This window comes from Bacillus sp. BD59S (genome assembly GCF_007363175.1).
GTDB lineage: Bacteria > Bacillota > Bacilli > Bacillales > Bacillaceae_G > Bacillus_A > Bacillus_A pacificus.
The window spans coordinates 182,294-239,964 of record NZ_CP034686.1; the positions used below are offsets into that span (position 1 = coordinate 182,294).

Sequence of the window (57,671 nt, forward strand, 5' to 3'; positions counted from 1 at the left end):
GAAAATATATCGCTTGAAATAAAGAATGGTGAACGTGTTGGATTAGTTGGTCGTAACGGTAGTGGGAAGACAACAATCTTTCAGCTTCTAACTGGAATGGAAAGTTTAGATGCAGGGGCCATTCATATGAAGAAAGGTACACGTATTGGTCATGTAGCACAAATTCCGAAATTTGATGAGAGTATGACTGTATATGAAGTATTGAGTTCCGCTTTTAAAATAGAAAAAGAATTAGAAAGAGAAATGCGTACTTTAGAAAAACATATGGCGGAAGAACAGGAATCTTCTGTTTTACAAAAGTTAATGGAGAGATACGGAATCATCCAAGAAAAGTTTGCGTTTCTAGGTGGTTATGAAATCGAAGCGAACATTATGAAGGTAGCAAATGGTCTACAGGTGATAGAACTATTCCATCGATCATTTCTGGAGTTAAGTGGTGGGGAGCAAACAAAAGTAAGCCTTGCATACATGCTGTTGCAGAAACCAGATTTACTTTTATTAGATGAACCAACCAATCATTTAGATTTATTTGCAGTCGAATGGTTAGAGCAATTTTTAAAAGAATACAACGGAACAGTTATGGTTATTTCACATGATCGCTATTTCCTTGATGAAGTTGTAACGAAGATTTTTGATTTAGAAGATGGAGAGATTCACGTGTACCATACAAACTATTCTCGGTTTGTTGAAGAGAAGGAAGAAAGGTTACTTCAGGAGTTTCAGACTTATCAAGAACAGCAAAAGAAAATAAAGAAAATGAAAGAAGCAATTAAGCGATTACGTGAATGGGCAAATCAGGCGAATCCTCCGAATGAAGGATTGCATAAGAGAGCAAGAAGTATGGAACGTGCACTGGAACGGATGGAGAAACTAAAAAAACCTATTTTAGAACGAAAACAAATGGGACTTCAGTTTGAAGGGCAAGAGAGAAGTGGGAAAGATGTTGTTGTAATGAAAGAAGTGAGTAAAGGATTTGCCGAACATCTTTTATTTAACGAAGCAAATTTACATGTTCGTTTTCAAGAGCGTGCGGCTATCGTTGGTCGTAATGGTACAGGAAAGACAACGCTATTAAAGTTATTATTAGAAGAAATAGAACCAGACGGTGGAGAAATTCGAATTGGAAGTAGTGTGAAAATCGGTTATTTATCCCAGCATGCGTACGGAAATATGAAGAGTAATGTATTGGAGGCTTTCAGGGAATGTGTAGCTGTAACAGAGGGAGAAGCGAGACATATATTAGCTAAGTTTTTATTTTATGGTCCAGCGGTGTTTAAGAAAGTAACGCAACTGAGTGGTGGAGAAAAAATGAGGTTAAGACTTGCACAACTTATGTATCAAGATATCAATTTTTTAATTTTAGATGAGCCGACAAATCATCTCGACATTGAATCAAGGGAAGTTTTAGAGGAAGCCCTTGAACAATATAATGGGACGATTTTAGCTGTTTCACATGATCGTTATTTTTTAAATAAGTTATTTGAAAAGACGTATTGGATTGATGAGTGTAAATTATTTGAGTTTGCAGGGAACTATGCATGGGCTCGTCAAAAGTGGGAAGAAAAACTTGAGACACAAGTAATAAAGCAACAGCGCCAAGGAAGAAAAAGGATTGAAACAGCCCCTGTAAAAAAGAAAGAAGCTAGGAATATTGAGGAGATTGAAACCGAGTTAATGCATGTTGAAGAAGATATATATACGCTTGAGTGTAAGATGGAACATGTAGTTGATGTTGAAATGCTTGAACAATTGTATGAAGAAAAATCGAAGAAAGAGTTGTTACGAGCGGAGTTATATAATGAGTTAGAGAATATTGTGGAGTAAAGAAATTAGAATGAAAGAGCAAGTTGTTTTCTCATATTTTGAGGAGGGCTTGCTCTTTTGTATAAGAATAGAGAAATAATTGGTATAATTTTCTTGTTATCACAATGAAGAGGCGCACTTTAGGTTATTAAAACGTGAGGAGAATTTTATGTTAGGATACGCGAGAATTGCTACAATCGTCATGATCTGTTTTGTTTATGCAAACCATGTTTCACGTGAAACAGCACATTTGCAATTTTTTGTGGGTATAGCACTTTTTATTTATATTGTGAATCATATTTTGCTAGTAAAAGTGGATGGAGGTAAAAAACTTGTTTTTTATACACTATTAGCGAATGGGATAGTTACAGCTTTATTAGGTTTTTTATTTCCTGAGACATGTTTATATTTAATTATATTTGGAATTGATGCAGTAGGGCTATTTATTCATGAATTTCGTAGAAGCATGATGTACTTTTTTATTACTTTTTTCTTTCTTTGCTGGTTTATAAATATAATACATGCTTATGAACATACAGGTAGTTTAGAATTGGAGAGTAATGCTATTAATTTTATGTTTATCGTTTTTAGTGCTTTAGCTGGAAGCTTAATAAAAAAACTTACAGCTGCTCGGAAAATGGTAGATGAGCAATATGAGGAATTGACATTGTCTCATACAGCTCTAAAAGAAGCGCATGAACAATTACGTCTATATGCCAAAGAGGTAGAAGAATTGACAGCCGTTCGAGAGCGAAATGATATTGCCCGAGAAATTCATGATACTGTCGGTCATAATATGACAGCCTTACTTGTCCAATTACAACTTGCAGAGGCTTTGTGGAAACAAAAGTCGGACGCTACGGAAGAGGTTTTACATACATGTCATGGGCTAGCCAGGAAATCACTTCAAGAGGTGAGAGCATCTGTACATGCCTTAAAAGAAGAAGGTAAACTAGGGAACATAATAGAAAATATGCGTGAAATGTTACATGGATATTCTAAAGCGACGAAAGTACAAGTATCTTTTCAATTACAAGGGGATCCGGTTTTGATTCCGTTGTCACTACAACCTACACTCCTCCGGGTTATGCAAGAGTCTTTAACAAATGCAAAGCGGCATGGCAAAGCGAGTTTATGTGAAGTGAGTTTAACTTGTTCGGCGAAACAAGTTAAACTATGTATTTTGGATAATGGCTTGGGAGTTAACGAGGTAAGCCCTGGTTTTGGTTTACTTAATATGAGAGAACGAGTAGAGGAACATGGTGGAACTATTCAATTTGAGAGTGAGATAGAAAAAGGCTTTCGGTTACAGATTGAATTTCCACTTCAGGAGAAAACGTGGTTAATAGGGGGAACTGTATGATTCGGATTATGATTGTTGATGATCAATCACTCATTCGTGATGGTTTAGCGATGTTATTAAACTTACGTCAAGAACTTGAAGTAGTGGGAACTGCTACAGATGGAGACGAAGTGATACAAAAGGTGAAAGAGCTACATCCTGAAATTATTTTGATGGATATTCGGATGCCTCGTATGAATGGTGTTGAAGGAACACGTTTAGTTAGAGAACAGTTCCCTCATATAAAGGTACTTATGTTGACGACTTTTAGTGATAGTGAGCTTATCTTTGAAGCATTGGAGCAAGGAGCAAGTGGTTATTTATTGAAGGACATGGAGACAGATGCAATCGCTCAAGCAATTTTAACGGTGCATAGTGGAGGGGCTGTGCTTCCTCAGGATATAACAGCGCAAATCATAAAAGAATTAAAAAAGACAAAAGTAGCAGTAGAGTGCACCACACCAGAACAATTAGCGCAATTAACTGAGCGAGAAGTAGATGTTTTAAGGGAAATTGGACTTGGGTTAAATAATAAGGAGATTGCGGAAAAGTTATTTATTACAGAGGGAACTGTTAAGAATCATGTTTCTAATTTAATTAGTAAGTTAGAACTGAGAGATCGAACGCAAGCAGCCATATACGCAGTAAGGTATGGCATCACGATGTACACATGACTTTTGGCATATATAAGTGTGAAAAAGCAGCAGAATTTGCTGCTTTTTTATTTTGTATTTCTATCTCAAGGATGATGGAGAGAAGAAGAAATTTTTCTACAATGAAAGTGTAGATGAATGCAAAGGGGCTGAATCAGTATGTTAGTCATAGATCATATTACGAAATCATTTGGTAAGAAGAAAATCATAAAGAATGTTTCTTTTGAGGTGAAGAAAGGGGAAACATTCGGATTGCTTGGTCCAAATGGAGCGGGAAAATCAACGACGATATCAATGATTTGCGGGTTAATTTCATACGACAGTGGCGATATAAAAGTTGGTGGGAAATCTGTAAAAGAATATCCATTAGAGGCGAAAAAGAAAATTGGTATTGTTCCACAAGACATTGCGCTCTATCCAACACTTTCAGCGAAGGAAAATTTGGTTTTTTGGGGAAAGATGTACGGTTTAAATGGAAAAGTTGCAAAAGAGCGAGCTGAGGAAGTATTGGCTTACGTCGGTTTACAGGACCGTGGAAAAGATAAAATTGAAACATTTTCAGGTGGAATGAAAAGACGTATTAATATTGGTGCCGCACTTATGCATGAGCCAGAGTTGTTAATTATGGATGAACCGACAGTTGGGATTGATCCGCAATCGAGAAACCATATTTTAGAGACTGTTAAAAAATTAAATGAAAAAGGGATGACAGTTATTTATACGAGTCATTACATGGAAGAAGTAGAGTATTTATGTGAAAGAATTGCAATTGTTGATCATGGAAAGGTAATTGCATTAGGAACGAAAAGGGAGCTATGTAATCGCCTGGCAGATGGGTTTATAGTGAGATTGCAATTAAATCGTTATAGTACGGAACTGCTACAAAAGTTGAAAGCACTATCTGTTGTTGAACGAATTATTTTTGATGAAGATAATAGTACGATTGATATTGGGCTAAATGGTGGTGAGTCCATTGGTACAGTTGTGTCAGTAGTGGTGGAGAACAACGCTCAAATTTTAAAGCTTGAAGTGCAAGAACCGAATTTGGAGGCACTCTTTTTACAATTAACAGGACGTTCACTTCGTGATTAAGGAGGTTAGTGCGGGATGAAAAGTTTTATTATTGCATGGAAAGATTTAAAAATACGTTTAATTGATCGACGCGGATTTATGATGATGTTAATTATGCCGCTTTTATTAACAGCGATTTTAGGTTCAGCGTTAAGTAATATATTTGATAATGGTGGACTACCAAAAACAGTGATTGGCTATTATCAAGTAGGAACTGATGAGTTTGCAGATGTCTTTCAAAAAGAAGTATTGCAATCTAAAGAATTAAAAGATGATGTGAAAGTAAAGATAGTTAATTCTCAGGAAGAGCTTGAAGATATGTTGAAGGAAAAGAAAATCGATGTGGGAATCGTCATCCCAAATAAATGGAGCGAACAAGTACAAGATGGAAAATTAAAAGAGCCAAAGGTGCTTATAGACCCATCAAAAGATATACAAGCAAAAATCGCTGAATCAATGATCCGCTCCTTTTCAGAACGTGTTCAAACAGTGGCGGTATCTACTAAAAGTGTTGTGACGGAATTAGCAAAGTCTCAGCATAGTAATGTGGAACAAGTTGCAAAAGAAGTAAGTGGAGATTTACAAACAGTAGCAACTTCGGGTACAGATAACATTGAAAAAGGAACGATAGGTAAAAAAACAGTTGCAGCGATGCAGTATTATGCAGCAGCGATGTTAGTCATGTTCTTACTATATAACATAACGGTAGGTGCAAAGTCAGTTGTCACAGAGCAACGAACTGAAACGTTGGCGCGTTTGTTTAGTACACCAACGAGCTCATTTTCAATTTTATTTGGGAAGTTTTTAGGTACATTATTATTTGCATGTATACAATTTGGAATATTTATAGTTGCTACACACTTTATGTTTCATGTGGAATGGGGCGGAGACTTGTCTCAAATAGTAGCGATAGGAATTTCTTATGCAATTTGTGTTTCTGGTTTATCTATGTTAATTGCCGCTTTTATTCGTGAGGAAAAAACGGCAGATGTAATGGGAGGAATCGGTATTCAAATACTCGCTATATTAGGAGGATCAATGTTACCGATTTATGTATTCCCTGATACACTTCAAACCATTGCGAATATTGCTCCGAATAAATGGGCACTTACAAGCTTTTTAAATATTATGTCGGGAACATCTTGGGATGTGCTACTCCCTGTTATTTTTAGTTTATGTAGTGCAGGAATTGTCTCCGTTATGATAGGAACATTACGTTTACGTACGAGATAGGAGGGAGAAATGATGAAGAAGGTTTGGGCACTTTGTTGGCTAGAGTTAAAACAAATTTTAATAAAACCACAAAGTTATATACTTATGTTTGGAATGCCTATTATTTTTACACTCATTTTCGGCGGACTTTTGGGTGGAAGTGGGAATACGAAAGTAAATGTTAGCTTAGTAGATGAAGATGGTTCTGTATTATCTAGCAAGTATTACGAGGACATAAAGAAAAGTGACTTAATTTCTATAGAGAAGGTAACGTATAAGGAAGGCAAACAGAAGATTGAAAACAAAAAATCATCCGGTATAGTTATTATTCCGAAAGACTTTCAAAAGAATATGTTAGATGGAAGGATAGAAAATATTCAGTTTCAAGCCAGTGCTGATTTTACTGGTGGAACTTCTGTAGAGCAAGTATTGGCAAGTGCATTAAAAAAAATGGAGATAGAAGTTAGTGCAGCGAGCGATTTTGAGAAGAAAAGCAACGCCTCGTGGGAACCTATGTATAAAGAAATCTATACAAAAGTAGAACCTGCTTCGATTCAAAAAGAATCAATTTCACATGATGATCAAAAGTTAAATAACGTTACAGGGCGAGCGGCAGGATTTTCAATTCTATTTGTTATGATTGTTATGTTAAGTGCGACGGGGACTATTTTGAAAGCTAGACAACTTGGTGTTTGGTCTCGTTTATTAGAAGCACCAGTTTCAAAAGTTCAAATACTAACGGGATATATCCTTTCATTCTTTTTAATAGGGTGGATTCAATTTGGTGTTCTAATGATATTAACGCATTCCTTATTTAATGTGCAGTGGGGAAATTTATTAGGGGTTATTATACTCGTTTCCGTGTTATTATTAGCTGTCATTGGTCTAGCCTTATTATTAGCAAGTATCGTGAAAACAACAGAACAACAGTCTGCATTAGGTAATATCGTTGTGATTTCAACATGCATGATTGGCGGTCTTTATTGGCCGATTGAAATTGAACCAGCATGGATGCAGACGGCAGCAAATTTTGTTCCGCAAACTTGGGCGATGCGTGGCTTTACGGAGTTAATTGTAAGGGGAGGTACATTGGCAGATATAGGGGGATATATTGGTATACTCATTTTATTTGCAGGAGTCTTTTTCATAATTAGTTTAACAAGAATACGTTACGACTGAAAAAAACAGAGTTACAGCTTTACACGCTGAACTCTGTTTTCTTTTTGTGTGGTATCTTCCTTTGTTGAAATGATAATAGCGATCCCGAGCATAATAAAAAAAGCTAAAAAGAGGACGAACTTTGGGAAGAATGGGAATAGTAATAGCGCCCCGACTATCATAATGGTTAATAATACGTAGTGCAGGACGTATTGGAATAGGTTGTCCATGTTTTCGCCCCCTTTTTGGTAATTGGTTATTAGTATTCTATGTTTCATACGGAACGAATAGAAGTGGATTTTTAATTTTTTAATACGAAATAAAAGAGAACGGTTGACATGTTTAAAGGAAAGGAATAATCTTGAAATTAATTCATACTATTTTTATAGGAATAATAAATGTGGTTATAGAAAGGAGTCTATGTTCCTACATCGTTAAAAATTAGGAAGGTAAAGGTGATAGTGCAATGAAAAATGTTTTTAAAGGAGCAATTGCTACATTTTTGAGTGTATCAGTATTACTAGCCGGATGTGGTCAAGAGGAAGCGAGTACAAACGAGGCCAGGAACGTACCGAAAGTAAAAGATGAATTTATTCAGGCAAGCGACAAAGCAAAAAGTCCCGTAAAAGCAAAAGAAAGAAAAGATACTTTTGTAGTTGGAATGCCGAGTCCTGGAGGGATATTCCTTCCGCACTTTATGGAGAATGGATGGGATGGTAATATAACGCAAGCTATCTTTGCACCTCTTGTTGGACTCGATAAGGAAGGAAAACCAATTCCAATTTTAGCGAAGAAGTGGGATATTTCGGAGGATCAGCTTACATATACGTTCCATTTGAAAGATGGTTTAAAGTTTAGTGATGGATCACCACTAACTGCAGATGATGTAGCATTTACATTAACGCTATTACACGATCCAACTTATAGTGGAGCGACTGATATAAGTCAAACAGCAATAAAGGGTGGGCAAGCTTATAAAGAAGGGAAGGCAACCTCTATTGAGGGAATTCAAGTCATTGATCCGAAAACAATTACGATTACGACTGAAAGGGTAAATGCTCAAACACTATCATTAATCGGTGGAGAAGTTATATCTAAAGCTTATTACGGGAAAGAGTATAGGCAAGGACACTTGGAGTACTTAAAAGAGTTGTATGGGAAGCCGATGGGAGCAGGAGCTTATAAGTTAGATAAATATATTCCTGGTCAAGAGGTTCGATTTGTAGCTAATGAAAATTATTTTGAAGGAAAACCGAAGATTGAGCACTTTATTTATAAAATTTCAAAAGGTGATACAAAGCTACAACAATTTCAAGCCGGGGAAGTAGATTATGATGGTTTTACGACAAACACGGAGACGATTGAACAGTTAAAGGATTTAGGTTTTGCCAATATTAATGTATATACAGGAAGCTCTTACGGCTACATTAAAATGAATTATAAGAAACCCTACTTTAAAGATAAGCGTGTCCGCCAAGCATTTATTTACGGATTAGAGCGTCAAAAAGTTGTTGATACGTATTTCCAAGGATATGCGTCACTCGTTAATGTACCGATTACGCCAGTTTCTTGGGCGTATACAGAAGAAGGTATTAATAAATATGAGTATAACTTAGAGAAAGCAAAGAAATTATTGGATGAGGCTGGATGGAAAGCTGGTTCAGATGGAATCCGCGAAAAAGATGGTCAAAAATTGAAGGTAAGTTATTTTGCTTCTTCTGCAAGTAAAATAAATGATGTAATGATCCCGGTGATGAAAGAGGATTATAAAAAGCTTGGTGTAGAGTTTAACCCAGAATATATGGACTTTAATACAATGATTTCAAAAGTGATAAAAGGTGATTATGATTTAGCAATGGTATCTACGCCAATGATTGATGATCCGAGTGGAACAATTGAGGAGTTTGTTTCAACAAGTAAACGAAACTATGATGGATACCATAATCCGAAAGTAGATGAATTAGCGAAGCAGGCACTAGAAACATTAGATATTGAAAAACGAAAAGAAATTTATAAAAAGTTGTACCAGGAGTTGAGTGAAGATCCGCCTGTAATCTTCTTAAATAATAGTAAAGTTGTGTCTGCACATCATGCACGCATTCAAGGATTACAAGAAGATAACTATAACGGTATTTTGTTAAGTTTACCTAAATTAAAGATAGAACAATAATTTTGAAAAAATTCTCAAAATATTTATTTAGAAAGAATTGACAAAATATAACGGAAGATATAAGCTAATAACCATAAAGTCTACCGGAAAGGTCGGAATAGGATTGTTACCCCTCAAAAACATCTATTTTTTTACGATTAAAACCGACTTTTCCGATTGGCTATAAATATGCTGTGGGAGGCATACATAAGCTAATAAGTTCAAAGGGTATCACTATTAAAAAGTTAGGGTGGGGACAATGAAGAAAAAGACAAAAAAATGGGCTGGTGTATTTTCGGTATTACTGAGTAGTTCGCTTGTGTTATCTGCTTGTGGGGGACAGGAGGATACGGCTTCTACAGAACCAGTAAAAAAGCAAGACTTAAAAGACGCTAAGATCGAATCAATTCCAGCTACAGATAAAAAGAAAAGTCCAGAGAAAGCAAATCAGCGAAAGGATACTTTTATTACGGCCATTTCTAAGCCAGGAGGAGTTTTCCTTCCATATTTCCAAGAGAATGGTTGGGATGGAAATGTAACGTCTGTAATTTTTGCGTCACTAGTAACAACAGACAAACAAAGTAAACCTGTTCCGGATCTTGCGGAAAAATGGGATATTTCTGCTGACCAGTTAACATATACATTCCACTTACGTAAAAATTTAAAATTTAGTGATGGGTCGCCTTTAACAGCGGATGATGTAGCATTTACATTAACACTACTTCATGATAAAGCGTATGAAGGTGGATTGGATATTGCTCAGTATGCTGTTAAAGGTGGGAAAGAATATAAAGAAGGAAAAGCAACTTCTATTGAAGGGATTCAAGTTGTTGATCCACAGACAATTAAAATTACAACTGAAAAAGTTAATTCACAGGCGCTAACGAATTTAGGTGGCCCAGTGCTATCAAAAGCTTATTATGGAAAAGATTATAAACAAAATACAAGTTTAGACTATTTAAAAGCATTATATGGGCAACCAATTGCAGCGGGTCCATATAAATTTGAAAAATATGTTCCAGGTCAAGAAGTACGCTTTGTTGCTAACGAACATTATTATGCAGGTAAACCAAAAATTAAAAACTTTATTTATAAAATCACATCAGGTGATACTGGATTCCAATTATTCCAAACAGGTGAACTGGACTATAGTGGATTTAGAGCGAACCCTGAAAATATAGACCAATTAAAAGGATTAGAGTTTGCAAACATTAATCTTGAATCATCAAGTGATATTGCTTATATCTATGTAAATAATAAGAAGTCGTATTTGAAAGATAAAAAGGTACGCCAAGCACTTACTTATGGATTAGACCGTAAGAAGTATGTGGATACAGCTTTACAAGGATATGGCTCTGTTGCTAACGTACCAATTGCTCCAGTTTCATGGGCATATACAGAAGAAGGTATTAATAAATACCCACACGACGTAGAAAAGGCTAAAAAATTATTGGATGAGGCTGGTTGGAAAGTAGGTTCTGACGGGGTTCGTGAAAAAGATGGTCAAAAATTAAAATTAACATACTACGCATCAAATACAGGTAAAACAAATGATATCTTTATTCCTATTGCAAAAGAAAGTTACAAAGAAATTGGTGTTGAATTAAATCCAGAGTTGATGGACTTTAATACGATGCTTTCAAAAGTAGGAAAAGGTGACTACGATTTAGCGGCAGTTTCAACACCAGGAATTAGTGATCCAAGTGAAGTTGTAAGTGATTACTTATCAACTAATCCAAAAAGTGATACGGGTTATAATAACCCAAAAGTGGATGAATTGATTGGAAAAGGTATAGGGACGACAGATATTGAAAAACGTAAAGCGATTTATAAAGAACTGTATAAAGAGTTAAGTGATGATCCACCAGTTATTTTATTAAACTATCGTAAACTACTTTATGCTCATAATGCACGTATAAAAGGAATTGATCCAGAAAAGTACGATGGCATCAGTTCCAACTTACCAGTATTATCTATTGAACAATAAGGATTGACCTAAATAATAGAAGACGTTTTTTCACACAGCAATGGAATGGTAGCTGTTTTGAAAAAATGTTCTTCTATTTTTAAGTAAATAGGATTGGGGAGACAAAAGGTGAAAACATATATCATTCGTAGGTTCCTTCAAATGATCCCTACATTGTTTGGTACATCTATTATTATTTTTTTCTTATTTGCACTTTTGCCGGGAGATTATATTGATTCAAATCCAAAGTTAACACCAGAGAGAGCCCAAGAATTAAGGGAATTATACGGCTTAAACAAACCAATTATTGAAAGGTATTTTCATTGGTTAGTGAATGCTTTGCATGGTGATTTTGGGTTTTCTTTACAGTATCAAGAACCGGTAACTTCATTACTTAATAAATTCATTTGGAATACATTTATTGTTGCTGTTGCAGCTTTATTTTTCACGTGGATTATTGCTCTTATTATTGGGGTTATTTCTGCAACAAAGCAGCACTCTTGGTTTGATAGATTGGTAACAATCGGTGTCTTTGCAGCAATGTCATTTCCATCATTCTTTATCGGACTATTTTTAATTAAATTATTAGCAGTTGATTTAAAGTTATTACCTATTGGTGGCATGATTGATATTGGGAGTAACTCAACAGGGATAGCATACATATTAGAGGTATTACGTCATATGATTCTACCTGTATTTATTTTAACGCTTCTTGGTGTAGGATCGTTAACACGATATTTTAGAACCGGCATGTTGGATGTTATTAGACAAGATTATATTCGTACCGCTCGTGCAAAAGGTTTAAAAGAAAGAACCGTTATTTATAAACATGCATTGAAAAATGCAATTTTGCCAGCAATTACATTACTCGCTTTTGAATTACCGGGTTTATTTTCAGGAGCTATTATTATTGAACAGATTTTTAATTGGCCAGGGATTGGGAGTATTCAATTAGAAGCATTAAACTTCCGTGATTATACGGTATTAATGGCGTTTACAATGTTTCTTTCTTGTTTAACAATTATGGCTAATTTCTTAGCTGATATTGTATATGCGTTTGTTGATCCAAGAATTCGATTGAAGTAAGGGGGGAAAGATATGGAGACTATTACACCAATAATAGAGAAAAAGAAAGAACGGAAAAAGAGAAATGAATCATCACCATGGCGCCAAGCATATAAAAAAATCAAGAAAAATAAGATGGCACTGTGTGGTTTATACATTTTAATATTTATGTTTTTATTTAGTTTTATCGGTCCAATCTTTTCACCGTATGCAGATGGGAAAGTACAAGTAACACACATTAATAAACCGCCCAGCCTGTCACATTGGCTTGGAACAGACCAGTTGGGACGGGATATTTTAACTAGACTTATGCAAGCAGGGCGTATTTCATTAACAATTGGTTTAGCGTCGATGCTACTATCCGTTATACTAGGAGCTTTATTAGGAGCAATTGCTGGTTTTTATCGAGGGGTTGTGGATCATTTAATTATGCGTGTTGCGGATGTGTTAATGTCCATTCCGGGATTACCGCTACTTATTATAATGGGAGCAATTTTATCAGAATGGAAATTACCATCAGAATACCGTTTATATGTTGTAATGATTATTTTGAGTTTAGTAGGATGGCCAGGACTTGCTCGTCTTGTGAGAGGACAAATTTTAACATTGCGGGAGCAAGCCTTTATGCAAGCAGCAGATGTATTAGGATTAAAGGATTCTCGAAAAATTATTCATCATTTAATTCCTAATGTCTTTCCGTTGCTTATTGTTGTAGCAACTTTGGGCGTGGCTGGATCTATTTTAAGTGAGTCCGCACTAAGTTACTTAGGTCTCGGAGTCGTCCCACCTACACCATCATGGGGGAATATGATTAGCGCAGCGAACTCATTAATTGATTTTCAAAAGCGTCCGTGGTTATGGATTCCGCCTGGTTTCGCAATTTTTATAACAGTTGTATCCATTAATTTACTTGGTGATGCACTTCGTGATGCGTTAGATCCAAAGATGAGACGGTAGGTGAGGGAATATGAGTAAAGCGGTAGTAGAGCTGAAAGATTTACAAACACACTTTCAGACAGAAGAAGGGACAGTAAAAGCTGTGAATCATGTTAGTTTTTCTGTTCGAGAAGGTGAAACTGTTTGTGTTGTAGGTGAATCAGGTTGCGGGAAAAGTGTAACAGCTTTATCCATTATGGGACTTATTGCTGAATCAGGCAGTGTAGTAGGTGGAGACATTTTATATGAAGGAAAAAGTCTTTTAGGAATGAAAGAAAAAGAGCTTCGTAGTTTACGAGGGAATGATATTGCGATGATTTTCCAAGAACCGATGACATCGCTAAATCCGGTCTTTACTGTAGGGGAACAAATTGTAGAGACGTTAAGGGAGCATGAACTGCTTAGTAAAAATGAAGCATATAAGAAGGCAATTGAGTTAATTCGTAAAGTCGGCATAGCTCGTGCGGATGAAATCGTCCATTCTTATCCACACGAATTAAGTGGTGGTATGTTACAACGTATTATGATTGCTGTTGCACTTAGTTGTAATCCTAAGTTATTAATTGCCGATGAACCGACAACGGCTCTTGATGTTACGATTCAAGCTCAAATATTAGATTTATTAAGACAAGTAAAAGAGGAATTTAAAACATCCATTTTATTAATTACACATGATTTAGGCGTTGTAGCAGAAATGGCGGATTACGTTGTCGTTATGTATGGCGGGAAAGTTATTGAAGAAGCACCAGTACTAGAAATATTTCAAAATCCGAAACACCCGTATACGAAAGGTTTGTTGAAATCAAAACCAGTGATGGGAAAACGAATAGATAAACTATATTCTATTCCAGGGCAAGTTCCTAATTTAGTTGGTTTGGATGAGTTTTGCTACTTTAGCGGCCGTTGTGAGCATTGTATGGAAATATGTAAAGAAGAAGCGCCAAGTTTGAATGTACATGATGAGAATCATAAAGTTGCTTGCTGGTTATATGAGGAGCGTGCGAAACAATGAGTGAACCATTATTAGAAGTAAAAAACTTAAAAACATATTTTCCAATTAAAGGCGGCATATTTAGTAGAACGGTTGGACATGTAAAAGCAGTTGATGGGGTAAGTTTTACTATTAATAAAGGTGAAGTGTTCGGCCTCGTTGGGGAATCGGGAAGCGGAAAAACGACGATAGGAAAAACAATTTTACGTCTCGTCCAAAAAACGGAAGGGGAAGTGAAGTTTAAAGGGCAAGATGTTCACTCTTTATCTAAGGAAGAATTGAGAAAACATCGTCCTAATATGCAACTTGTCTTCCAAGATCCGTTTAGCTCATTAAATCCGAGAATGAGAATTGGGGAAGCGCTTGGTGAGCCGATGTTAGCTCACGGATTAGCGACGAAAGAAAATGTTCGTGAAAAAGTGACAGAAGTATTAGAGTTATGTGGCTTAGCCCCATATCATATTGACCGGTACCCTCATGAGTTTTCTGGTGGACAACGCCAACGTATCGTTATCGCAAGAGCTATGGTATTAAATCCAGAATTTATTGTAGCTGACGAACCTGTGGCAGCACTAGATGTATCTATTCAAGCACAAATCATTAATTTATTTAGCGAGTTACAGGAGAAAAAGGGACTATCTTATTTATTCATTTCACATGATTTAAGCGTAGTAGAGCATTTATGTACGAAGATTGGAATTATGTATCTAGGAACGATTGTGGAAACAGCGCCACGTGATGAGTTATTTACAAATCCACTTCATCCGTATACAAAAGCATTGTTATCCGCTGTGCCAATACCAGATCCAACAGTGAAGCGAGAGCGAATTATACTAGAGGGTGATATTCCAAGCCCGGCGAATCCACCTTCAGGTTGTCGCTTTCATACACGTTGTCCATTTGCAACAGATATTTGTAAACAAACGGTACCGGAATTCCGTAATGTTGGTGAAGAGCACTTTGTTGCTTGTCACCATGTATAAAAGAGAAGGACTCTTTCAGAAGTTGAAAGAGTCCTTTTTTTATTTACTAGATGAAGCTTGTTTCAATACAAATTGCTCGATTGCATGAGCAACACCATGTTCATTGTTTGTTAATGTGACAACATCACATAGTTTTTTTACATCTTCTTCAGCATTTCCCATTGCAACTGATAAGCCAGCTACTTGTAACATTGGCACATCATTAAAGTTGTCCCCGATCGCAATAGTATCTTCAATTGGTATATTGAAATAAGCAGCCATTTCTTGTAGACCGTTCCCTTTATGACCATGCTTATCCATAATTTCTACATTAGTAGGAGCGGATGCTGTAACTGAAATATCGGTGTCTTCTTGTAATACGCTTAATAGCTGTGTACGATGCTCTGCGTTAAACGTCAAAATGAAGAATTTAGATATTTCTAATTCTGTATTATTTACAACATCTTCTATTTTTTGGAAATCAGTAATTAAGTTTGATTTCTTTTGTTTTTCTGTAATTCTTTCAAGTTCCTTAAGTGTAACATCTAGTGCATGCTTGTTCTCTTCGAACGCTTGCATGACTTGATCTTGCCATGTATATGGAGAATAAACTCCTTTATTCGTATATAGCTTATAAGGAAAACCTTCAGATTCTAGTAATTTTGCAAGCTTGTATACTTTATCGTTTTGTAAACAACGCGAGTTAATTACTTTTCCATCCACATAAACAATTGCCCCATTGCTCGCTCCAACTGGAAGAGATAGTTTATATTCTTCCAATAATTTTAAAGCATCTTCTTTTGCACGACCAGAACAAATCATAACTATATGACCAGCCTCTTTAGCAGTTTGGATAGCTTGTAAGTTCTCGTTGGAGATTTCAAGATTAGATGATAGTAGTGTACCATCCATATCTAATGCGATTAATTTCAAAATGACCACCTCTTTGCTTTTATTATACATAGTTATATGGAGGAAACATATAAACTTATCTTGGAAAGATTGTATTTTACCTCTCATAAACTATCAGTAAGAATTGGATGGATTCCACTTTATTCATGAAAGATTTATGTTAATTTGTAACAAAAGTAGAGGTGGATATGGGGATGTTTCGCTATATGACTGTAATATTACATGAATGTTACAAACATGAAGGTAGTATAAAATGCATTAAATCAAGGTTTTTGAGGATGTTTATAAAAAAACGTAAAAAAAGTGTAATAAAATTTACGTAATTATATTGCAAGGTAATAATAGTTATGTTACATTAATGTTACAAACGTTACGTTATTAAATTTAATGTAACGCTAACATAAAAACTATGAAATAAACATTTCTTAGAAATTACATATAGATAACTTATTAAAAAAGGAGGATACATAATATGAAAGAGCAAGTATTACAAGTAACAAAAGGTGACTTCGTAGGATCAGCAAGTGGAGCAGTAGTGTTAACAGCGTTAATCGTATTTCTATCAAGCGTATTAGTATAATAGAAGTTTTGTAACAAAAAACAAATGAAGGGAGAATGAAAGAAATGAAAGAACAAGTATTACAAGTAACAAAAGGTGACTTCGTAGGGTCAGCAAGTGGAGCAGTAGTGTTAACAGCGTTAATCGTATTTCTATCAAGCGTGTTAGTATAATAAAAACTTTGTAACAAAAGAAGAGAAGGGAGAATGAAAGATATGAAAGAGCAAGTATTACAAGTAACAAAAGGTGACTTCGTAGGATCAGCAAGTGGAGCAGTAGTATTAACAGCATTAATCGTATTTCTATCAAGCGTATTAGTATAATAAAAGTGTTGTAAAAAAGAAAAAGAGAGGAGAATGGAAAATGAAAGAGCAAGTATTACAAGTAACAAAAGGTGACTTCGTAGGATCAGCAAGTGGAGCGGTAGTATTAACAGCATTAATCGTATTTCTATCAAGCGTATTAGTATAATAGAAGCTTTGTAATAAAAGATAAACGAAGGGAGAATGAGGAATATGAACAGTGAACAAATGTTACAAGTAACAAAAACAGATTTATTAGGATCATTAGGTGGAGCAGTAGTATTAACATCATTTATTCTATTCCTTGCAAAAGTATTAGTATGAGATATATAAATACAATTATTCAAAAAAAATAAAGACTCTAACGTATTAGTAAACAGTTAATATGTTGGGGTCTTTTTTATTTTCTTCGTACATACCCTCCAGTATTCATGTTATCCCGCTATCACGTAAATCCCCACTGAGTAAAGTTTTACTTTAAAAAGAAAAAAGTCGAATTTTATCTTGAAGAAAAAAGAGGAATTTGACAGAAAAGATAGAAAATTTTAAAGGTCAGAATTTGTTAGCTTGCTAACTAATTTCTATTAATTGATGTTGGAAGCGTTTTCGGTTGGTTTTAAGTATGGACCATTTAATCTATTTACAGGGGGATGAGGATTTTATGAAACAAAAATCTATGGATACGCTAGCTGCACAAATGGAGGACTTTTTTCCAGTACGTGATGTAGATCATTTGGAATTTTATGTAGGAAATGCAAAGCAATCAAGCTATTACCTTGCGAGAGCATTCGGATTCAAAATTGTAGCTTACTCTGGATTAGAAACTGGTAATCGTGAAAAAGTATCTTATGTTCTTGTGCAAAAAAATATGCGTTTCGTTGTGTCTGGAGCTTTAAGTAGCGACAATCGTATTGCAGAATTTGTAAAGACTCATGGTGATGGCGTGAAAGATGTGGCATTACTTGTTGATGATGTTGATAAAGCATACTCGGAAGCGGTGAAACGTGGTGCCGTCGCAATTGCTCCACCTGTAGAGTTAACAGACGAGAACGGTACATTGAAAAAAGCAGTTATTGGTACGTATGGTGATACAATTCATACGCTTGTAGAGCGTAAAAATTATAAAGGAACATTTATGCCAGGATTCCAAAAGGCTGAGTTTGATATTCCATTTGAAGAGTCAGGTTTAATTGCTGTAGACCATGTAGTTGGTAATGTTGAAAAGATGGAAGAGTGGGTTAGTTATTACGAGAACGTTATGGGCTTTAAACAAATGATCCATTTTGATGATGATGATATCAGTACAGAGTATTCAGCATTAATGTCGAAGGTTATGACAAATGGAAGTCGTATTAAGTTCCCTATTAACGAACCAGCAGATGGAAAGCGAAAATCACAAATTCAAGAATATCTAGAATTCTACAATGGAGCAGGTGTACAGCATCTTGCTTTACTAACAAATGACATTGTTAAAACAGTAGAAGCGCTTCGTGCAAATGGTGTGGAGTTTTTAGATACACCAGATACTTATTATGATGAATTAACTGCACGAGTTGGAAAAATTGATGAAGAAATTGATAAGTTAAAAGAATTAAAGATCTTAGTAGATCGCGATGATGAAGGCTATTTACTACAAATCTTTACGAAACCAATTGTAGATCGTCCAACTTTATTTATTGAAATCATTCAGCGTAAAGGGTCTCGTGGATTTGGAGAAGGAAACTTTAAAGCGTTATTTGAATCAATTGAAAGAGAACAAGAGCGTCGCGGAAATTTATAAAATTTATATCCACCAGCAGGAATTCTTTTGCTGGTGGAAATTTCATTTTCATAAGGAGGAATCATGATGAAATTTGTTACATTTCGTCTTCCTTCAAAAGAAATGCGAGCTGGATGGCTTGAAGGTGACAAAGTAATCGATATGAATCTTGCTAGTGGTGGAAAATTACCTTCTTCTATGTTCGCCTTTTTAGAGAAAGCGGATGAGTATGTAGAAGTGTTGCGTAATATTAACAATCCGGAAAAGGGCATATATTCTTTAGAGGAAGTGCAATTAGCAGCAGCGATTCCTAATCCGAGTAGTATTAGGGATTTTTATGCATTTGAACAGCACGTAAAAACGGCACGTGGCCGAAGAGGGTTAGATGTTGTACCTGAATGGTACGATATCCCGGTTTTTTATTTTACGAATCATCGTGCTGTAATTGGTCCAGATGATGTTGTAATTAGTCCGAAGAAATCTAAAAAACTTGATTATGAATTAGAGATTGCTTGCGTAATTGGGAAAGAAGGAAGAAATATTTCTCGTGAGCAAGCAGAGGAATACATTTTTGGTTATTGTATTATGAATGATTGGAGTGCAAGGGACTTACAAGCAACAGAAATGAAGGTAGGACTTGGTCCAGCGAAGGGAAAAGATTTTGCAACTTCATTAGGAGCGTACCTTGTTACGAAAGAGGAATTAGATGTTTATCGCAATGGTGACCGTTATGAGTTAGAGATGACTGCTCATGTAAATGGAAAGCTATTATCAAAAGGGAACTTCCGAGATATTTACTATACATTTGCTGAAATGATTGAACGTGCTTCGGAAGACGTTACGTTATACCCAGGCGATGTGATTGGTTCTGGAACAGTAGGAACAGGTTGTATTTTAGAACTAGGTACAGAAGAGTGGCTACAAGATGGTGATGTTGTAGAGCTTACGATTACTGGTTTAGGCACATTACGTAATACGGTCAAAAAAGAAAAGGAAGCAGGTGATGGGCATGTTTTATCGTCACATGGGGGAGCTACCTCATAAACGACATGTACAATTCCGTAAAAAAGATGGGTCGCTTTATCGTGAACAGGTAATGGGAACAAAAGGTTTTTCTGGTACGCAGTCTATTTTGTATCATCATTATATGCCAACGGAAGTAGGACATGCGGCATTATCTCATTCTTGTCGGTTGCAATATGAAGAAGATGTTGCTCTTTCTCATCGTCACTTTCGCACGAAAGAAAATAAAAAAAGTGGTGATGCAGTAAGCGGAAGAAACTTTATACTTGGGAATGAGGATTTATTAATCGGAGTAGTGAGCCCAACAGAAAAAATGGATTATTTCTACCGTAATGGTGATGGTGATGAAATGTTGTTTGTCCATTATGGAACAGGAAAAATTGAAACGATGTTTGGAACGGTTCATTATAGAAAAGGCGATTATGTAACAATTCCAATTGGAACGATTTATCGTGTTATTCCAGATGAAGGAGAGACTAAGTTTCTTGTTGTAGAGGCAAATAGTCAAATTACAACACCGCGTCGCTATCGTAATGAATATGGACAATTGTTAGAGCATAGCCCGTTTTGTGAGAGAGATATTCGTGGTCCTGAAAAATTAGAGACGTATGATGAAAAAGGTGAGTTTGTCGTAATGACAAAGTCGAGGGGCTATATGCATAAACATGTTTTAGGACATCATCCGTTAGATGTTGTTGGTTGGGATGGCTATTTATATCCGTGGGTCTTTAATGTAGAGGATTTTGAACCAATTACAGGTCGTATTCATCAGCCACCTCCAGTACATCAAACGTTCGAAGGTCACAATTTCGTTATTTGTTCTTTCGTACCACGTTTATATGACTATCATCCAGAATCTATTCCGGCACCGTATTATCATAGTAACGTGAATAGTGATGAAGTACTGTACTATGTAGAAGGTAACTTTATGAGCCGAAAAGGTGTGGAGGAAGGGTCTATTACACTTCATCCGAGCGGCATTCCTCACGGGCCACATCCTGGGAAAACAGAGGCGAGTATAGGGAAAAAAGAAACGCTTGAATTAGCTGTTATGATAGATACATTCCGTCCGCTTCGTATTGTAAAACAAGCACATGAAACAGAAGATGAAAAATATATGTATAGCTGGATTGAAGAGGGATCATATACTGTGAAATAAGTAAAAAGAGGCATGCTCAATAACAGAGCATGCCTTTTTTATGGAATCGACATGTATAATAATACCAAAAAAAGTTATAGAAAGATATATAGAAAGAATGATAAAAATCGTGCATATTCATAAGAGTTTCTACTTATTTCGACAAAAGTATTGACTGGAAAAAGTACTATGAGTAAAATAAAAAAGCGAATTAAAAATTTTCAGAAAATTTAAAACTTGGAGGAGCATGCTATGAAGCAAATTTTTCAAAAGAAGCCTATTGCAAAGTTAATGCAAGAGAGTAAACAAAAGACGTTAGCAAGAACATTGGGCGCACTAGATTTAACGATGCTTGGAATTGGGGCAATTGTTGGAACAGGTATTTTTGTTCTAACGGGCGTGGTAGCAGCGAAACATTCTGGACCAGCTATTATATTATCATTTGCGATAGCCGCGTTAGCATGTGCCTTTGCTGCATTTTGTTATGCTGAATTTGCTTCTTCAGTTCCTGTCTCAGGCAGTGTGTATACGTACACATATGCGACGATGGGAGAAGTATTCGCATTTTTAATTGGATGGGACTTAATGCTTGAGTATTTACTTGCAACCTCTGCTGTGGCAAATGGTTGGTCCGCGTACTTCCAATCTTTATTAAAGGGATTTGGAATTCATATTCCTACCATTCTCTCCTCGGCCCCTGGTACAGGAAAGGGTGGAATAATTGATTTGCCGGCAGTTCTAATTATTTTAGTGATGACAGTTCTTTTATCTAGAGGTGTTCGTGAAAGTGCACGTGTAAATAATATTATGGTATTTATTAAACTAGCGGTTGTTCTTATTTTTATCTTTGCTGGTTTTAATTATGTGAAACCTGAAAACTGGACGCCTTTTATGCCATTTGGCTTAGATGGTGTAATGGCTGGAGCTGCTACAGTGTTCTTTGCATTCATAGGATTTGATGCAGTTTCAACGGCAGCAGAAGAAGTGAAACGTCCACAACGTGATTTACCAATTGGTATTATTGCATCTTTATTAATTTGTACGGCTCTTTATATTATCGTTTCGCTTATTTTGACAGGAATTGTTCCATACGGACAGTTAAATATATCAGATCCAGTCGCTTTTGCACTTCAATTTATTGGACAAGATAGTTTAGCGGGAGTAATTTCAGTAGGAGCAATTACAGGGATCACAACAGTAATGTTAGTTATGATGTATGGGCAAGTACGCGTTTCATATGCAATGAGTAGAGATGGATTGTTGCCGAAACGTCTTGCTAAAGTTCACCCGAAATTTAAAACACCGTTTTTAAATACGTGGACAACGGGAATTATTGCAGCACTTATTTCAGGATTAATAGATTTAAATGTGTTAGCGCATCTTGTAAATATGGGGACTTTATCAGCCTTTGCACTTGTAGCTGTTGCTGTTATTGTAATGAGAAGAACGCATCCTGATTTACCAAGAGCATTTAAGGCACCGCTTGTACCATTTTTACCAGCGTTAACGGTAATTTTTTGTTTATACTTAATGCTTCAATTATCCGGGACGGCTTGGATTAGTTTTGGTGTATGGATGATTATCGGTATTGCGGTTTACTTCTTATATAGCCGAAAACATAGTGCTTTAAATAATAGTAAAGAAGAAGACGACGCAGCCAATTTATAAGTAGAAAAATCCATTCTAATTCTGTTAGAATGGATTTTTAATTTTGAAAATTTACATTATTCTGAACTTGTTATAAGATAATTATTGGTGAACAAAAGGGGTGAAATAATGAAAAATACGTGGCGTGAGTTAAGGGAGATGGACCGTAACGTATGGATTCGGTTTATTGGTGAGACGTTAAATGGAATTGCAATGATGATGTTGATGCCTTTTTTTGCATTATATTTAAAAGATAAGGTAGATTCATTATTACAGGTCGGAGTGATTATGGCACTGTCTCCAATTGCTGCAAGCTTTGGATCAATTATAGGGGGAAGAATTGCTGATATATATGGAAGAAAACCGATTATGATATTTTCGATGGCGAGCAATGCGGTATTCATGCTCGGTTTTTTATTTATAGAAGGATTTATTCCATATGCGATTTTATCTATTTTTTTAGGGTTAAGTAATTCGTTATTTCATCCAGCTGCATCAGCGATGGTTGCGGATGTAACGGCGCCAGAAAAAAGAACAGAAGCATATGGTTTATTGCGAATGGGACACAATATAGGTGCTGCAATTGGTCCGATAATGGGAGCTTCAGTAGTTATGTTATCGAAGAACCTTGTGTTTGTTATTGCTTCGTCTACGATGTTATTTTATGCATTACTTGTATTCGTCCTTATTCAAGAGACAATGCCAAAGAGTACGAATAAAGAAGATGATACAGAAAAGGAATCAGGAGCAGTGTGGAAAATTGTATTTCGAGATAAGGCACTTATGATTTATTTATTAGCAGGTATCATTATTTCGATGGGATTTTCTCAAACAGAAGGCATGTTGCCACTGCACTTTGATAATGAAATGAAGGATATTTTTGGAACTAACAATCCATATTCATATTTAATGGCTTTAAATGGACTACTAGTGGTGTTGTTTCAATTTCAAATTTCAAAATGGGCCACAGATAAACCTGTCGGAAAGACGATGTTATATGGTGCATGTTTGTTTGGGATTGGGTTATTTTTTATAGGGTGGTTACCGAAGTGGTTTGGAGAATTTGATGCAAATGCTACGATTATTTTAATAACTTTATTGTTTGTATATGCCATATATACGTTAGGTGAAATGATTATGTCCCCCGTACAGATGACGTTTGTAGCGAATTTGGCCCCTGAGCATTTGAGAGGGACTTATATGGGAGCTGCGAGTTTGCAGTGGATTACAGGAAGTGCATTCGGTCCACTTCTTGGAGGTTTTTTATTAGATCGATTACTTGGCCACTTTTTATTTACAATTTTAGCTGTAGGATGTGTAGTTGCAGGTATTGTATATGTTTCTTTAGATCGTCTCGTTGAACAAAGGCACAAAAGCACACTAACCAAACAATCTTCTTAATGATTAGATGACATACACAAAAAGGGGATTTCTACATATTTTAGGTACATAACTAGATTGGTTTGCAATTTTACCCCACTTTAATGGGCAGTAAGACCCCCACCTCAAAATTCAGCGAAAGCAAAGAAGTTAGGTGGGGGGCGGGCTGCCCATAAAAGTCCGATTGGTGAGGGCTGATAATCAGTAGGGGATGAAGAACCCCCCCACTGATTAAAGTTTCACTTTATATATGTATGAAGAAAGTTAAGTGGAAAAAGTATAGAAAACCAATAAGTGGTGTCATTTAATTATTTGTGGAAGTTGCATTTTATTTCAAATAGGAACTACCTATTTTTATAAAAAGTGCTAAAATAGAAAAATGAAAACAATTGGTTAGGGTGATTTCAGTGACAAAAATTAAATTAGGTTTATTATATGGTGGAAAATCAGCTGAGCATCAAGTTTCGCTACAAACGGCTCTTGCTGCTATTAAAGCATTAAATCAAGATAAATTCGAGATTCATCCAATTTACATTACAGAACAAGGTCAATGGGTACGCGGTGAGCGTATTGAAGGTGAAGTGACAGATGTTGAAGTTCTAAAAATGAGCGGGGCAGAAAATGCGATTTCTCCGTTATCATTAAGCACAGAAATCATTCCATCGGCAGGTTCTGAGGAAAATGCTATTGACGTTATTTTCCCATTACTACATGGACCAAATGGTGAAGATGGAACGGTTCAAGGATTATTAGAATTGATGAATATTCCTTATGTAGGAAATGGTGTTCTAGCATCTGCTGCTGGTATGGATAAAGTTATTATGAAAAACATTTTTGCGGAAGCTGGATTGAAGCAAGCAAAATATGCATCATTCATTCGTAGCGCATGGGAAAAAGATCGTGAAACAGCATATGAAAAGGTAGAAGAAGTATTAGGATATCCTTGCTTCGTAAAACCAGCAAACCTTGGTTCAAGTGTTGGGATTAATAAGTGTAAAAATCGTGAAGAACTTGAGAATGCATTTGAAGAGGCATTCCAATTTGACCGCAAAATTATTGTAGAAGAAAATATTGTTGGACGTGAAGTAGAAGTTGGTGTATTAGGTAATGATGAGCCGAAATGTTCAGTTGTAGGTGAAATCGTACCGAAAAAAGACTTCTATGATTATAAGTCGAAATACATCGATGGCGATACAGCGTTGATTATTCCAGCTGAAATGACAGAAGAAGAGTCTAACGTTATTAAGCGAGATGCAATTATTGCATTCCAATCGTTAGATGGTGCGGGCTTAACAAGAGCTGATTTCTTCTTAACGAAAGATGGAGAAGTATATATTAACGAAGTGAATACGATGCCAGGATTTACGCCGTTTAGTATGTTCCCTCTATTATGGCAACATACTGGATTACCGTATCCGGAATTAATTGAAGAGCTAATTCGTTTAGCAATGGAGCGTCACGAAGAAAAACAAAAAATTAAATATACAATCTAACAAAAAAGGAGGAGGCACTATTCGCAGGAATAGTGCTTCCTCTATGTGAGGAGTGTTTTTTATGATAAATCGAACGTTAAAACAAGTAGAACAAATGACAAATGGTACGGGATTAGCAGAGCAATATGAGGGGACTACTATACAAGGAGTGTCTATTGATACGAGAAAAATCGAAAAAGGAAACTTATATGTTCCGATTCAAGGTGAACGTTTCGATGGACATGCTTTTGTAGATAAAGCTGTTGAAAATGGAGCTGTGGCGACATTATGGATGAAAGATGTAGCAAATCCACCTGAGAATCTTCCGGTTATTTTTGTAGAAGACACGCTATCAGCATTACAAATGTTAGCAAAAAACTATCGCGACCAATTGGATGTTAAAGTGATTGGTGTGACAGGTAGTAACGGTAAAACATCTACAAAAGATATTGTAACAAGTCTTCTTGCGACTAAATTCAAAGTTCAAAAAACAGAAGGAAACTTCAATAATCATATCGGGCTACCTCTTACTATTTTAAACTTAGAAGAAAATACAGAAGTGGCTGTATTAGAAATGGGAATGTCAAGCCGCGGGGAAATTGAATTCCTATCTAAGTTAGCTCGTCCAAATGCAGCTATCATTACGAACATTGGTGAAGCGCATTTAATGGACTTAGGCTCTCGTGAGGCAATTGCTGAAGCGAAATTAGAAATTGTGACAGGACTACAAGAAGGTGGAGTGTTCGTATATAACGGAGACGAGCCATTATTAACGAATCGTGTTCCTGAAATGAATTTAATAGCTGAAACAGTTACGTTTGGTGATGCTAGAGCAAATGATTACTATCCAACGACTGTAACGTTACAAGCAACTGGGACACACTTTAAAATGAATAGAGAAGAAAACATTTCATTCTATCTACCGGTATTAGGGAAACACAATGTGTATAATACGCTTGCTTCTATGGCAATTGCGAAACACTTTGGTGTAACGTGGGAAGAGATGAAAGAAGGTTTAGTAACACTTCAAATGACAGGCATGCGTATGGAAATTGTAAAAACAAATAGTGGATTAACAATTATCAACGATGCTTATAATGCAAGTCCAACGGCTATGGAAGCAGCATTCCACCTAATGAATGGTTTAGATGGATTCTCTAAAAAAATTGTTGTTCTCGGCGATATGTTAGAGCTTGGAGATCAAGAAGTACAGTTTCATTATGAGGTAGGTAAATTAATCGATCCAGCAAAAATCTCCTATGTGTTCACATATGGTAAATTAGGGGCTCAAATTGCTGAAGGAGCGAAAATTAATTTCCCTAACGAACGTGTAAAGGCTTATGATAATAAAGAAGAGTTAGTAAAAGAGTTGCAAGCAGTAGTCGATGCAAAAGATGTTGTATTAGTAAAAGCATCTCGCGGTATGAAATTGGAAGAAGTAATTACGATGTTGAAATAATTGGTGTATATAAATAGGGATGATAGCTACGAAAAAAGAAGAAACTTATAATAAGCGCTTACAGTAAATATAAAAAAATAAAAGTGAAGAAAAAACCTCTGAATATGAAAATAAGGTAACAGTTGGGTTTGCTTTTTACACATACAAAACTTATAATTGATAAAGTGTAATAACGTTTAGAAGTATTTTCGTGAAGAATATACGCCCGTTTATATACGTGAGCATTCAGGAAAAGGGCTTTTCCGCAAATTCGGAAAACGCCTTTTTTTAAATGATAAGTATAGGATAGAAAAGGAGAAGTAACATTGACAACATTTCGAGAATTAGGATTAAGTGATTCTTTACTGCAATCTGTTGAAAGTATGGGCTTTGAAGAGGCTACGCCAATTCAAGCTGAAACAATTCCACATGCATTGCAAGGTAAGGATATTATTGGGCAAGCACAAACAGGTACAGGGAAAACAGCAGCATTCGGATTACCACTATTAGATAAAGTGGATACACATAAAGAATCGGTTCAAGGTATTGTTATCGCGCCAACGCGTGAATTAGCAATTCAAGTTGGAGAAGAGCTATACAAAATTGGTAAACATAAACGCGTTCGTATCTTACCAATTTACGGTGGTCAAGATATTAACCGCCAAATTCGTGCTCTAAAAAAACACCCACACATTATTGTTGGTACGCCGGGTCGTATTTTAGATCATATTAACCGTAAAACACTTCGCTTACAAAACGTAGAGACAGTTGTTCTTGACGAAGCGGATGAAATGTTAAACATGGGCTTCATTGAAGATATTGAAGCAATTTTAACAGATGTGCCAGAAACACACCAAACATTACTATTCTCAGCGACAATGCCGGACCCAATCCGTCGAATTGCTGAGCGTTTCATGACTGAGCCTCAACACATTAAAGTAAAAGCAAAAGAAGTAACAATGCCAAACATTCAGCAGTTCTATTTAGAAGTGCAAGAAAAGAAAAAGTTTGACGTATTAACACGCTTATTAGACATTCAATCTCCAGAGCTTGCGATTGTATTCGGTCGTACAAAGCGTCGTGTTGATGAATTATCAGAAGCATTAAATTTACGTGGTTATGCTGCGGAAGGTATCCATGGTGATTTAACTCAGGCGAAACGTATGTCTGTATTACGTAAGTTCAAAGAAGGTTCTATTGAAGTTCTTGTTGCAACAGACGTTGCTGCGCGTGGTCTTGATATTTCAGGTGTAACACACGTATACAACTTCGATATTCCACAAGATCCAGAATCATACGTTCACCGTATTGGCCGTACTGGTCGTGCAGGTAAAAAAGGTATTGCAATGCTATTTGTAACACCACGTGAATCTGGACAATTAAAAAATATTGAGCGTACAACAAAACGTAAAATGGACCGCATGGATGCACCAACACTTGACGAGGCACTAGAAGGTCAACAACGTTTAATCGCTGAAAAACTTCAAAACACAATTGAAAATGAAAACTTAGCATACTACAAGCGTATTGCAGAAGAAATGTTAGAAGAGAACGACTCTGTAACAGTAGTAGCTGCTGCTTTAAAAATGATGACAAAAGAGCCAGATACAACTCCAATCGCTTTAACATCAGAACCACCAGTTGTTTCAAGAGGTGGCGGTTCTAAAAAACGTGGCGGTAACGGAGGCGGATACCGTGATGGTAACCGTAATCGTAGTCGTGATGGACGCGGTGGCGATGGTCGTAACCGTGACCGTAATCGTGATGGTCGTAATCGTGACGGTAACCGTGATCGCAATCGTGAAGGTAGCCGTGAAGGTAACCGTGGTCGTCGTGGTGAAGGTCAAGGTCGCCCAGGATCTTCAAACGGACGCGGCGAAAGAAAACATCATAGCCGTAAGCCACAAGCTTAATAATAAAAAAAGAGAATGCCCTTTTCCGGCATTCTCTTTTTTTATTTCTGTAATTGTACATACTACATAATAACTTGTGTAGAAATGAGGTGCTACATGCTTGTAAGACTTGGGTATGTTGCGATGAGTGTACATTTAAAAAATGCATCTCCGTCTCAAACGATGACGTACGCGCAGTTTCAAAAAATAGATGATCGGGAAGCGGCGATTCGTAAACTTGAAAGAATTGCTAATTCTAATTTGGAAAATTGCTTACGGTTATTAAAGCATAATAAAGGCCATGATATATCCTTTTTTCGACTTAGCTCTAAGTTGATTCCTTTAGCGAATCATGATGAGTTGTTAGAGTGGAACTACATTCGTCCCTTAAAAGAAAATTTAAAAGTGCTAGGTGAGTACGCTATTCGAATGAATATGCGTATTGATTTTCATCCAGATCATTTTGTTGTACTCAATTCACCTGAGGAGAATATTTTTAAACAATCTGTCAAGACATTACAAATGCATAGAAAATTATTAAAAGGTATGGGAATTGAACATAAGCAACGATGTGTAATGCATGTTGGTGGCGGATATAAAGATAAAGAGCTCGCATTAGAGCGTTTTATAGAGAATTGGTCTAATGTCCCAAGAGGTATTCAGGAAATGATTATGTTAGAAAATGATGATACAACTTTTACGCTCGAGGACACATTATATTTAGGAGAAAAGTTGGACATTCCCGTTGTATTTGATTTACATCATCATATGATGAATCATGAGCGAGAAGATTGGCATGAAGATTGGGCGCGTGTTGTACATACGTGGGAATCGTCTTTGTTACCGGTGAAAATGCACATTTCTAGTCCTAGAGAGGGAAAAGACCCAAGGGCACATGCGGACTTTATTAATGTAGATACTTTTTTATCTTTTTTAAAAAAGATAAAAGGAAGTGTTCCGCAAATTGATTGTATGATTGAAGCGAAGAAGAAGGATGAGTCTTTATTTCAACTCATGAGAGATTTAAGTGAACAAACAGATGTAGAGATTGTCGATGGTGCGAGCTTTTATATTAAATGAGCTCTGCACCATCGAGTTTTTTTGCCCCGCTATTTGCGAGCTGTAAGACTCCTACCTCAAAATTTGGTGAATACGAGGGGGAGGTGGGAGATTAACTGCCCGTAAAAGCCCGATTGGTGTGGGCTAATAATCGGTGGGGGATGGACAAAACCCCCACTGATTAAAGTTTCACTTTATTAATAAAGGAGTGCAAATACCACCAATGATCAATCCTGTTAAATGGCTGATAGGGTTGGCAGAGGGATTGAAGAAAGTGAATAGTAGTAATATACATATCATGATTGAAAAAATAGCGATGTCTCTTGGATTGGAAGAACGATATCGGCTATACAATAGAAATAATTGTGCACCTAGCAATCCGAAAATACCACCAGATGCCCCGGCATGAATGTATTCATGAGGCATAATTAGATAAGAGGAAATATTTCCGAGAATGCCGGAAAGGAAAAAAATAGTGATGAAAGAAAAGTGCCCTAGTTGTTTTTCAATAGAAGAGCCAAGTACGAATAAACAAATACTATTAGCAAGAAAATGTTGTAAGTCTACATGTACGAGCAGGGAAGTTATGAGACGCCACCATTCTCCTTTAGCGATATATTCATTATAAGCTGCCATAGGAAAGAGGAAAAAATCGCCTAGTATAATCATGATTAATTGTATGAGAAGTAAAGCTATGACGATTGGTTGTAAGGAAATGCGGGCGGATGGTATTAGCATGTTGTGAGTATCACTCCTTTTGCATCAGAAAGATTCTCTGTTATTCTTACAATATGAAAAAAGAAAGCTAAATAGAAGAAGGGGATTTTGAAATGATTGTAGGGATTGGAATCGATATTATTGAATTAAATCGAATTGAAAAAATGCTAGATGGAAAGCTTAAATTTATGGAACGTATTTTAACTGAAAATGAACGTAATGTTGCTAAGGGGCTGAAGGGAAGTCGCCTTACAGAGTTTGTAGCTGGAAGATTTGCAGCGAAAGAGGCGTATTCAAAAGCGGTAGGGACTGGTATCGGGAAAGAAGTGAGTTTTTTAGATATTGAAGTAAGAAATGATGATAGAGGTAAGCCGATTCTTATTACAAGTACAGAGCATATTGTTCATTTATCAATTAGTCATAGTAAGGAATTTGCTGTTGCTCAAGTTGTTTTAGAAAGCTCGTCACGCTAGTCTGCATATTTTATATCTTTGTCTCATATATTTGTGGTAGCGATAAGGAAGGTACATCTTCCATTCATTTATAGGGGCAAAGGGGCTGAAGTGATGAAAAGGCGTCTGTTTTTAGTTCTTGTCGGTTTATTAACCGTTTTTGCGTTGGCCGGTTGTATGGAAAAGAAACAAGATGATGTTGTGAGAGATTTAGAGGCGAAAGTAAAAGGGTTGAAAAGTTATCAAGCTGAAGCGAAATTATCTATTAAAACAGGGAATGAGCCTCAGGAGTATAAGGTAGAAATATGGCATAAGGAACCTTCTTTTTATCGTGTGAATTTGCAGAATGCGAAAAAAGATCAAAGTCAAATTATTTTAAGGAATGAAGAAGGTGTATTTGTATTAACGCCAGCGCTTAATAAGAGTTTCCGTTTCCAAAGTGATTGGCCGCAAAATAGTAGCCAGGCTTATTTATACGAATCTCTTGTTAGAGATATTTTGCAGGATAAGAAAAGCCTTACTTTTGAAAAAACAGATAAGTATTATATCTTTAAAACAAAAACAAATTATCAACACCAAAACATGTTGCCGAAACAAGAGATTACATTGAAGAAAAGTGATTTAACACCAGTTTCGGTGAAGTTAATGGATAATGATCAAAATGTTCTTGTGAAAGTAGATTTCTCTAAAGTGAAATTTGATGCGAAGTTTGATAAAGGTGCATTTGATACGAAACAAAATATGTCTAGAGCGCAAGTAGATGTTCAAACGACAGCGAAAGAAGACAAACCATTTGCTATTTTGTATCCGCGTGATACGCCGCAAGGTATGACTTTGAAAGATGAAAAAGAGTTGAAGACAGACAGTGGCAAGCGTGCGATACTCACATACACTGGAAGTAAGAAATCCTTTACTTTAATACAAGAAAAGGCAAAAGTTGCAGAGGCTTCGTCAGCGATAAATGTAAGTGGAGAATTGGTTGATCTTGGCTTTACAATTGGAGCATTGACGAAAGACTCTTTAACGTGGTCGCATAACGGAGTAGAATATATGCTCGTGTCTAAAGGTTTAGAGCCGAAGGAGCTGTTAATGGTTGCTCGTTCAGTTACAGAGAAGCAAGTGAAGTAAACTTCTTAGACGTGGTGATATATGTGCACCACGTCTTTTCTTAGTTTGAAGGGTGGATTTCATAAAAGAAGCATATAAAAGAATAAGCTTCGCATATCGTGTATAAGGAAGTGTATTTATGGAAGAAGCACCATTTTACCGTGACACTTGGGTGGAAGTGGATTTAGATGCGATTTATAACAATATTACACACATTAAAAATTTCATTCCAAGTGATGTAGAGATTTTTGCTGTAGTTAAAGCGAATGCATATGGACACGATTATGTACCGGTAGCTAAAACGGCATTAGAAGCGGGGGCGACAAGGTTAGCAGTTGCTTTTTTAGATGAAGCTTTAGTGCTTCGAAGGGCTGGTATTACTGTGCCAATTTTAGTATTAGGTCCTTCCCCACCTCGTGATGTTAATGTAGCTGCTGAAAATGATGTAGCGTTAACTGTTTTTCAAAAAGAATGGGTGGATGAAGCAATCAAACTATGGGATGGTTCATCTAAAATGAAATACCATATTAATTTTGATAGTGGTATGGGGAGAATTGGGATACGCGAACGAAAAGAATTAAAGGGATTTTTAAAGAGTTTAGAAGGTGCACCATTTTTAGAATTAGAAGGGGTTTATACACATTTTGCAACAGCGGATGAGGTGGAGACTTCTTACTTTGATAAACAATATAACACATTTTTGCAGCAGTTAAGTTGGTTGAAAGAATTCGGAGTAGATCCTAAGTTTGTCCATACAGCTAATAGTGCTGCAACGCTACGTTTTCAAGGGATTACATTTAATGCAGTACGAATTGGCATTGCGATGTATGGGTTATCCCCGTCTGTAGAAATACGCCCTTTTTTACCGTTTAAATTAGAACCAGCGCTATCATTGCATACGAAAGTTGCTCATATTAAACAGGTGATTAAAGGGGATGGAATCAGCTATAACGTCACTTATCGAACGAAAACGGAAGAATGGATTGCGACTGTAGCGATTGGCTATGCAGATGGCTGGCTTAGAAGGTTACAAGGATTTGAAGTGCTTGTAAATGGTAAAAGGGTACCGATTGTAGGGCGAGTAACAATGGATCAGTTCATGATTCATCTTCCTTGTGAAGTGCCACTTGGTACGAAAGTTACACTCATTGGAAGACAAGGTGATGAGTATATTAGTGCTACTGAGGTTGCTGAATATTCCGGAACTATTAATTATGAAATTATTGCAACGATAAGCTTTCGGGTACCGAGAATATTTATACGGCATGGCAAGGTTGTAGAGGTAATTAATTATCTGAATAATATATAGAAGGTAGTATGATTTGCTTCTTGTCATTTGAGAGGGCTGTTCATTGGTTAGGAATAAGCTCGTTTTTGATGAGAAGCTTTGTACTTATAGTTACTTTTAACATAATTTAACGTGAATTTTGCGGAGAAACTCTTTCGATTCTTGTTTGTAATGAGATAAAAAATAAAAGAATATGAATGTTTTGTTTGTGAATTGGAAAACATAAGCAAGGAATAAGGAAGTCTTTGCAACAGGCTCCATACAATGGTATTATTACAATAGGTGTCATATATATATTTGGGTGTGTAGTTGACGGTGGAGGTGTATTTTTGTGTCCGAATCAAGTGTAACTACTGAAATCGTGGTTCGGTTGCCAAAGCAAATGGTAACGGAATTGGACGGAATTGGAAAACAAGAGAATAAGAATCGCCATGAACTAATTTGCCAGGCAACACAACTGTTATTGCGTCAACATAAGACGAAGAAACGCTACCAACATGAATCAATGCGACGTGGGTACATTGAAATGGGAAAAATTAATCTTGGTATTGCATCTGAAGCTTTCTTAGCAGAGTATGAAGCAGCTCATACAGTAGAACGCTTAGTTAGCGGGGGGTAATATTTTGATTGTAAAACGCGGCGACGTGTATTTTGCAGACCTTTCCCCAGTTGTTGGTTCTGAGCAAGGAGGCGTTCGTCCGGTTCTTGTCATTCAAAATGACATCGGAAATCGTTTTAGTCCAACGGTGATTGTAGCGGCTATTACTGCACAGATTCAAAAAGCTAAATTACCCACTCATGTGGAAATTGATGCGAAAAAGTACGGTTTTGAGAGAGATTCTGTTATTTTACTTGAGCAGATTCGAACAATCGATAAGCAGCGCTTAACGGACAAAATCACTCATTTAGATGAAGTGATGATGATTCGTGTAGATGAAGCGCTACAAATTAGTTTAGGACTAATAGATTTTTAAATCGGCAGTTTAAGTTGCTCTCTTTGAAGGGCAACTTTTTTTATTATAGAGGAGGTTACGGTTGTATATGGAAATGGTAGATAATCGACAAGCGTTAATGAAAATGTTAGTGAAGGAATTAGGCTTTACGGAAAAGCAAGTTCGTCATGTTATTCAATTAACAGAAGAAGGTAACACAGTTCCATTTATTGCTCGTTACCGAAAAGAATGGACAGGATCTTTAGATGAAGTGCAAATTCGTGCAATTTTAGAGAGATGGCAATATATGATGCAGCTTGAAGATAGGAAAGAAGAGGTTTTTCGTCTTATTGATGAAAAGGGAAAACTGACAGGTGAATTACGTCAGCAAATTGTGAAAGCTACAAAGTTGCAAGAAGTAGAAGATTTATATCGTCCGTATAAAGAGAAGAGAAGAACGAAAGCAACGATTGCAAAAGAAAAAGGATTAGAGCCATTAGCTAAATGGTTATTGTTATATACGAAAGAAGATCCGAATCAGAAGGCGATAGAGTTTATAAATGCCGAGAAAGAAGTGCAATCTGCAGAAGAAGCATTGCAAGGTGCTCAAGACATTATTGCAGAAATCGTTTCAGATGAAGCGGCATATCGTAGGTGGATTCGGAACGTTACTTTTAGAAAAGGTGTTATGTCTTCGGCTGTAAAAGATGAAGAGAAAGATGAAAAAAATATATATGAAATGTATTACAGCTATGAAGAACCGTTGCAGAAAGTCGTGCCGCATCGCGTATTAGCGATGAATCGAGGTGAGAAAGAAGATATATTGAGAGTTTCTGTTGTTCCACCAGTAGATGAGATAGTAACCTTCTTATATAAGAAAGTAATTCGTGATAACGATTCAAAAAGTGCACAGTATGTAAAGTTAGCAATAGAGGATGGTTATAAACGATTAATTCAATCCTCTATTGAAAGGGAGATTCGAAAAGAATTAACAGAAACAGCTGAGGAACAAGCGATACATATTTTTTCTGAGAACTTACGTAATTTGTTATTACAACCTCCAATGAAAGGAAAGGTTGTGTTAGCTGTAGACCCTGCATATAGAACGGGTTGTAAATTAGCTATCGTAGACGATACGGGGAAAGTTCTATATATTGATGTTATTTATCCGCATCCACCAGTGCGTAAATATGAAGATGCAAAAGCGAAAGTTCTTTCTATTATAGATAAATATCAGGTTGAAATGATTGCGATTGGGAATGGTACAGCTTCTAGAGAATCAGAAGAATTTATAGTTGATGTATTACAAAATGTGAAACGAGAAGTCTTCTATATTATTGTGAACGAAGCTGGTGCGAGTGTGTATTCGGCTTCTGATTTAGCCCGTGAGGAATTCCCGGATTTACAGGTTGAAGAAAGAAGTGCGGTTTCTATCGGCAGACGTCTGCAAGATCCGCTTGCTGAACTTGTAAAGATTGATCCGAAATCAGTTGGAGTTGGACAATATCAACATGATGTATCTCAAAAGAGATTAAATGAATCATTAACATTTGTAGTAGAGACGGCAGTTAACCAAGTCGGTGTGAATGTAAATACAGCTTCCGTTGCGTTGTTGCAATATGTTTCGGGTTTATCAAAAACTGTTGCGAAAAATATTGTAGCAAAGCGTGAAGAAGAAGGGAAATTTACAAAACGAACAGACTTAAAGAAAATACCACGTCTAGGCGCGAAGACATATGAACAATGTATAGGTTTCTTACGTATATTAGAAGGGGCAAATCCGTTAGACCGTACAGGTATTCATCCAGAACAATATAAAAATGTTGAATTGTTATTGAAGAGTCTGGGATTATCAAAAGATGATGTAGGGCAACCACAGTTACAAAAGAGTTTAGAAGAAGTGGAGATTTCTAAGTTGTCCCAAGAAACGGGAGTAGGAGAGCCAACATTAGTCGATATTATAGATGCTCTCATTAGTCCAGAGCGAGACATGAGGGATGAGTTGCCTAAACCACTTCTGAAAAAAGGGATTTTGAAATTAGAAGATTTAAAACGTGGTATGGAACTGGAAGGAACAGTTCGTAACGTTGTTGATTTTGGTGCTTTTGTTGATGTAGGTGTGAAACAAGATGGTTTAGTACATATTTCTAAACTAAGCAAACAATACGTGAAGCATCCGTTAGATGTTGTATCTGTCGGACAAATCGTCAAAGTATGGGTAGATGATATTGATACGAAAAAAGGTCGCGTTGCATTATCTATGTTGCCGATTGAATAGTAAGAGAAGAGAGCAGATGAAACTGCTCTTTTTTTATAGGATAAAATGTGTAATGGATTAGGAACTTTGATGTATTTTGCTATAATAAAACCAGCATTCATTTAATAATTTAATTTGATACCGGTTTTTTTCAAAATATGCGCGTTGCATTTGTTTTTTGAGCCATGTAGGCATAGGAATCCCTCCTTGTTTGATCCTACTCTCATAAATGTAAGGTACTATTAATGAGAGGTTGGTGAGTGGATTTCTATTTTTGCTATGTTTTTAGAAACCACGCTTCTTGAATGAGGATGGGTATATGTACTATTTAATATATGTATAAGAGAGGAGAAAAGTGTAAAAATATTTTTTTGTTTAGGGGGAATGAAAATGGATGAGCAAGAAATACAGCGGCTAGTTGAAGAAGTATCACTACAATATTTCGGAATGCCATTTTTACATAAGGCAATGTTTAATAGTAGGTTGCGCACAACTGGCGGACGTTATCTATTGAAGACACACAATATTGAACTGAATTATCGATATTACGAAATGTATGGGAAAGAAGAATTAGTTGGCATTGTTAAACATGAACTTTGTCATTATCACTTACATATTACAGGACGAGGGTATAAGCATCGGGATAAGGATTTTCGAGAACTATTAAAGGCAGTTGATGCACCACGCTTTTGTAAACGAATGATGAATGAAGAGAAGGAAAAAAAGGTTTATGTGTATGAATGTATGGAGTGTTTGCTTCAATATGTAAGAAGACGTCAAATTAATACAAAAAGATATGTCTGCGGAAAGTGTAAAGGTAAACTAAATCTGATAAAGAAAACATCTTGACAGTGAAAACGCAATCCAGTATATTATAAACATGTCACGTTTGTACAAGATGTTGCGAAAAAACCTCTTGACTTACAATGAGAAATTTTATAAGATACAAATTGTCTTTATTATTCCGCAGTAGCTCAGTGGTAGAGCTATCGGCTGTTAACCGATCGGTCGTAGGTTCGAGTCCTACCTGCGGAGCCATACAGAGAAGTACCCAAGTGGCTCAAGGGGCTCCCCTGCTAAGGGAGTAGATCGCGAACGCGGTGCGAGGGTTCGAATCCCTTCTTCTCTGCCATTCATATTGGCCCGTTGGTCAAGTGGTTAAGACACCGCCCTTTCACGGCGGTAACACGGGTTCGAATCCCGTACGGGTCACCACTTCGGAGGATTAGCTCAGCTGGGAGAGCACCTGCCTTACAAGCAGGGGGTCGGCGGTTCGATCCCGTCATCCTCCACCATAATAGTATAATGAAAAGTAAAATGACATTAATGTAAAGATTAAATGGTCCCGTGGTGTAGTGGTTAACATGCCTGCCTGTCACGCAGGAGATCGCCGGTTCGACCCCGGTCGGGACCGCCATTTTAACTTCTGCTAATTGGCAGTTGTTTTTTATTGGTCATTATGGTACAATAACATTTGTCTTTGAAAATGAGATAAGTATTTCGATGGGCTATAGCCAAGCGGTAAGGCAACGGACTTTGACTCCGTCATGCGCTGGTTCGAATCCAGCTAGCCCAGCCATTTACGAGCCATTAGCTCAGTTGGTAGAGCATCTGACTTTTAATCAGAGGGTCGAAGGTTCGAGTCCTTCATGGCTCACTTTTGTTTTTTTCGCGCGGTCGTGGCGGAACGGCAGACGCGCTAGGTTGAGGGCCTAGTGGGGGAAACCCTGTGGAGGTTCAAGTCCTCTCGGCCGCATCAAAAATCTTTTTTAAAAAGTACTTGCATTTGAAAATGTAGTATGATAAGATAATTGAGTCGCCAAAATACAACGACGAAAAAACATCATGAATAAGCGCCCGTAGCTCAATTGGATAGAGCGTTTGACTACGGATCAAGAGGTTAGGGGTTCGACTCCTCTCGGGCGCGCCAATTACGGGAAGTGGCTCAGCTTGGTAGAGCACCTGGTTTGGGACCAGGGGGTCGCAGGTTCAAATCCTGTCTTCCCGACCACGCGGGTGTAGTTTAGTGGTAAAACAAGAGCCTTCCAAGCTCTGGTCGAGAGTTCGATTCTCTTCACCCGCTTTTAGTTCTTTGAAAACTGAACGAAACAAACAACGTGAAACGTCAATTTTTATTTTAGATGCTAGACAAACTAACTTTATTGGAGAGTTTGATCCTGGCTCAGGATGAACGCTGGCGGCGTGCCTAATACATAACCCGAAGGTCGCAGGTTCAAATCCTGTCCCCGCAACCAAATGGTCCCGTGGTGTAGTGGTTAACATGCCTGCCTGTCACGCAGGAGATCGCCGGTTCGACCCCGGTCGGGACCGCCATTTTATATAAAGAAAAGAACGAAACATGTTGTTTCGTATTTTTTTATTTGTTTTAACAAAAAACTAATAAAGACAGTCAAACTATCCTTAGGAAAACTCCTAAGGACTTTTTTATATATTCAAAACCTGTATAATAAAGAGCAGAGAACATTGTGAGTAAAGTAGGTGAAGTCTGTGAGTAAATATGAAATAACAACAAAATCATCTGAGGAAACACAAAGATTATCAGAAAAACTTGGTGAACTTGCTCGGGCACAAGATGTAATTATTTTAGAAGGAGATCTTGGAGCTGGTAAGACGACTTTTACAAAAGGACTAGCAAAAGGTCTTGGAGTGAAAAGAGTTGTAAATAGCCCTACCTTTAATATTATTAAAGAATATAAAGGGAGATTACCGCTATATCATATGGACGTGTATCGCTTAGCAGAAAGTGAAGAAGACTTAGGTTTTGATGAGTATTTCTACGGTGAAGGAATTACGGTAGTAGAATGGGCTCATTTAATAGAAGCATATTTACCAAATGAGAAGCTACAAATTAGTTTATTCCATGCTGGAGATGACACAAGAAACATTGTACTCGAGCCGATTGGAGATCGCTATATTAGATTATGTGAGGAGCTATTACAAGATGAAAGTACTAGCAATTGATACTTCAAATTACGTAATGGGTGTATCCCTTATTGAAGAAGGAAACGTAATTGGGGAAATCATTACAAATTTAACAAAAAATCATTCTGTGCGTCTTATGCCAGCTGTAGAACAACTGTTAAAAGAATGTGGTGTAAAACCGAAAGAATTAACTAAAATAGTTGTAGCTGCTGGACCAGGATCATATACAGGTGTTCGTATAGGCGTGACAGCTGCCAAAACATTAGCTTGGTCACTTCAAATACCAATTGTAGGTGTATCAAGTTTAGAAGTAGTGGCTGCAAACGGAGCTAATTTTGATGGGTTAATCTGTCCTTTATTCGATGGAAGACGTGGACAAATTTATACGGGCTTATATACATATGAAGGAGAGGGTTTAACTTCTATAGAAGAAGACCGAATCATCCTTATTGTAGACTGGTTGCAAATGTTAAAGGATAAAGGAAAGCCTGTTTTATTTATTGGTAACGATGTGAAACTACACAAAGAAACAATTATTGAACATTTAGGCGATCAAGCTGTATTTGCTCCTTTCACTAAAAATAACCCAAGACCAAGTGAGCTAGCGTTCTTAGGATTACAAAAAGAAGAACAAGATGTACATTCATTTGTTCCTAGTTACCTTCGTTTAGCTGAAGCTGAAACAAAGTGGTTAGAAAGTCAAAACAAGTAGGAGCTTGCAGAGGATGGATATGATATTTAGAAAGATGGAACTCGATGATATCGCTCAAATTGTAGCAATTGAAGAAGCATCTTTTTCAACTCCTTGGACTGCAGATGCCTTTTACCGCGAGTTAACGATGAATGAACATGCACATTATGTTGTGCTAGAAAAAGATGGTCGTGTAATTGGATATTGTGGATTGTGGATAATTATTGATGAATCACATATAACAAATATAGCTATTTTGCCAGAATATAGAGGTCAAAAGCTAGGAGATGCTTTATTGAAAGAAGTTATTTCCGAAGCGAAAGCTCTAGGGGTAAAAACGATGACACTTGAAGTACGTGTATCAAATGAAGTAGCAAAGCAGTTGTACAGAAAATACGGATTTCAAAATGGTGGAATTCGTAAACGATACTATGCAGACAATCAGGAAGATGGTCTCGTAATGTGGGTGAATATATAATGGAAAAAAATACGATTATACTTGGTATTGAAACAAGTTGTGATGAAACAGCAGTAGCGGTTGTTAAAAATGGAACGGAAATTATTGCGAATGTCGTTGCATCACAAATTGAAAGTCATAAACGTTTTGGTGGAGTTGTACCAGAGATTGCATCCCGTCATCATGTAGAAGAAATTACAGTTGTGTTAGAAGAAGCTTTAAAAGAAGCGAATATTACATTTGATGATATTGATGCAATTGCTGTAACAGAAGGTCCTGGTTTAGTAGGAGCGCTTTTAATAGGGGTAAATGCAGCGAAAGCAGTGGCTTTTGCACATGATATCCCTCTAGTGGGTGTTCATCATATCGCTGGCCACATTTATGCGAATCGTTTAGTAAAAGAAGTTCAATTCCCATTGCTATCACTTGTGGTATCTGGTGGACATACAGAGCTTGTTTATATGAAAGAACATGGTTCATTTGAAGTAATTGGTGAAACGCGAGATGATGCAGCAGGAGAGGCATATGATAAAGTAGCTCGTACGTTATCTATGCCATATCCAGGTGGTCCCCATATTGATCGTCTTGCACATGAAGGGAAACCAACAATCGATTTACCTCGTGCATGGCTGGAACCTGATTCATATGATTTCAGTTTTAGCGGATTAAAATCAGCAGTTATCAACACTGTGCATAACGCAAAACAACGTGGGATAGAAATTGCACCGGAAGATTTAGCAGCAAGTTTCCAAGAGAGTGTAATTGATGTGTTAGTAACGAAAGCATCTCGTGCAGCAGATGCTTATAACGTAAAGCAAGTGCTTCTTGCTGGTGGAGTAGCTGCGAATAAAGGACTTCGTGCACGTTTAGAAGGAGAATTTGCACAAAAAGAAAATGTAGAGCTAATTATTCCTCCTCTATCTTTATGCACAGATAATGCAGCAATGATTGCAGCGGCAGGTACAATTGCATATGAACAAGGAAAACGTGCTACATTAGCTTTAAATGCTAATCCGGGATTAGATATCGAAGCATAGTTATACACAAAATTAACCACAGCTTGTGGATAAAACCCATATTATCTGTTGATAATATGGGTTTTATTGTGTATATAAAATGTTGATAACTTTTTTGTTGATTGTGGATAATGTGGAAAAGTTATTTAGATGTTTATTTTATAAAGGTGGATATGTGTATAAACTTGTGGATAAAATAGATGAAGTCTGACCTTTGAATCTATCCTTTTTCGGGAAATAAAAACGAAGAAGGTATCTCTAAAAAACATTTTGAAATATGCCCTTATTATAAGGGGGGGGCTAATATTGTCAAACCTTGTCGGTAAATCGATATCTCGTGTCGAATCGTTTATACAATAGAGGTTGACCATGGCTAGAAGATAAAAAGGATGTCCCATCGTCAAAAATCCCGACTGATGAGACATCCTTCTTATTCATACTCTTATAAATGCAATTCTTCCCATTCTGCCATACAAGCATCAAGTTGTTCTTGTAGTGTTTGCTTTTTCGTTGTAATTTCACTAGCCTTTTCATAATCTGCATATATTTCTGGTAAGCAAAGTTGATCTTCTAACGTAGCAATTTCTTCTTCGAATTCTACGATATTTTGTTCTAGTTCCTCGATTTTTCGAGTGCGTTGACGCTCCAACTTTTTGCGCTCTTTTTCTTCGAGATAATTTAATTTTTCTGGAGCTACGGTTTTTTGAACAGGTGGCTGATTTTCTTGCTGTTCTTGTTGTTCAAATTCAGCACGTTCAATCATCTCATTTTTCTTTTCAACGTAGTAATCATAGTCCCCTAAATATTCCTGTGCACCTTCTGTTGATAACTCAACAACGGTCGTCGTTACACGATTAATAAAGTAGCGGTCATGAGATACAAAGAGAAGAGTACCAGGATAATCAATCAAAGCATTCTCCAAAATCTCTTTACTATTTAAATCAAGATGGTTTGTAGGCTCATCGAGAATTAATAAATTCGATTTTTGCATCATAAGTTTTGCGAGAGCTAATCGAGCTTTTTGTCCACCACTAAGAGATGATACTGGTTTTAGTACATCATCTCCTGTGAATAAGAAGTTACCTAGTATCGTGCGAATTTCTTTTTCGGGTTGCAGTGGATATTCATCCCATAACTCATTTAAAACGCGCTTAGAAGATGTTAAATTGGCTTGTTCTTGATCATAGTAACCAACAGATACATTGGATCCGAAAGAAACATCACCATGTAATAGTGGTAGCTTATTCACAATTGATTTTAATAATGTGGATTTCCCAATTCCATTTGGACCAACTAAAGCAACGCTATCTCCGCGAGTTAAGCGCATTGTTACATGTTCAATAATTGGATCCTTATCATAGCCGATAGTTGCATCCTTTACTTGTAACACATCATTTCCACTTTGTTTTTCAATATCGAAGTGGAAGGAAGCTGACTTAGAGTCACCTAATGGTCTTGTTAATAGTTCCATACGATCTAATTGTTTACGACGGCTTTGCGCACGTTTTGTCGTAGATGCACGAGCTATATTTTTTTGAACGAAGTCCTCTAGCTTAGCGATTTCATCTTGTTGTTTTTCATAACGTTTCATTTCTTGCTCGTATAGTGCTGATTTTAAGTCTAAATATTTACTGTAGTTACCAACAAATCGTCTACTTTCTTTATTCGAAATTTCATATACTTGTGTAACAAGTTTATCTAAGAAATAACGGTCATGGGAAACGATTAGTATTGCGCCAGGATAACCTTGTAAATATTGTTCAAGCCATGTTAATGTTTCGATGTCTAAATGGTTTGTAGGCTCGTCCAAAATAAGTAGGTCTGGTTTCGTTAATAATAATTTACCGAGAGCTAATCGTGTTTTTTGTCCACCGCTTAATGTAGAAATCGTCGTCTGGTGCGTTTCAACTGGGAAGCCAAGACCACTTAAAATCGAACGGATATCTGCTTCGTACTGATAGCCACCTTGATCTTTATAATCTAATTGTAATTGGTCATAATCAGCTAATAATCTTTCATATGTAGCCTCGTTTGAAAAGTTTTCTTCTTTTCCCATCTCTTGCTCTAGCCTTCGAAGTTTTGCCTCCATTTGCTGCAAGTGTGTAAAGACGGTTAACATTTCATCCCAAATTGTTAAAGACGTTTCTAAACCGGTATTTTGAGCTAGATATCCAATTGAGACATCTTTCGGTTTTATAATTTCGCCACTATCATGAGATAGCTCACCCGCTATTATTTTTAATAATGTAGATTTTCCGGCTCCATTTCGTCCGACTAATGCGATACGATCTTTCGTTTGAACTTCTAATTTTATGTTTGCAAGAATCGTTTCTGCACCGTATAATTTCGAAAGCGCGTTTACTTGTAATAAAATCAATGTTTTCACCTCAAATAATTTCTTAACTTTGCCATGTTTATATTTCTCAATCATACTAAAAATAGTGTATAGTTTAAAATACAGAGAGAATACTTCTTCTTTCTATTATACAAGGAATTTAATAAGTGCTAAACTTCTGTATTTGATTAAAGCATATGAATAAAGATAGGAAGAGAGGAGAGGTTATATGGAGCAGCAGAAAATTCCACAAGCCACTGCTAAGAGATTGCCTCTATACTATCGATTTATCCAAAACTTATCTTTGTCTGGTAAGCAACGTGTTTCATCAGCCGAATTAAGTGAAGCGGTAAAGGTTGATTCCGCAACAATTCGAAGAGATTTCTCATACTTTGGAGCATTAGGGAAAAAAGGATATGGATATAACGTAAATTATTTATTATCATTTTTCCGTGAAACACTCGACCAAGATGATATAACACGTGTAGCGCTTATTGGAGTAGGTAATTTAGGGACCGCTTTCTTACATTATAATTTCACGAAAAACAATAATACAAAAATTGAAATGGCGTTTGATGTTAGTGAAGAGAAAGTTGGAACAGAAATCGGAGGCATTCCTGTATATCACTTAGATGAATTAGAAGAACGTTTATCAACTGATATACAAGTGGCAATATTAACAGTACCCGCTACAGTAGCACAATCTGTAGCCGATAGATTGGCAGAAACAAACGTGCATGGTATTTTGAATTTTACACCAGCACGCTTAAATGTGTCAGACAATATAAGAATTCATCATATTGATTTAGCAGTAGAGTTACAAACGTTAGTTTACTTTTTGAAGAATTATCCACAATAAAACGCAGAGGAAGCGACCTCTGCGTTTTATTATTGTTTTTTCTTTGTGAATTTAACTAAGATAAGGCGAAGTGCCAAATTAAAATCAATCGTTGCCATAACTGCAAATAGTATTGTCCACATATTCCAAATTGTATCTGTTACGTTCGTAATGGCGAAGCGTGTAAAGATACATCCTAGAAGGAAATACAATGCAGCCATGAACAATGGTGAGTTTCTCATACTAAAAATCCTCCGATAAAGCCTTGCATTTTTTCAGCTTCTTTAATCATTTCTTGAATTTGTTCGCTACTCACTAAAACTTGAGCAATTGCAACTAATGTATTCATTGCAACATGAGCTGCGATAGGGACAATAATACGCTTTGTTTTTACATATAAGAAAGCGAATACGAGCCCCATAGCAGTGTATACCAATAAGTGAGTGAAATCAAAATGAATTGCTGCGAATACGAGAGAACTAATGATAGCAGCAATAAAGAAGTTAAACTTCTTATAAAGTGTACCAAATAAAATTTTTCTAAATACGATTTCTTCCAAAATAGGTCCTATTATAGAGATGACGATAAGGAACCAAGGTGTCGTTCTTGCGATATCCATAAGTCTCGCTGTATTTTCAGATCCAGGTTTAATACCTAATACATACATTTCAATCATACCAGCAATACTTTGCGAGAAAAATGCTAAGAAGAACCCGATAAAAATCCAACCAATCGTAGCTGGAACAGTAGAACGCTTTGTATCTAAATGTCTGTCGCGAATATCTGTTCTAAGTAACCAAAGTACGATACATAATGCAATAAAGAAGCTAATGATTGCCCAATGACCAGTTATGAGTTGTAATTTCTCTTCTCTAGTAAATCCCCTGTTATCATAAAGTCCAGTTTTCAGGAGAAGTGGTAATCCAGCAATTGATGATAACTGCATTAAAATGTATGTAACGATAACCCACCAATATTGTTTTTTCAAATGGTTTAACCATCCTTTCTAACTCTAGTGTATGAGATAAGGTAGGATAACATGTAAAGATGCTACCTACGATATAAACTTTACTTACATTATGTTTTTTTTGTAAATCCTTAATTGAAATTATAATAGAAGACAGGAGAAAGTTGTGTGTGTAGCGAAAACAACTTAGGGTGTCCTTTCATATTGTAACATACGAGTAGTGGAAACAACGATTCATATAGTAAAGGTAGAAGAAGAGGAACTCTATATAGAAAAGTTTATAGCTTAATTTGCGAAAAAATTATGATTTTTTTACTTGCAAAAGAAATTGAGATTATTTATTATTATAAGTGTGTTAGCACTCGAGTGACTTGAGTGCTAATAAATAAAATTTACATAACAAAATGAGGAGGTTATTGTTCATGCTAAAGCCATTAGGTGATCGCGTTGTAATTGAGCTTGTTCAAGCGGAAGAAAAAACAGCAAGTGGTATTGTATTACCAGACACAGCAAAAGAAAAACCACAAGAGGGTAAAGTTATTGCAGTAGGTACTGGTCGAGTGCTTGAAAATGGTGAGCGTGTTGCTTTAGAGGTAGCAGCAGGTGATCTTATCATCTTCTCAAAATATGCAGGTACTGAAGTGAAATATGAAGGTACAGACTACTTGATTTTACGTGAAAGTGACATTTTAGCAGTTATCGGTTAATTATATAAATCTTAAAAAATCCAAGGGGGTCAATTATTATGGCAAAAGATATTAAATTTAGTGAAGAAGCACGTCGTTCGATGCTTCGCGGTGTCGACACTCTTGCAAACGCAGTAAAAGTAACGCTTGGACCAAAAGGTCGTAACGTTGTTCTTGAGAAAAAATTCGGTTCACCACTTATTACAAATGACGGTGTAACAATCGCAAAAGAAATTGAATTAGAAGATGCATTCGAAAACATGGGTGCGAAATTAGTAGCAGAAGTTGCTAGCAAAACAAATGATGTAGCTGGTGACGGAACAACAACTGCAACTGTATTAGCGCAAGCTATGATTCGTGAAGGTCTTAAAAACGTAACAGCTGGTGCGAACCCAATGGGTCTTCGTAAAGGTATCGAAAAAGCTGTAGTTGCTGCAGTAGAAGAATTAAAAACGATTTCTAAACCAATTGAAGGTAAATCTTCTATCGCACAAGTAGCTGCTATTTCTGCTGCTGATGAAGAAGTAGGTCAATTAATCGCTGAAGCAATGGAGCGCGTTGGTAACGACGGCGTTATTACTTTAGAAGAATCTAAAGGTTTCACAACAGAATTAGACGTAGTAGAAGGTATGCAATTTGATCGTGGATATGCATCTCCTTACATGATTACTGATTCTGACAAAATGGAAGCAGTTCTTGATAACCCATACATCTTAATCACTGACAAAAAGATTTCTAACATTCAAGAAATCTTACCAGTATTAGAGCAAGTGGTACAACAAGGTAAACCACTTCTTATCATTGCTGAAGATGTAGAAGGCGAAGCATTAGCTACATTAGTAGTGAACAAACTTCGTGGTACATTCAATGTAGTAGCTGTTAAAGCTCCTGGATTTGGTGACCGTCGTAAAGCAATGCTAGAAGATATCGCAATCTTAACTGGTGGCGAAGTAATCACTGAAGAATTAGGCCGTGACTTAAAATCTGCTACAGTTGAATCTTTAGGACGCGCTGGTAAAGTTGTTGTAACGAAAGAAAACACAACTGTAGTTGAAGGTGTAGGAAGCACACAACAAATCGAAGCTCGCATCGGTCAAATCCGTGCGCAATTAGAAGAAACAACTTCTGAATTCGATCGTGAAAAATTACAAGAGCGTCTTGCAAAACTTGCAGGTGGCGTAGCAGTAATTAAAGTAGGTGCAGCAACTGAAACTGAGTTAAAAGAGCGCAAACTTCGCATTGAAGATGCACTTAACTCAACTCGTGCAGCAGTAGAAGAAGGTATCGTTGCAGGTGGTGGTACTTCACTTATGAACGTATACACAAAAGTAGCTTCTATCGTAGCTGAAGGCGACGAAGCAACAGGTATTAACATCGTACTTCGCGCACTAGAAGAGCCAGTTCGTCAAATCGCAATCAACGCTGGTCTAGAAGGATCTGTAGTTGTAGAGCGTCTAAAAGGCGAAAAAGTAGGCGTTGGTTTCAACGCAGCTACTGGCGAGTGGGTTAACATGCTTGAAACTGGTATCGTAGATCCAGCTAAAGTAACTCGCTCTGCACTTCAAAACGCAGCATCTGTTGCAGCTATGTTCTTAACAACTGAAGCTGTAGTAGCTGACAAACCAGAACCAAATGCACCAGCAATGCCTGACATGGGCGGCATGGGCATGGGCGGTATGGGCGGAATGATGTAATTCCGTTTGGCCTAAAAAACATCCATTTCTATATAGAAATGGATGTTTTTTTATGTTTTTTAGAAAAGGAAATGAATTTCTGTAGAATTTTGTCGCTTTCTCTCTTGACCATATTGATACTTCATTGTTAGAATCTAGGAAGATAATATAAAACGATCCTTCATATATCCTCAAAGATAAGGTTTGAGAGTCTCTACCGGGTTACCGTAAACAACCTGACTATGAAGGCAGTGTGTCTTATATTTATAAAGAGCGGAGACTATCTTTCTTTATAAAGCCAGACCCCTGCCTTTTCTTTGTTATGAGACTAGAGGCGGAGGACTGGCTTTTTTTATTATATTGGTAATGCTTTTCGCCAAATTGGTGAAAATATTTATATACGAGAACTAACGTTGGGGTGATTATTTTGAAGAAGCAGCATGATACAATTATCGTTTTAGATTTTGGGAGTCAATACAATCAGTTAATAGCACGTCGAATTCGTGAGTTCGGTGTATACAGTGAACTTCATCCACATACAATTACTGCAGAAGAAATTAAAGCAATGAATCCAAAAGGGATTATCTTCTCTGGTGGACCAAATAGTGTATATGGTGAAGGTGCATTACATTGTGATGAAAAAATCTTTGACCTAGGATTACCGATCTTCGGTATTTGTTACGGTATGCAACTTATGACGCAACAATTCGGTGGTACAGTAGAGCGTGCAAACCACCGTGAGTACGGAAAAGCTGTTCTGAAAGTAGAGAACGAGTCAAAATTATATGCGAACCTTCCAGAAGAGCAAGTTGTATGGATGAGTCATGGCGACTTAGTAACTGGTTTACCTGAAGGATTCGTAGTAGACGCGACAAGTGAGTCTTGCCCAATTGCTGGTATGAGCAATGAAGCGAAAAACTTATACGGTGTACAATTCCACCCAGAAGTACGTCACTCTGAGCACGGTAACGATCTAATTAAAAACTTCGTATTCGGCGTATGTGGCTGTTCTGAAGGATGGAACATGGAGAACTTTATTGAAGTAGAACTAGAGAAAATCCGTGAAACTGTTGGAGACAAAAAAGTACTATGTGCGCTTAGCGGCGGTGTAGATTCTTCTGTTGTAGCAGTATTAATTCATAAAGCAATCGGCGATCAGTTAACATGTATTTTCGTTGACCATGGTTTACTTCGTAAAGGCGAAGCAGAAGGTGTTATGAAAACATTTAGCGAAGGCTTCCATATGAACGTTATTAAAGTGGATGCAAAAGAACGCTTCATGAACAAGTTAAAAGGTGTAGAAGATCCAGAACAAAAACGTAAAATTATCGGTAACGAATTCATTTACGTATTTGATGATGAAGCTTCTAAATTAGAAGGAATGGACTTCTTAGCACAAGGTACACTGTACACAGATATCGTTGAAAGTGGTACAGCAACTGCACAAACAATTAAATCTCACCATAACGTTGGTGGACTTCCAGAAGACATGCAGTTCAAATTAATTGAGCCTTTAAACACGTTATTTAAAGATGAAGTACGTGTATTAGGATCTGAACTAGGAATTCCTGATGAGATCGTATGGCGTCAACCATTCCCAGGTCCTGGTCTTGGTATTCGTGTACTAGGTGAAATCACAGAAGAGAAATTAGAAATCGTTCGTGAATCTGATGCGATTTTACGTGAAGAAATTATTAAAGCAGGCTTAGACCGCGAAATCTGGCAATACTTCACTGCGCTTCCTGGTATGCGTAGCGTAGGTGTTATGGGTGACGAGCGTACTTACGATTACACAGTGGGTATCCGTGCAGTAACATCTATCGACGGTATGACAGCTGACTGGGCGCGTATCCCTTGGGACGTATTAGAGAAAATCTCTGTACGTATCGTAAACGAAGTAAAACACGTTAACCGTATCGTGTATGATGTAACGAGTAAGCCACCAGCAACTATTGAGTGGGAATAGTATTATAATAAAAGATCCATCTATTGCTCATGCAATAGATGGATCTTTTTTATTTTGAGTTTAATACGAACGAAAATATAAAAGTTAATAAAAATGTTCGTATTTAAATTGACAAAAATACTTTCAAGAGTTAATATGAGTATGTAATTCAAACGAAAAGTGAATATTATGCCGTCGTATAATATCGGGGATATGGCCCGAAAGTTTCTACCTAGCTACCGTAAATGGCTTGACTACGAGGCGTTTTTATAAAGGTGAGCGGAATCTTGTCTTTATTTATAGAACGCTTCCATGTATATGCAATGGAAGCCTTTTTTATTTTTAATAGATAAAAGAGGGCTAGGGGATTACGGCGAGTAATCATATAACGGGGGAAACGTAAGATGAAACGCTATTTTCAGTTTGATGAACTCGGCACGAATTATAAAACAGAGTTCATAGCAGGTTTAACGACATTTCTATCTATGGCTTACGTACTATTTGTCAATCCTGCTACGCTGTCACTTGGAAATGTTAAAGGTTTACCGGCAGGTACAGGGATGGATCCAGGTGCAGTATTCGTTGCTACAGCATTAGCAGCAGCGATTGGTTCGTTAATTATGGGTATTTTCGCGAAGTATCCAATTGCTTTAGCACCAGGTATGGGAATTAACGCGTTCTTTGCTTATACAGCAGTGTTAACGATGGGTATTCCATGGCAAACGGCAATTGCTGGAACGTTAATGTCAGGTATTATCTTTATTATTCTTACTGCTTCAGGTATTCGTGAAAAAATCATTAATGCAATTCCATCAGAGTTAAAGTTTGCAGTAGCGGCAGGTATCGGATTATTCATTGCTTTCCTTGGATTTCAAAATGCCGGAATTATCGTGAAAAATGATGCTGTTCTTGTTGGGTTGGGGGATTTAACAAAGGGCACAACGTTACTAGCAATCTTCGGGGTTGTTACGACAATTATCTTTATGATTAAGAAAGTAAATGGTGCAGTTTTCTACGGTATGATTCTTACAGCAATCTTAGGAGTAGCTACAGGATTAATTGATACTCCGAAAGCTGTAGTGGGAGCAATACCGAGTCTAGAACCAACGTTCGGTGTGGCGTTAACGCACTTCGGAGATATTTTCACTGTTCAAATGGTGATTGTTATTATAACGTTCTTCTTTATCGATTTCTTTGATACAGCAGGTACACTTGTAGCGGTTGCGAATCAAGCTGGATTAATGAAGAACAATAAATTACCACGTGCAGGAAAAGCATTATTTGCAGATGCGATTGCAACTGTAATTGGTGCGATCTTAGGTACATCAACAACAACGTCGTACATTGAATCTTCTGCAGGGGTAGCAGCGGGTGGACGTTCTGGATTTACAGCAGTTGTAACAGCAGGATTCTTTTTACTGGCACTATTCTTCTCGCCATTACTAAGTGTTGTAACACCAGCTGTAACGGCACCAGCATTAATTATTGTAGGAATCTTGATGGTTTCTTCCTTAGGGGAAATTGATTGGAAGAAATTCGAGATTGCAGTACCAGCATTCTTTACAATTATCTCTATGCCACTTACGTATAGTATCGCAACAGGAATTGCGATTGGTTTTATCTTCTATCCAATTACAATGGTAGTAAGCGGCCGTCGTAAAGAGATTCATCCAATTATGTATGTTATGGGAGTTTTATTCGTACTATATTTCATCTACGTTCGTAAATAAAAGGGGTTTTTGAAAGGTCTAGACTTAAGGGGAGTCTAGACCTTTTTTGCGTCTTCAGAAAATCTTAAGGATTTCCGAGCGTTTTTCTTCAGAAGTTTTCCTATAATAGAAGTTAGGGATTAAAAAATGATGGGGGAGATATTGTGGCAAACGAAACAATACTTGTCGTAGATGATGAAAAAGAAATCAGAAATCTTATTACAATCTATTTAAAGAATGAAGGATATAAAGTATTGCAAGCAGGGGACGGAGAAGAAGGATTACGTTTACTAGAAGAAAATGAAGTACATCTAGTCGTATTAGATATTATGATGCCGAAAGTAGACGGTATCCATATGTGTATGAAAGTAAGGGAAGAAAAGGAAATGCCAATTATTATGCTTTCCGCGAAAACGCAAGATATGGATAAGATTTTAGGGTTAACAACAGGTGCGGATGATTACGTGACGAAACCATTTAATCCGTTAGAGTTAATCGCAAGAATTAAATCTCAGTTACGTCGTTATATGAAAATGAATGGTTTCGCTATACAAAACGAGGACGAGCTAGAAATTGGAGAGATGAAAATAAACATCTCAACCCATAAAGTTATTGTAGAGGGAGAAGAAGTGAAGTTGACCCCGAGGGAATTTTCAATTCTAGAATTACTAGCCCGTAATCCAGGTATGGTCTTTAGTGCAGAGCAGATTTATGAAAAGGTTTGGAACGAAAGGTCTTTCCAGTCGGATAACACGGTAATGGTTCATATTCGAAAAGTACGTGAAAAGATTGAGGAGAATCCAAGGAAGCCTAGATATATAAAAACAGTATGGGGAGTGGGGTATAAGATTGAAAAAGATATTTAATCCGTTTACTTATATAAGGAAAATAAGACAATTAATTGAGAAATTAGTAAAGAGCGTACGAAAGAGTATCAGAATTCAACTGATTACTACTTTCGCTGCTTGTGCGTTATTAGGAGTTTTTTTTGCAAAGGGAGCTGCACCGTTTTTTGAGAATGCAAATCGTCAAGCGACTGTTGATTATCGGTCTGGTATGCAACAAATTAATTACCAAGCTCAAAGAGCAGCAAATAGTTCGGTTCATGAAAATAAATTAGAAGCTATATCCAATATGATTGAAACGGAGAATCAAAATTTAGAGCGAGGAAATAGAGCTTTAAAAATATTGGTTACTGATGAGAGTGGTAAAGTTTTATATAAAACGAAGCAGGCACAAGAAGAGCAAATCGATTTGCATAATACAATTCGTAATGCGGCATCATTTGCGATCAACTATTCAAATGGTCAAGATATATTTGAAAATACGAGAAAAGAATTTATAGCTTTTTCACCTATTACAATAGAAGATAAGAATTTATACATGTTCGTTAGTGGAATTCCGGATGGTGTAGTAATGTATGATACGCAAGAAGGACCATTCCCATTTTTAATTGGTGTACTCGTGTTCATCTTCTCTTTCTTCTATATAACAAAGAGAAAGATGAAACAAATTGAAGCGATGGCAGAAGGTGTAAAGGAAATAGAAAAAGGCAACTTGGCGTACCGTATTGAGAAGAAAGGTGAAGATGAGATTGCGTCTTTAACCGAGAATATTAATAATATGGCGGAAGAGCTTATGAATAATATAGAAAAGGAACGTAAATTAGAGAAGCAAAAGAACGAGCTTATTACGAATGTATCTCACGATTTACGTACACCACTGACTTCTGTTATGGGTTACTTACGATTGCTTCGAGATTCTAAATATGAAAATAAAGAACAACATGATGAGTATACGAGAATTGCTTTTGCGAAGTCGGAGCAGTTAAAGAATTTAATAGAAGATTTATTTGAGTATACGAAGTTAACGAATGAACAAGTTATATTAGAAAAACAAGAAGTATGTATAAATGAGTTATTAGAGCAATTAATAGAAGAGTTAGTACCACATGCGGAAGAGCATGGACTTACGTTTGTTAAGAAGTTTCCTGAGGAACGTGCCTATGCAGCGATTGATTCGGAAAAGATGGTTCGTGTATTTGATAATTTATTAATGAACGCGATTAAGTATAGTAAAGATGATGGGCAGATAAAAGTTTCCCTTCAAAGGCAGCGCCGGGATATACAAATTGTAATTGCGAATCATAGTGAAGAGTTTACGAGAGAAGAGTTAGCGAGTTTGTTTGAACGCTTTTATAAGAAAGATCAATCTAGAAGTAGAGTAACAGAAGGATCGGGTCTTGGATTAGCGATTGCGAAAAGTATTGTTGAATTACAAGGTGGTAGTATTCGGGCTGAATATGAGGATGGTATTATTCAGTTTATCGTCTCGTTACCAATTATAGAAAAATAATAAATGAATAGAATGATATATGATAAAAGGGCTTATTTTAAAAGGAATAAGCCTTTTTATATTTTTTTAGAAAAACATGTTGACGGTTAGAGATTAGAGGTGTAATATAGAACAAGTCGCCGATGACAATAACGTCGAAAGCGGCAAACGAAATGAAAAACTTAGTTGACATTGAAAGGTGAAAATGTTAACATAAGGAAGTCGCAAATGAGCGGCTAAGTAGTTCTTTGAAAACTGAACGAAACAAACAACGTGAAACGTCAATTTTTATTTTATGATGCTAGACAAACTAACTTTATTGGAGAGTTTGATCCTGGCTCAGGATGAACGCTGGCGGCGTGCCTGTTCCCATACCGAACACGGAAGTTAAGCTCTCTAGCGCCGATGGTAGTTGGGACCTTGTCCCTGTGAGAGTAGGACGTCGCCAAGCAACTGTAAGACGAGTCAGAATGACTCGTCTTTTTTGTGTTTCTAACTTCTTATCAGTCTCAAGTTATTCTTTTATATTCAATTTCTTCCATTATTTTTAATGTGTAGTTTAAGATTTTCTATTTTATTTTTTGTGGAAGTAATCATCGGTATGTTAAAATAGTACAGTTATTTTTTTGAAGTACTTTAATATAGGAAGATTTAATTTTTTAAAAGGAGATAATATGAAAAAGATAGGTATAATTACTATAGTAGTCTTAGTCCTTCTAGTGATTGTGTATATATTAGTCGGGAATTATTTTTATAACTATGCGTTGAATGCGAAACAAGAGAAAGAGTTTTTAGAGGATAATCCTCACTTAGTGGAAACCGTGAATGCATCAGGAGATGTGTTCGCTACAAATGAAGAAAAGGATGCTAGCTTTGTCTCAAATCATAAACCTAATACACTACACATAAATTCTTTCGATAAGTTGAAATTAACAGGTTATGAATATATGAATAAACAATCTAGCCATAAATGGGCAATTGTAGTTCATGGATATGATAGTAGGGCATCAAAAATGACGAAATATATCCGGAATTTTTATGAACAAGGATATAACGTTATAGCGCCAGATCTTCGTGGGCATGGAAATAGTGAAGGTGATTATATAGGGATGGGCTGGCACGATCGTAAAGATATTTTGATTTGGATACAACAAATTGTAAAGAAAGACCCTAATGCTGAAATAGCACTATTTGGTGTTTCAATGGGAGGGGCAACTGTAATGATGACTTCAGGTGAAGATTTACCTTCTAACGTGAAAGTTATTATTGAAGATTGTGGATACTCAACTGTTGTTGGTGAATTTACTTATCAACTAAAAGATCTATTCCATTTACCGAAGTTTCCTGTTATGAATGCGGCCAATACAGTTACAAAATTAAGAGCTGGATATGATTTAGAAGAAGCTTCAGCTATTAAACAAGTTGCAAAAAGTAAAACACCGATGCTATTCATTCATGGGGATGCGGATACATTCGTTCCTTTTGAAATGTTAGATGAAGTATATAATGCTGCAAAAATAGAAAAAGAGAAATTAATTGTTCCAGGTGCTGGACATGGAGAAGCTGAGAAGATAGATTCAAATACGTATTGGAATACCGTATGGAAGTTCGTGGGAAGATATATTCAAGCATAATTAAATTTATATATACGATAATCAGAAGGTAATACTTTTGATTATCGTTTTTCTATTTATAGATTCATTTTAGGTTGTAGTATATAAGGCTTGAAGCATAAATTTTTGAATTCCTTAGTGCCAGTGCTACAATGATTGAAAACTACATGTTAATGAGGTGTTTCTATGAAAATTGAAGTATGGTCAGATTTTGTATGCCCGTTTTGCTACATTGGGAAACGTAGATTAGAAGTGGCTTTAGAGCAATTTCCTCATAAGAAGGATGTTGAAGTTGAGTTTAAAAGTTTTGAATTAGACCAAAATGCTCCAACCTATTCTGGGACAAGTATTAATGAAGTACTTGCATCAAAGTATGGGATTAGTATTGAAGAAGCGAAACGTAATAACGTACAGTTAGGTAATCATGCAGCTAGTATGGGTTTAAGTTTTAATTTTGATGAGATGAAGCCGACGAACACTTTTGATGCGCATCGTCTTGCGAAATTTGCAAAGGATCAAGGGAAAGAAAAAGAGATTACGGAAAATCTACTTTTTGCATATTTCACTGAATCGAAAAATTTAAGTGATGTGGATACGCTTGCTACTATAGCTGAAGCTTCAGGTTTAGACAAACAAGAAGCTTTAAAGGTTATTAATGATAAAAGCGCATATACAAATGATGTTAGAGTTGATGAAGCGATCGCTCAGCAATATCAAATTTCAGGAGTGCCTTATTTTATTATTAATCAAAAATATGCTATTTCAGGTGCGCAACCACTTGAAACTTTTGTTGGTGCACTTCAGCAAGTGTGGGAAGAAGAGAATCCTGCACCTAAGTTACAAGAGCTTTCTTCAGAAGGTGGAAGTGATATGTCTTGTACCGATGAAAGCTGTTCGGTACCTTCAAAAGAACAATAGTTTTTATGATGGAAAGCAGCCCATAGAGTAGTATATGGGTTGCTTATATATTCTTATAGAAGAGGTATGTAAACAGGGTTTTAAAAAAATGAAGTTTTTTATAAAAACGTATTGACGATTACTACTTAGAGGTGTAATATAGAACAAGTCGCCGATGACAATAACGTCGAAAGCGACAAACGAAATAAAAAACTTAGTTGACATTGAAAGTTGAAAATGTTAACATAAGGAAGTCGTAAACGAGCGACCAAGTAGTTCTTTGAAAACTGAACGAAACAAACAACGTGAAACGTCAATTTTTATTTTAGATGCTAGACAAACTAACTTTATTGGAGAGTTTGATCCTGGCTCAGGATGAACGCTGGCGGTTCATAGTTTGGTGATGATGGCAGAGAGGTCACACCCGTTCCCATACCGAACACGGAAGTTAAGCTCTCTAGCGCCGATGGTAGTTGGGACCTTGTCCCTGTGAGAGTAGGACGTCGCCAAGCAACTGTAAGACGAGTCAGAATGACTCGTCTTTTTTGTATGCTTTCATGCCTCTGTTAATTGCTTGTTTAACTCCTTCTAAATAGGCAAAGCCATGCCTTTTATCTGGTTCTAAGTAAGTACCTTCTGCCCATTCATTCCACGCATTAATAAATAAAAACTCGCTGTTGTAAAGAGAATAGGTGCGCTGGATTTGCTTACTTAAATATATCGTGAACTTCTCAGGAGTAGAGCCTACGAAAATGCTGCTATTTAAGTCTTTGCGGCGTGCTGTGTTATCCCAGTCAACAAAGGCACCGGGAAATGTTTTTTTCTCTGAAGGAGATCGCTTTAATATATACATCCACACTTTATCATAATCCCAAGCGTTTATTTGTTTACCAGATTCATATATTATCTTATTTATGTCCGAAGA

General features: G+C 36.7%; 54 protein-coding genes, 12 tRNA genes, 1 rRNA gene and 2 riboswitches (2 of these 69 running past the window's edge). Of the genes, 59 read left to right on the top strand and 8 right to left on the bottom strand.

The annotated features are described in order from the left end of the window. The 6 genes from abc-f to EKQ63_RS02965 form a co-directional block, all read left to right on the top strand. Positions 1 to 1,824 carry the 3' portion of a ribosomal protection-like ABC-F family protein gene (gene abc-f, locus EKQ63_RS02940; RefSeq protein ID WP_087996361.1) on the top strand. It extends 57 nt beyond the left edge of the window, so 1,824 of the gene's 1,881 nt are visible here — the last part of the coding sequence; its start codon lies beyond the left edge, outside the window; its stop codon occupies positions 1,822 to 1,824. 148 nt (positions 1,825 to 1,972) lie between these two features. Continuing rightward, a complete protein-coding gene (locus EKQ63_RS02945; RefSeq protein ID WP_087996359.1) occupies positions 1,973 to 3,166 on the top strand; it encodes a sensor histidine kinase in 1,194 nt (397 codons plus the stop codon). Beyond that, positions 3,163 to 3,819: a response regulator gene (locus EKQ63_RS02950; protein WP_000619343.1), complete on the top strand. Its 657-nt coding sequence runs from the start codon at positions 3,163 to 3,165 to the stop codon at positions 3,817 to 3,819. Before EKQ63_RS02945 ends, EKQ63_RS02950 begins: the two co-directional genes overlap by 4 nt. A 138-nt stretch (positions 3,820 to 3,957) precedes the next feature. Further along, a complete protein-coding gene (locus EKQ63_RS02955; protein ID WP_000960165.1) occupies positions 3,958 to 4,890 on the top strand; it encodes an ABC transporter ATP-binding protein in 933 nt (310 codons plus the stop codon). A 15-nt stretch (positions 4,891 to 4,905) separates the two neighbouring features. Continuing rightward, complete coding sequence (locus tag EKQ63_RS02960; protein ID WP_087952209.1) at positions 4,906 to 6,102, top strand: ABC transporter permease; 1,197 nt, start codon at positions 4,906 to 4,908, stop codon at positions 6,100 to 6,102. 12 nt (positions 6,103 to 6,114) lie between these two features. Further along, positions 6,115 to 7,260 carry an ABC transporter permease gene (locus EKQ63_RS02965; RefSeq protein ID WP_087952208.1) on the top strand — a complete coding sequence of 382 codons (1,146 nt, stop codon included), beginning with the start codon at positions 6,115 to 6,117 and terminating at the stop codon, positions 7,258 to 7,260. Between the two features lie 11 nt (positions 7,261 to 7,271). On the opposite strand, the gene EKQ63_RS02970 is transcribed toward EKQ63_RS02965, so the two are convergent. Further along, positions 7,272 to 7,469, bottom strand: coding sequence for a hypothetical protein (locus EKQ63_RS02970; RefSeq protein ID WP_000369249.1), 198 nt, complete (start codon positions 7,467 to 7,469; stop codon positions 7,272 to 7,274). Between the two features lie 236 nt (positions 7,470 to 7,705). On the opposite strand from EKQ63_RS02970, the gene EKQ63_RS02975 reads away from it, so the two are divergent. From EKQ63_RS02975 to EKQ63_RS03000, 6 genes are all read left to right on the top strand, one after another. Continuing rightward, positions 7,706 to 9,409 (top strand): ABC transporter substrate-binding protein, encoded by a 1,704-nt coding sequence (locus tag EKQ63_RS02975; RefSeq protein WP_088326284.1) that lies wholly within the window; start codon positions 7,706 to 7,708, stop codon positions 9,407 to 9,409. Positions 9,410 to 9,647: 238 nt separating this feature from the next. Next, on the top strand, positions 9,648 to 11,375 hold the full coding sequence (locus tag EKQ63_RS02980; protein ID WP_142940664.1) for an ABC transporter substrate-binding protein: 1,728 nt from the start codon (positions 9,648 to 9,650) through the stop codon (positions 11,373 to 11,375). A 108-nt stretch (positions 11,376 to 11,483) separates the two neighbouring features. Continuing rightward, complete coding sequence (locus EKQ63_RS02985) at positions 11,484 to 12,440, top strand: ABC transporter permease (RefSeq protein ID WP_000860691.1); 957 nt, start codon at positions 11,484 to 11,486, stop codon at positions 12,438 to 12,440. Between the two features lie 12 nt (positions 12,441 to 12,452). After that, positions 12,453 to 13,376, top strand: coding sequence for an oligopeptide ABC transporter permease (gene opp4C, locus EKQ63_RS02990; protein WP_000447955.1), 924 nt, complete (start codon positions 12,453 to 12,455; stop codon positions 13,374 to 13,376). A gap of 10 nt (positions 13,377 to 13,386) precedes the next feature. Next, complete coding sequence (locus EKQ63_RS02995; protein ID WP_000030788.1) at positions 13,387 to 14,367, top strand: ABC transporter ATP-binding protein; 981 nt, start codon at positions 13,387 to 13,389, stop codon at positions 14,365 to 14,367. Continuing rightward, positions 14,364 to 15,329: an ABC transporter ATP-binding protein gene (locus tag EKQ63_RS03000; protein ID WP_001294512.1), complete on the top strand. Its 966-nt coding sequence runs from the start codon at positions 14,364 to 14,366 to the stop codon at positions 15,327 to 15,329. The genes EKQ63_RS02995 and EKQ63_RS03000 overlap by 4 nt, the downstream gene beginning before the upstream one ends. Before the next feature lie 39 nt (positions 15,330 to 15,368). On the opposite strand, the gene EKQ63_RS03005 is transcribed toward EKQ63_RS03000, so the two are convergent. Continuing rightward, positions 15,369 to 16,241: a Cof-type HAD-IIB family hydrolase gene (locus EKQ63_RS03005; RefSeq protein WP_087952206.1), complete on the bottom strand. Its 873-nt coding sequence runs from the start codon at positions 16,239 to 16,241 to the stop codon at positions 15,369 to 15,371. A 451-nt stretch (positions 16,242 to 16,692) separates the two neighbouring features. On the opposite strand from EKQ63_RS03005, the gene EKQ63_RS03010 reads away from it, so the two are divergent. The 14 genes from EKQ63_RS03010 to uvsE all read left to right on the top strand — a co-directional run bounded on the left by EKQ63_RS03010 (position 16,693) and on the right by uvsE (position 29,910). Further along, positions 16,693 to 16,800, top strand: coding sequence for a DUF3948 family protein (locus EKQ63_RS03010; protein WP_000664237.1), 108 nt, complete (start codon positions 16,693 to 16,695; stop codon positions 16,798 to 16,800). Positions 16,801 to 16,844: 44 nt separating this feature from the next. Further along, complete coding sequence (locus EKQ63_RS03015) at positions 16,845 to 16,952, top strand: DUF3948 family protein (RefSeq protein ID WP_000664237.1); 108 nt, start codon at positions 16,845 to 16,847, stop codon at positions 16,950 to 16,952. A 33-nt stretch (positions 16,953 to 16,985) separates the two neighbouring features. Beyond that, the gene (locus EKQ63_RS03020; RefSeq protein WP_000654250.1) at positions 16,986 to 17,102 is read left to right on the top strand and encodes a DUF3948 family protein; all 117 of its coding nucleotides are present in this window, start codon (positions 16,986 to 16,988) and stop codon (positions 17,100 to 17,102) included. Between the two features lie 40 nt (positions 17,103 to 17,142). Further along, positions 17,143 to 17,250 carry a DUF3948 family protein gene (locus EKQ63_RS03025; RefSeq protein ID WP_000664237.1) on the top strand — a complete coding sequence of 36 codons (108 nt, stop codon included), beginning with the start codon at positions 17,143 to 17,145 and terminating at the stop codon, positions 17,248 to 17,250. Positions 17,251 to 17,285: 35 nt separating this feature from the next. Then, positions 17,286 to 17,405 carry a DUF3948 family protein gene (locus EKQ63_RS03030; RefSeq protein ID WP_140421159.1) on the top strand — a complete coding sequence of 40 codons (120 nt, stop codon included), beginning with the start codon at positions 17,286 to 17,288 and terminating at the stop codon, positions 17,403 to 17,405. Positions 17,406 to 17,742: 337 nt separating this feature from the next. Further along, the gene (hppD, locus tag EKQ63_RS03035) at positions 17,743 to 18,861 is read left to right on the top strand and encodes a 4-hydroxyphenylpyruvate dioxygenase (protein ID WP_000810913.1); all 1,119 of its coding nucleotides are present in this window, start codon (positions 17,743 to 17,745) and stop codon (positions 18,859 to 18,861) included. A 66-nt stretch (positions 18,862 to 18,927) separates the two neighbouring features. Beyond that, entirely contained in the window at positions 18,928 to 19,884 is a 957-nt protein-coding gene (locus EKQ63_RS03040; RefSeq protein ID WP_087952204.1) for a fumarylacetoacetate hydrolase family protein, read from the top strand. Beyond that, positions 19,850 to 21,022 (top strand): homogentisate 1,2-dioxygenase, encoded by a 1,173-nt coding sequence (locus EKQ63_RS03045; RefSeq protein ID WP_087952252.1) that lies wholly within the window; start codon positions 19,850 to 19,852, stop codon positions 21,020 to 21,022. The genes EKQ63_RS03040 and EKQ63_RS03045 overlap by 35 nt, the downstream gene beginning before the upstream one ends. Before the next feature lie 231 nt (positions 21,023 to 21,253). Continuing rightward, positions 21,254 to 22,669, top strand: a complete 1,416-nt coding sequence (locus EKQ63_RS03050; protein WP_000809368.1) for a branched-chain amino acid transporter BcaP — start codon at positions 21,254 to 21,256, stop codon at positions 22,667 to 22,669. 108 nt (positions 22,670 to 22,777) lie between these two features. After that, a complete protein-coding gene (locus EKQ63_RS03055; protein WP_087996343.1) occupies positions 22,778 to 24,049 on the top strand; it encodes an MDR family MFS transporter in 1,272 nt (423 codons plus the stop codon). A 386-nt stretch (positions 24,050 to 24,435) separates the two neighbouring features. Next, entirely contained in the window at positions 24,436 to 25,521 is a 1,086-nt protein-coding gene (locus EKQ63_RS03060; protein ID WP_087952201.1) for a D-alanine--D-alanine ligase, read from the top strand. Between the two features lie 61 nt (positions 25,522 to 25,582). Further along, positions 25,583 to 26,959 carry a UDP-N-acetylmuramoyl-tripeptide--D-alanyl-D-alanine ligase gene (gene murF / locus EKQ63_RS03065; protein ID WP_087996339.1) on the top strand — a complete coding sequence of 459 codons (1,377 nt, stop codon included), beginning with the start codon at positions 25,583 to 25,585 and terminating at the stop codon, positions 26,957 to 26,959. A 305-nt stretch (positions 26,960 to 27,264) separates the two neighbouring features. After that, on the top strand, positions 27,265 to 28,851 hold the full coding sequence (locus EKQ63_RS03070; RefSeq protein WP_087996337.1) for a degradosome RNA helicase CshA: 1,587 nt from the start codon (positions 27,265 to 27,267) through the stop codon (positions 28,849 to 28,851). Between the two features lie 96 nt (positions 28,852 to 28,947). Further along, complete coding sequence (gene uvsE / locus EKQ63_RS03075) at positions 28,948 to 29,910, top strand: UV DNA damage repair endonuclease UvsE (RefSeq protein WP_087952199.1); 963 nt, start codon at positions 28,948 to 28,950, stop codon at positions 29,908 to 29,910. A gap of 168 nt (positions 29,911 to 30,078) precedes the next feature. Here the strand turns inward: uvsE and EKQ63_RS03080 are convergent, their stop codons facing one another. Then, complete coding sequence (locus tag EKQ63_RS03080; protein WP_087952198.1) at positions 30,079 to 30,627, bottom strand: rhomboid family intramembrane serine protease; 549 nt, start codon at positions 30,625 to 30,627, stop codon at positions 30,079 to 30,081. A 92-nt stretch (positions 30,628 to 30,719) separates the two neighbouring features. On the opposite strand from EKQ63_RS03080, the gene acpS reads away from it, so the two are divergent. From acpS to EKQ63_RS03110, 6 genes are all read left to right on the top strand, one after another. Further along, the gene (acpS, locus tag EKQ63_RS03085; RefSeq protein WP_000635039.1) at positions 30,720 to 31,079 is read left to right on the top strand and encodes a holo-ACP synthase; all 360 of its coding nucleotides are present in this window, start codon (positions 30,720 to 30,722) and stop codon (positions 31,077 to 31,079) included. A gap of 156 nt (positions 31,080 to 31,235) precedes the next feature. Continuing rightward, on the top strand, positions 31,236 to 32,186 hold the full coding sequence (locus EKQ63_RS03090; RefSeq protein ID WP_143881751.1) for a LolA family protein: 951 nt from the start codon (positions 31,236 to 31,238) through the stop codon (positions 32,184 to 32,186). Positions 32,187 to 32,304: 118 nt separating this feature from the next. Beyond that, entirely contained in the window at positions 32,305 to 33,474 is a 1,170-nt protein-coding gene (gene alr / locus EKQ63_RS03095; protein ID WP_087952195.1) for an alanine racemase, read from the top strand. A 310-nt stretch (positions 33,475 to 33,784) separates the two neighbouring features. Then, on the top strand, positions 33,785 to 34,072 hold the full coding sequence (locus EKQ63_RS03100) for an antitoxin EndoAI (RefSeq protein WP_000004570.1): 288 nt from the start codon (positions 33,785 to 33,787) through the stop codon (positions 34,070 to 34,072). 4 nt (positions 34,073 to 34,076) lie between these two features. After that, positions 34,077 to 34,427, top strand: a complete 351-nt coding sequence (ndoA, locus tag EKQ63_RS03105) for a type II toxin-antitoxin system endoribonuclease NdoA (RefSeq protein ID WP_000635963.1) — start codon at positions 34,077 to 34,079, stop codon at positions 34,425 to 34,427. 67 nt (positions 34,428 to 34,494) lie between these two features. Next, positions 34,495 to 36,663, top strand: a complete 2,169-nt coding sequence (locus tag EKQ63_RS03110; RefSeq protein ID WP_143880717.1) for a Tex family protein — start codon at positions 34,495 to 34,497, stop codon at positions 36,661 to 36,663. 57 nt (positions 36,664 to 36,720) lie between these two features. Here the strand turns inward: EKQ63_RS03110 and cmpA are convergent, their stop codons facing one another. Continuing rightward, positions 36,721 to 36,837, bottom strand: a complete 117-nt coding sequence (cmpA, locus tag EKQ63_RS03115) for a cortex morphogenetic protein CmpA (protein WP_001143642.1) — start codon at positions 36,835 to 36,837, stop codon at positions 36,721 to 36,723. A 195-nt stretch (positions 36,838 to 37,032) separates the two neighbouring features. On the opposite strand from cmpA, the gene EKQ63_RS03120 reads away from it, so the two are divergent. The 17 genes from EKQ63_RS03120 (at position 37,033) to tsaD (ending at position 41,770) form a co-directional block, all read left to right on the top strand. Next, positions 37,033 to 37,491 (top strand): SprT family protein, encoded by a 459-nt coding sequence (locus EKQ63_RS03120; protein ID WP_062822141.1) that lies wholly within the window; start codon positions 37,033 to 37,035, stop codon positions 37,489 to 37,491. Positions 37,492 to 37,605: 114 nt separating this feature from the next. Next, a tRNA-Asn gene (locus tag EKQ63_RS03125) sits at positions 37,606 to 37,680 on the top strand. Positions 37,681 to 37,683: 3 nt separating this feature from the next. Then, positions 37,684 to 37,774, top strand: a tRNA-Ser gene (locus EKQ63_RS03130). Positions 37,775 to 37,782: 8 nt separating this feature from the next. Further along, positions 37,783 to 37,857 (top strand) — tRNA-Glu (locus EKQ63_RS03135). 4 nt (positions 37,858 to 37,861) lie between these two features. Next, positions 37,862 to 37,937 (top strand) — tRNA-Val (locus EKQ63_RS03140). A 46-nt stretch (positions 37,938 to 37,983) separates the two neighbouring features. Next, positions 37,984 to 38,059: transfer RNA gene (locus EKQ63_RS03145), tRNA-Asp, on the top strand. Between the two features lie 87 nt (positions 38,060 to 38,146). Further along, positions 38,147 to 38,221, top strand: a tRNA-Gln gene (locus EKQ63_RS03150). A gap of 5 nt (positions 38,222 to 38,226) precedes the next feature. Continuing rightward, positions 38,227 to 38,299, top strand: a tRNA-Lys gene (locus tag EKQ63_RS03155). Positions 38,300 to 38,315: 16 nt separating this feature from the next. Beyond that, positions 38,316 to 38,398, top strand: a tRNA-Leu gene (locus tag EKQ63_RS03160). 97 nt (positions 38,399 to 38,495) lie between these two features. Continuing rightward, positions 38,496 to 38,572, top strand: a tRNA-Arg gene (locus EKQ63_RS03165). A gap of 4 nt (positions 38,573 to 38,576) precedes the next feature. Next, a tRNA-Pro gene (locus EKQ63_RS03170) sits at positions 38,577 to 38,653 on the top strand. A 1-nt stretch (position 38,654) separates the two neighbouring features. Further along, positions 38,655 to 38,725 (top strand) — tRNA-Gly (locus EKQ63_RS03175). A 175-nt stretch (positions 38,726 to 38,900) separates the two neighbouring features. After that, positions 38,901 to 38,976 (top strand) — tRNA-Asp (locus EKQ63_RS03180). 174 nt (positions 38,977 to 39,150) lie between these two features. Further along, entirely contained in the window at positions 39,151 to 39,624 is a 474-nt protein-coding gene (gene tsaE, locus EKQ63_RS03185; RefSeq protein WP_062821991.1) for a tRNA (adenosine(37)-N6)-threonylcarbamoyltransferase complex ATPase subunit type 1 TsaE, read from the top strand. Further along, positions 39,605 to 40,297: a tRNA (adenosine(37)-N6)-threonylcarbamoyltransferase complex dimerization subunit type 1 TsaB gene (gene tsaB / locus EKQ63_RS03190; protein ID WP_087952108.1), complete on the top strand. Its 693-nt coding sequence runs from the start codon at positions 39,605 to 39,607 to the stop codon at positions 40,295 to 40,297. The genes tsaE and tsaB overlap by 20 nt, the downstream gene beginning before the upstream one ends. 13 nt (positions 40,298 to 40,310) lie before the next feature. Then, positions 40,311 to 40,754: a ribosomal protein S18-alanine N-acetyltransferase gene (gene rimI / locus EKQ63_RS03195; protein ID WP_140168528.1), complete on the top strand. Its 444-nt coding sequence runs from the start codon at positions 40,311 to 40,313 to the stop codon at positions 40,752 to 40,754. Continuing rightward, entirely contained in the window at positions 40,754 to 41,770 is a 1,017-nt protein-coding gene (gene tsaD, locus EKQ63_RS03200; RefSeq protein ID WP_143880718.1) for a tRNA (adenosine(37)-N6)-threonylcarbamoyltransferase complex transferase subunit TsaD, read from the top strand. The genes rimI and tsaD overlap by 1 nt, the downstream gene beginning before the upstream one ends. Positions 41,771 to 42,191: 421 nt before the next feature. Here tsaD and EKQ63_RS03205 read toward each other — a convergent pair whose 3' ends face one another. Beyond that, entirely contained in the window at positions 42,192 to 44,126 is a 1,935-nt protein-coding gene (locus EKQ63_RS03205) for an ABC-F family ATP-binding cassette domain-containing protein (protein ID WP_317624094.1), read from the bottom strand. A gap of 187 nt (positions 44,127 to 44,313) precedes the next feature. Between EKQ63_RS03205 and EKQ63_RS03210 the strand changes: the two genes are divergently transcribed. Beyond that, positions 44,314 to 44,943 (top strand): redox-sensing transcriptional repressor Rex, encoded by a 630-nt coding sequence (locus EKQ63_RS03210; protein ID WP_000437704.1) that lies wholly within the window; start codon positions 44,314 to 44,316, stop codon positions 44,941 to 44,943. Between the two features lie 29 nt (positions 44,944 to 44,972). On the opposite strand, the gene EKQ63_RS03215 is transcribed toward EKQ63_RS03210, so the two are convergent. Both EKQ63_RS03215 and EKQ63_RS03220 read right to left on the bottom strand, forming a co-directional pair. Then, complete coding sequence (locus tag EKQ63_RS03215) at positions 44,973 to 45,164, bottom strand: YdiK family protein (RefSeq protein ID WP_001246201.1); 192 nt, start codon at positions 45,162 to 45,164, stop codon at positions 44,973 to 44,975. Continuing rightward, complete coding sequence (locus EKQ63_RS03220; RefSeq protein WP_087952110.1) at positions 45,161 to 45,910, bottom strand: CPBP family intramembrane glutamic endopeptidase; 750 nt, start codon at positions 45,908 to 45,910, stop codon at positions 45,161 to 45,163. Before EKQ63_RS03220 ends, EKQ63_RS03215 begins: the two co-directional genes overlap by 4 nt. A 401-nt stretch (positions 45,911 to 46,311) precedes the next feature. On the opposite strand from EKQ63_RS03220, the gene groES reads away from it, so the two are divergent. The 9 genes from groES (at position 46,312) to rrf (ending at position 57,258) form a co-directional block, all read left to right on the top strand. Continuing rightward, positions 46,312 to 46,596, top strand: coding sequence for a co-chaperone GroES (gene groES / locus EKQ63_RS03225; RefSeq protein WP_000917306.1), 285 nt, complete (start codon positions 46,312 to 46,314; stop codon positions 46,594 to 46,596). A 38-nt stretch (positions 46,597 to 46,634) separates the two neighbouring features. Further along, the gene (gene groL, locus EKQ63_RS03230; protein WP_048553694.1) at positions 46,635 to 48,269 is read left to right on the top strand and encodes a chaperonin GroEL; all 1,635 of its coding nucleotides are present in this window, start codon (positions 46,635 to 46,637) and stop codon (positions 48,267 to 48,269) included. 140 nt (positions 48,270 to 48,409) lie between these two features. Beyond that, positions 48,410 to 48,511, top strand: a riboswitch (purine riboswitch). 164 nt (positions 48,512 to 48,675) lie between these two features. After that, the gene (gene guaA / locus EKQ63_RS03235) at positions 48,676 to 50,214 is read left to right on the top strand and encodes a glutamine-hydrolyzing GMP synthase (RefSeq protein ID WP_000743900.1); all 1,539 of its coding nucleotides are present in this window, start codon (positions 48,676 to 48,678) and stop codon (positions 50,212 to 50,214) included. A gap of 154 nt (positions 50,215 to 50,368) precedes the next feature. Further along, positions 50,369 to 50,470: riboswitch (purine riboswitch) on the top strand. Positions 50,471 to 50,597: 127 nt separating this feature from the next. Then, positions 50,598 to 51,923, top strand: a complete 1,326-nt coding sequence (locus tag EKQ63_RS03240; RefSeq protein ID WP_000833097.1) for an NCS2 family permease — start codon at positions 50,598 to 50,600, stop codon at positions 51,921 to 51,923. A 143-nt stretch (positions 51,924 to 52,066) separates the two neighbouring features. Then, entirely contained in the window at positions 52,067 to 52,768 is a 702-nt protein-coding gene (locus EKQ63_RS03245) for a response regulator transcription factor (protein ID WP_001262951.1), read from the top strand. Further along, positions 52,752 to 54,257, top strand: a complete 1,506-nt coding sequence (gene ampS / locus EKQ63_RS03250; RefSeq protein WP_143880720.1) for an aminopeptidase AmpS — start codon at positions 52,752 to 52,754, stop codon at positions 54,255 to 54,257. The genes EKQ63_RS03245 and ampS overlap by 17 nt, the downstream gene beginning before the upstream one ends. 653 nt (positions 54,258 to 54,910) lie before the next feature. Next, positions 54,911 to 55,870 (top strand): alpha/beta hydrolase, encoded by a 960-nt coding sequence (locus EKQ63_RS03255; protein ID WP_087951342.1) that lies wholly within the window; start codon positions 54,911 to 54,913, stop codon positions 55,868 to 55,870. Positions 55,871 to 56,035: 165 nt separating this feature from the next. Continuing rightward, entirely contained in the window at positions 56,036 to 56,767 is a 732-nt protein-coding gene (locus EKQ63_RS03260; protein ID WP_087951343.1) for a DsbA family oxidoreductase, read from the top strand. A 375-nt stretch (positions 56,768 to 57,142) separates the two neighbouring features. Then, positions 57,143 to 57,258 (top strand): 5S ribosomal RNA (gene rrf / locus EKQ63_RS03270). A 14-nt stretch (positions 57,259 to 57,272) separates the two neighbouring features. Here rrf and EKQ63_RS03275 read toward each other — a convergent pair. Further along, on the bottom strand, positions 57,273 to 57,671 hold the end of the coding sequence (locus EKQ63_RS03275) for a glycosyltransferase WbsX family protein (RefSeq protein ID WP_087951325.1). Its footprint extends 678 nt past the window's final position; only the last 399 of its 1,077 coding nucleotides appear in the window; the start codon falls outside the window, past its right edge; its stop codon occupies positions 57,273 to 57,275.

Excerpts from the sequence above, each read along its gene's own strand:
- EKQ63_RS02945 (WP_087996359.1), top strand. The coding sequence starts at position 1,973 with ATGTTAGGATACGCGAGAATTGCTACAATCGTCATGATCTGTTTTGTT.
- EKQ63_RS03045 (WP_087952252.1), top strand. The coding sequence starts at position 19,850 with ATGTTTTATCGTCACATGGGGGAGCTACCTCATAAACGACATGTACAA.
- tsaD (WP_143880718.1), top strand. The coding sequence starts at position 40,754 with ATGGAAAAAAATACGATTATACTTGGTATTGAAACAAGTTGTGATGAA.
- EKQ63_RS02995 (WP_000030788.1), top strand. The coding sequence starts at position 13,387 with ATGAGTAAAGCGGTAGTAGAGCTGAAAGATTTACAAACACACTTTCAG.
- EKQ63_RS03110 (WP_143880717.1), top strand. The coding sequence starts at position 34,495 with ATGGAAATGGTAGATAATCGACAAGCGTTAATGAAAATGTTAGTGAAG.
- EKQ63_RS03080 (WP_087952198.1), bottom strand. The coding sequence starts at position 30,627 with ATGCTAATACCATCCGCCCGCATTTCCTTACAACCAATCGTCATAGCT.
- EKQ63_RS03025 (WP_000664237.1), top strand. The coding sequence starts at position 17,143 with ATGAAAGAGCAAGTATTACAAGTAACAAAAGGTGACTTCGTAGGATCA.
- EKQ63_RS03010 (WP_000664237.1), top strand. The coding sequence starts at position 16,693 with ATGAAAGAGCAAGTATTACAAGTAACAAAAGGTGACTTCGTAGGATCA.
- EKQ63_RS03020 (WP_000654250.1), top strand. The coding sequence starts at position 16,986 with ATGAAAGATATGAAAGAGCAAGTATTACAAGTAACAAAAGGTGACTTC.
- acpS (WP_000635039.1), top strand. The coding sequence starts at position 30,720 with ATGATTGTAGGGATTGGAATCGATATTATTGAATTAAATCGAATTGAA.
- EKQ63_RS03215 (WP_001246201.1), bottom strand. The coding sequence starts at position 45,164 with ATGAGAAACTCACCATTGTTCATGGCTGCATTGTATTTCCTTCTAGGA.
- EKQ63_RS03240 (WP_000833097.1), top strand. The coding sequence starts at position 50,598 with ATGAAACGCTATTTTCAGTTTGATGAACTCGGCACGAATTATAAAACA.
- tsaB (WP_087952108.1), top strand. The coding sequence starts at position 39,605 with ATGAAAGTACTAGCAATTGATACTTCAAATTACGTAATGGGTGTATCC.
- EKQ63_RS02955 (WP_000960165.1), top strand. The coding sequence starts at position 3,958 with ATGTTAGTCATAGATCATATTACGAAATCATTTGGTAAGAAGAAAATC.
- EKQ63_RS03050 (WP_000809368.1), top strand. The coding sequence starts at position 21,254 with ATGAAGCAAATTTTTCAAAAGAAGCCTATTGCAAAGTTAATGCAAGAG.
- groL (WP_048553694.1), top strand. The coding sequence starts at position 46,635 with ATGGCAAAAGATATTAAATTTAGTGAAGAAGCACGTCGTTCGATGCTT.
- EKQ63_RS03015 (WP_000664237.1), top strand. The coding sequence starts at position 16,845 with ATGAAAGAACAAGTATTACAAGTAACAAAAGGTGACTTCGTAGGGTCA.
- EKQ63_RS03000 (WP_001294512.1), top strand. The coding sequence starts at position 14,364 with ATGAGTGAACCATTATTAGAAGTAAAAAACTTAAAAACATATTTTCCA.
- EKQ63_RS03260 (WP_087951343.1), top strand. The coding sequence starts at position 56,036 with ATGAAAATTGAAGTATGGTCAGATTTTGTATGCCCGTTTTGCTACATT.
- EKQ63_RS02975 (WP_088326284.1), top strand. The coding sequence starts at position 7,706 with ATGAAAAATGTTTTTAAAGGAGCAATTGCTACATTTTTGAGTGTATCA.
- EKQ63_RS02950 (WP_000619343.1), top strand. The coding sequence starts at position 3,163 with ATGATTCGGATTATGATTGTTGATGATCAATCACTCATTCGTGATGGT.
- opp4C (WP_000447955.1), top strand. The coding sequence starts at position 12,453 with ATGGAGACTATTACACCAATAATAGAGAAAAAGAAAGAACGGAAAAAG.
- EKQ63_RS03210 (WP_000437704.1), top strand. The coding sequence starts at position 44,314 with ATGGAGCAGCAGAAAATTCCACAAGCCACTGCTAAGAGATTGCCTCTA.
- EKQ63_RS03090 (WP_143881751.1), top strand. The coding sequence starts at position 31,236 with ATGGAAAAGAAACAAGATGATGTTGTGAGAGATTTAGAGGCGAAAGTA.
- EKQ63_RS03040 (WP_087952204.1), top strand. The coding sequence starts at position 18,928 with ATGAAATTTGTTACATTTCGTCTTCCTTCAAAAGAAATGCGAGCTGGA.
- uvsE (WP_087952199.1), top strand. The coding sequence starts at position 28,948 with ATGCTTGTAAGACTTGGGTATGTTGCGATGAGTGTACATTTAAAAAAT.
- EKQ63_RS03030 (WP_140421159.1), top strand. The coding sequence starts at position 17,286 with ATGAGGAATATGAACAGTGAACAAATGTTACAAGTAACAAAAACAGAT.
- groES (WP_000917306.1), top strand. The coding sequence starts at position 46,312 with ATGCTAAAGCCATTAGGTGATCGCGTTGTAATTGAGCTTGTTCAAGCG.
- alr (WP_087952195.1), top strand. The coding sequence starts at position 32,305 with ATGGAAGAAGCACCATTTTACCGTGACACTTGGGTGGAAGTGGATTTA.
- EKQ63_RS03055 (WP_087996343.1), top strand. The coding sequence starts at position 22,778 with ATGAAAAATACGTGGCGTGAGTTAAGGGAGATGGACCGTAACGTATGG.
- EKQ63_RS02980 (WP_142940664.1), top strand. The coding sequence starts at position 9,648 with ATGAAGAAAAAGACAAAAAAATGGGCTGGTGTATTTTCGGTATTACTG.
- EKQ63_RS02970 (WP_000369249.1), bottom strand. The coding sequence starts at position 7,469 with ATGGACAACCTATTCCAATACGTCCTGCACTACGTATTATTAACCATT.
- rimI (WP_140168528.1), top strand. The coding sequence starts at position 40,311 with ATGGATATGATATTTAGAAAGATGGAACTCGATGATATCGCTCAAATT.
- EKQ63_RS02960 (WP_087952209.1), top strand. The coding sequence starts at position 4,906 with ATGAAAAGTTTTATTATTGCATGGAAAGATTTAAAAATACGTTTAATT.
- EKQ63_RS03120 (WP_062822141.1), top strand. The coding sequence starts at position 37,033 with ATGGATGAGCAAGAAATACAGCGGCTAGTTGAAGAAGTATCACTACAA.
- EKQ63_RS03255 (WP_087951342.1), top strand. The coding sequence starts at position 54,911 with ATGAAAAAGATAGGTATAATTACTATAGTAGTCTTAGTCCTTCTAGTG.
- hppD (WP_000810913.1), top strand. The coding sequence starts at position 17,743 with ATGAAACAAAAATCTATGGATACGCTAGCTGCACAAATGGAGGACTTT.
- EKQ63_RS02965 (WP_087952208.1), top strand. The coding sequence starts at position 6,115 with ATGAAGAAGGTTTGGGCACTTTGTTGGCTAGAGTTAAAACAAATTTTA.
- cmpA (WP_001143642.1), bottom strand. The coding sequence starts at position 36,837 with ATGCCTACATGGCTCAAAAAACAAATGCAACGCGCATATTTTGAAAAA.
- murF (WP_087996339.1), top strand. The coding sequence starts at position 25,583 with ATGATAAATCGAACGTTAAAACAAGTAGAACAAATGACAAATGGTACG.